General features: G+C 39.0%; 43 protein-coding genes and 1 tRNA gene (1 of these 44 cut by a window edge). 28 read left to right on the forward strand and 16 right to left on the reverse strand.

Features of this window, described 5'->3' with window-relative positions; all coding sequences use genetic code 11:
* A protein-coding gene (carB, locus tag AAC073_RS21390; RefSeq protein WP_339925859.1) for a carbamoyl-phosphate synthase large subunit crosses the window boundary here: on the reverse strand, positions 1-1,478 show its 5' portion. It extends 1,342 nt beyond the left edge of the window; the window shows 1,478 of its 2,820 coding nt (coding positions 1-1,478); the start codon lies at positions 1,476-1,478; its stop codon lies off the left edge, out of view.
* A 496-nt stretch (positions 1,479-1,974) separates the two neighbouring features.
* Between carB and AAC073_RS21395 the strand changes: the two genes are divergently transcribed.
* Positions 1,975-2,367 carry a hypothetical protein gene (locus AAC073_RS21395; protein WP_339925860.1) on the forward strand — a complete coding sequence of 131 codons (393 nt, stop codon included), beginning with the start codon at positions 1,975-1,977 and terminating at the stop codon, positions 2,365-2,367.
* Between the two features lie 238 nt (positions 2,368-2,605).
* On the opposite strand, the gene AAC073_RS21400 is transcribed toward AAC073_RS21395, so the two are convergent.
* Positions 2,606-2,830 carry a hypothetical protein gene (locus AAC073_RS21400; protein ID WP_339925861.1) on the reverse strand — a complete coding sequence of 75 codons (225 nt, stop codon included), beginning with the start codon at positions 2,828-2,830 and terminating at the stop codon, positions 2,606-2,608.
* 506 nt (positions 2,831-3,336) lie between these two features.
* Between AAC073_RS21400 and AAC073_RS21405 the strand changes: the two genes are divergently transcribed.
* Positions 3,337-3,936 carry a DUF4202 domain-containing protein gene (locus AAC073_RS21405; RefSeq protein ID WP_339925862.1) on the forward strand — a complete coding sequence of 200 codons (600 nt, stop codon included), beginning with the start codon at positions 3,337-3,339 and terminating at the stop codon, positions 3,934-3,936.
* A gap of 3 nt (positions 3,937-3,939) precedes the next feature.
* Here AAC073_RS21405 and AAC073_RS21410 read toward each other — a convergent pair whose 3' ends face one another.
* From AAC073_RS21410 to AAC073_RS21425, 4 genes are all read right to left on the reverse strand, one after another.
* A complete protein-coding gene (locus tag AAC073_RS21410; RefSeq protein ID WP_339925863.1) occupies positions 3,940-4,884 on the reverse strand; it encodes a TIM barrel protein in 945 nt (314 codons plus the stop codon).
* Positions 4,885-4,963: 79 nt separating this feature from the next.
* Entirely contained in the window at positions 4,964-5,623 is a 660-nt protein-coding gene (locus AAC073_RS21415; RefSeq protein ID WP_339925864.1) for a YiiX/YebB-like N1pC/P60 family cysteine hydrolase, read from the reverse strand.
* Positions 5,624-5,625: 2 nt separating this feature from the next.
* A complete protein-coding gene (locus AAC073_RS21420; RefSeq protein ID WP_339925865.1) occupies positions 5,626-5,907 on the reverse strand; it encodes a hypothetical protein in 282 nt (93 codons plus the stop codon).
* A 2-nt stretch (positions 5,908-5,909) separates the two neighbouring features.
* Entirely contained in the window at positions 5,910-7,565 is a 1,656-nt protein-coding gene (locus AAC073_RS21425; protein WP_339925901.1) for a helix-hairpin-helix domain-containing protein, read from the reverse strand.
* A 361-nt stretch (positions 7,566-7,926) separates the two neighbouring features.
* Here AAC073_RS21425 and AAC073_RS21430 point away from each other — a divergent pair, with 361 nt between their 5' ends.
* The 6 genes from AAC073_RS21430 (at position 7,927) to AAC073_RS21455 (ending at position 15,930) form a co-directional block, all read left to right on the forward strand.
* Positions 7,927-9,516 (forward strand): transcriptional regulator, encoded by a 1,590-nt coding sequence (locus tag AAC073_RS21430; RefSeq protein WP_339925866.1) that lies wholly within the window; start codon positions 7,927-7,929, stop codon positions 9,514-9,516.
* A gap of 50 nt (positions 9,517-9,566) precedes the next feature.
* Positions 9,567-10,115, forward strand: a complete 549-nt coding sequence (gene pyrR / locus AAC073_RS21435) for a bifunctional pyr operon transcriptional regulator/uracil phosphoribosyltransferase PyrR (protein ID WP_339925867.1) — start codon at positions 9,567-9,569, stop codon at positions 10,113-10,115.
* Between the two features lie 5 nt (positions 10,116-10,120).
* Complete coding sequence (locus AAC073_RS21440; RefSeq protein ID WP_339925868.1) at positions 10,121-11,044, forward strand: aspartate carbamoyltransferase catalytic subunit; 924 nt, start codon at positions 10,121-10,123, stop codon at positions 11,042-11,044.
* 119 nt (positions 11,045-11,163) lie between these two features.
* Positions 11,164-12,531 carry a pyridoxal-phosphate dependent enzyme gene (locus AAC073_RS21445; RefSeq protein WP_339925869.1) on the forward strand — a complete coding sequence of 456 codons (1,368 nt, stop codon included), beginning with the start codon at positions 11,164-11,166 and terminating at the stop codon, positions 12,529-12,531.
* A gap of 34 nt (positions 12,532-12,565) precedes the next feature.
* Positions 12,566-13,201, forward strand: coding sequence for a hypothetical protein (locus AAC073_RS21450; protein ID WP_339925870.1), 636 nt, complete (start codon positions 12,566-12,568; stop codon positions 13,199-13,201).
* A 170-nt stretch (positions 13,202-13,371) separates the two neighbouring features.
* A complete protein-coding gene (locus AAC073_RS21455; RefSeq protein WP_339925871.1) occupies positions 13,372-15,930 on the forward strand; it encodes an ATP-binding protein in 2,559 nt (852 codons plus the stop codon).
* Here the strand turns inward: AAC073_RS21455 and AAC073_RS21460 are convergent.
* Together AAC073_RS21460 and AAC073_RS21465 are read right to left on the reverse strand one after the other, a co-directional pair.
* Positions 15,927-17,291, reverse strand: coding sequence for a sigma-54 dependent transcriptional regulator (locus AAC073_RS21460; protein WP_339925872.1), 1,365 nt, complete (start codon positions 17,289-17,291; stop codon positions 15,927-15,929). The genes AAC073_RS21455 and AAC073_RS21460 overlap by 4 nt on opposite strands.
* 97 nt (positions 17,292-17,388) lie before the next feature.
* The gene (locus AAC073_RS21465; protein WP_339925873.1) at positions 17,389-17,763 is read right to left on the reverse strand and encodes a hypothetical protein; all 375 of its coding nucleotides are present in this window, start codon (positions 17,761-17,763) and stop codon (positions 17,389-17,391) included.
* A 280-nt stretch (positions 17,764-18,043) separates the two neighbouring features.
* Here AAC073_RS21465 and murI point away from each other — a divergent pair, with 280 nt between their 5' ends.
* The 3 genes from murI to AAC073_RS21480 all read left to right on the forward strand — a co-directional run bounded on the left by murI (position 18,044) and on the right by AAC073_RS21480 (position 21,954).
* Positions 18,044-18,859 (forward strand): glutamate racemase, encoded by an 816-nt coding sequence (gene murI, locus AAC073_RS21470; protein ID WP_339925874.1) that lies wholly within the window; start codon positions 18,044-18,046, stop codon positions 18,857-18,859.
* A 143-nt stretch (positions 18,860-19,002) separates the two neighbouring features.
* Positions 19,003-20,889, forward strand: coding sequence for an amidophosphoribosyltransferase (locus AAC073_RS21475; protein ID WP_339925875.1), 1,887 nt, complete (start codon positions 19,003-19,005; stop codon positions 20,887-20,889).
* Between the two features lie 12 nt (positions 20,890-20,901).
* Positions 20,902-21,954, forward strand: coding sequence for a M42 family metallopeptidase (locus tag AAC073_RS21480; RefSeq protein ID WP_339925876.1), 1,053 nt, complete (start codon positions 20,902-20,904; stop codon positions 21,952-21,954).
* Positions 21,955-22,000: 46 nt separating this feature from the next.
* On the opposite strand, the gene AAC073_RS21485 is transcribed toward AAC073_RS21480, so the two are convergent.
* Both AAC073_RS21485 and AAC073_RS21490 read right to left on the reverse strand, forming a co-directional pair.
* Positions 22,001-22,450 carry a hypothetical protein gene (locus AAC073_RS21485; RefSeq protein ID WP_339925877.1) on the reverse strand — a complete coding sequence of 150 codons (450 nt, stop codon included), beginning with the start codon at positions 22,448-22,450 and terminating at the stop codon, positions 22,001-22,003.
* Positions 22,437-23,042 carry an ACP phosphodiesterase gene (locus AAC073_RS21490; RefSeq protein WP_339925878.1) on the reverse strand — a complete coding sequence of 202 codons (606 nt, stop codon included), beginning with the start codon at positions 23,040-23,042 and terminating at the stop codon, positions 22,437-22,439. Before AAC073_RS21490 ends, AAC073_RS21485 begins: the two co-directional genes overlap by 14 nt.
* A 124-nt stretch (positions 23,043-23,166) precedes the next feature.
* Here AAC073_RS21490 and AAC073_RS21495 point away from each other — a divergent pair, with 124 nt between their 5' ends.
* Positions 23,167-25,044 carry an AAA domain-containing protein gene (locus AAC073_RS21495; RefSeq protein WP_339925879.1) on the forward strand — a complete coding sequence of 626 codons (1,878 nt, stop codon included), beginning with the start codon at positions 23,167-23,169 and terminating at the stop codon, positions 25,042-25,044.
* A gap of 10 nt (positions 25,045-25,054) precedes the next feature.
* Here AAC073_RS21495 and AAC073_RS21500 read toward each other — a convergent pair whose 3' ends face one another.
* Together AAC073_RS21500 and AAC073_RS21505 are read right to left on the reverse strand one after the other, a co-directional pair.
* Positions 25,055-25,594: a DUF4924 family protein gene (locus tag AAC073_RS21500; protein WP_339925880.1), complete on the reverse strand. Its 540-nt coding sequence runs from the start codon at positions 25,592-25,594 to the stop codon at positions 25,055-25,057.
* Between the two features lie 11 nt (positions 25,595-25,605).
* Positions 25,606-26,196: a hypothetical protein gene (locus tag AAC073_RS21505; RefSeq protein WP_339925881.1), complete on the reverse strand. Its 591-nt coding sequence runs from the start codon at positions 26,194-26,196 to the stop codon at positions 25,606-25,608.
* 147 nt (positions 26,197-26,343) lie between these two features.
* Between AAC073_RS21505 and lepA the strand changes: the two genes are divergently transcribed.
* The 10 genes from lepA to lpxB all read left to right on the forward strand — a co-directional run bounded on the left by lepA (position 26,344) and on the right by lpxB (position 42,633).
* On the forward strand, positions 26,344-28,137 hold the full coding sequence (gene lepA, locus AAC073_RS21510; RefSeq protein ID WP_339925882.1) for a translation elongation factor 4: 1,794 nt from the start codon (positions 26,344-26,346) through the stop codon (positions 28,135-28,137).
* Between the two features lie 116 nt (positions 28,138-28,253).
* Positions 28,254-29,153, forward strand: a complete 900-nt coding sequence (locus tag AAC073_RS21515) for a tetrahydrofolate dehydrogenase/cyclohydrolase catalytic domain-containing protein (RefSeq protein ID WP_339925883.1) — start codon at positions 28,254-28,256, stop codon at positions 29,151-29,153.
* Positions 29,154-29,207: 54 nt separating this feature from the next.
* Positions 29,208-29,837 (forward strand): 7-carboxy-7-deazaguanine synthase QueE, encoded by a 630-nt coding sequence (locus AAC073_RS21520; protein WP_339925884.1) that lies wholly within the window; start codon positions 29,208-29,210, stop codon positions 29,835-29,837.
* Between the two features lie 7 nt (positions 29,838-29,844).
* Positions 29,845-31,764, forward strand: coding sequence for an OmpA family protein (locus AAC073_RS21525; protein ID WP_339925885.1), 1,920 nt, complete (start codon positions 29,845-29,847; stop codon positions 31,762-31,764).
* Positions 31,765-31,923: 159 nt separating this feature from the next.
* On the forward strand, positions 31,924-34,899 hold the full coding sequence (locus AAC073_RS21530) for a TonB-dependent receptor (protein WP_339925886.1): 2,976 nt from the start codon (positions 31,924-31,926) through the stop codon (positions 34,897-34,899).
* 6 nt (positions 34,900-34,905) lie between these two features.
* On the forward strand, positions 34,906-36,345 hold the full coding sequence (locus AAC073_RS21535) for a RagB/SusD family nutrient uptake outer membrane protein (protein ID WP_339925887.1): 1,440 nt from the start codon (positions 34,906-34,908) through the stop codon (positions 36,343-36,345).
* An 11-nt stretch (positions 36,346-36,356) separates the two neighbouring features.
* Complete coding sequence (locus tag AAC073_RS21540; protein WP_339925888.1) at positions 36,357-37,169, forward strand: DUF4843 domain-containing protein; 813 nt, start codon at positions 36,357-36,359, stop codon at positions 37,167-37,169.
* A gap of 153 nt (positions 37,170-37,322) precedes the next feature.
* The gene (locus AAC073_RS21545; protein ID WP_339925889.1) at positions 37,323-40,769 is read left to right on the forward strand and encodes a S8 family serine peptidase; all 3,447 of its coding nucleotides are present in this window, start codon (positions 37,323-37,325) and stop codon (positions 40,767-40,769) included.
* Positions 40,770-41,077: 308 nt separating this feature from the next.
* A complete protein-coding gene (locus AAC073_RS21550; protein ID WP_339925890.1) occupies positions 41,078-41,497 on the forward strand; it encodes a 6-carboxytetrahydropterin synthase in 420 nt (139 codons plus the stop codon).
* Positions 41,498-41,526: 29 nt separating this feature from the next.
* Positions 41,527-42,633, forward strand: coding sequence for a lipid-A-disaccharide synthase (lpxB, locus tag AAC073_RS21555; protein WP_339925891.1), 1,107 nt, complete (start codon positions 41,527-41,529; stop codon positions 42,631-42,633).
* A gap of 1 nt (position 42,634) precedes the next feature.
* Here lpxB and clpX read toward each other — a convergent pair whose 3' ends face one another.
* The 4 genes from clpX to AAC073_RS21575 all read right to left on the reverse strand — a co-directional run bounded on the left by clpX (position 42,635) and on the right by AAC073_RS21575 (position 46,120).
* Positions 42,635-43,858 carry an ATP-dependent Clp protease ATP-binding subunit ClpX gene (gene clpX, locus AAC073_RS21560; protein WP_339925892.1) on the reverse strand — a complete coding sequence of 408 codons (1,224 nt, stop codon included), beginning with the start codon at positions 43,856-43,858 and terminating at the stop codon, positions 42,635-42,637.
* A 7-nt stretch (positions 43,859-43,865) separates the two neighbouring features.
* On the reverse strand, positions 43,866-44,537 hold the full coding sequence (locus AAC073_RS21565; RefSeq protein ID WP_339925893.1) for an ATP-dependent Clp protease proteolytic subunit: 672 nt from the start codon (positions 44,535-44,537) through the stop codon (positions 43,866-43,868).
* Between the two features lie 82 nt (positions 44,538-44,619).
* Positions 44,620-45,948 carry a trigger factor gene (locus AAC073_RS21570; protein ID WP_339925894.1) on the reverse strand — a complete coding sequence of 443 codons (1,329 nt, stop codon included), beginning with the start codon at positions 45,946-45,948 and terminating at the stop codon, positions 44,620-44,622.
* Positions 45,949-46,038: 90 nt separating this feature from the next.
* A tRNA-Leu gene (locus tag AAC073_RS21575) sits at positions 46,039-46,120 on the reverse strand.
* A 229-nt stretch (positions 46,121-46,349) separates the two neighbouring features.
* Here AAC073_RS21575 and AAC073_RS21580 point away from each other — a divergent pair.
* From AAC073_RS21580 to AAC073_RS21605, 6 genes are all read left to right on the forward strand, one after another.
* Positions 46,350-48,569 carry a bifunctional (p)ppGpp synthetase/guanosine-3',5'-bis(diphosphate) 3'-pyrophosphohydrolase gene (locus AAC073_RS21580; protein ID WP_339925895.1) on the forward strand — a complete coding sequence of 740 codons (2,220 nt, stop codon included), beginning with the start codon at positions 46,350-46,352 and terminating at the stop codon, positions 48,567-48,569.
* Positions 48,570-48,628: 59 nt separating this feature from the next.
* On the forward strand, positions 48,629-49,123 hold the full coding sequence (locus tag AAC073_RS21585) for a transcriptional repressor (protein WP_339925896.1): 495 nt from the start codon (positions 48,629-48,631) through the stop codon (positions 49,121-49,123).
* A gap of 3 nt (positions 49,124-49,126) precedes the next feature.
* Positions 49,127-49,477: an STAS domain-containing protein gene (locus AAC073_RS21590; RefSeq protein ID WP_339925897.1), complete on the forward strand. Its 351-nt coding sequence runs from the start codon at positions 49,127-49,129 to the stop codon at positions 49,475-49,477.
* Between the two features lie 109 nt (positions 49,478-49,586).
* Positions 49,587-50,858: an adenylosuccinate synthase gene (locus tag AAC073_RS21595; RefSeq protein ID WP_339925898.1), complete on the forward strand. Its 1,272-nt coding sequence runs from the start codon at positions 49,587-49,589 to the stop codon at positions 50,856-50,858.
* A gap of 309 nt (positions 50,859-51,167) precedes the next feature.
* Positions 51,168-53,489, forward strand: a complete 2,322-nt coding sequence (locus tag AAC073_RS21600) for a PKD domain-containing protein (RefSeq protein WP_339925899.1) — start codon at positions 51,168-51,170, stop codon at positions 53,487-53,489.
* Positions 53,489-54,510, forward strand: a 1,022-nt coding sequence (locus tag AAC073_RS21605) for a type IX secretion system membrane protein PorP/SprF (RefSeq protein WP_339925900.1), incomplete at its 3' end; no start/stop codon positions are given. The genes AAC073_RS21600 and AAC073_RS21605, both read left to right, overlap by 1 nt.

Raw genomic sequence — 54,510 nt, forward strand, 5'->3', positions numbered from 1 at the left:
TTGTGTTTGGCTGTTTTCATCAGATCAAAGCTAATGCTTTGTAGTGTTTCCTTGGCCAGTGTGTTGTCCAAGTGTACCAATTCCTCAATTTGCTTCAGGAACCATTTGTCTATTTTAGTAAGGTCTTGGATGGTTCTAAAAGAAATGCCCAACTTGAAAGCATCATAGATATGGAAAAGCCTGTTCCAGCTCGGGTTGGCTAAACTGTACAATATTTCAGCTTGGTCTTTAAGTTCCTTGCCATCTGCTCCAAGTCCGTTTCTCTTGATTTCTAAGGATTGACAGGCTTTTTGTAATGCTTCTTGAAAGTTTCTCCCAATGCCCATTACTTCGCCCACAGCTTTCATAGAAAGACCAAGTCTTCTATCAGAACCTTTGAATTTGTCAAAATTCCAGCGAGGAATTTTCACGATCACATAATCTATCGCAGGTTCAAAGAAAGCTGAGGTATTACCTGTAATAGAATTTTTCAATTCGTCTAGGTTGTATCCTATGGCCAATTTGGCAGCTACTTTAGCAATTGGATAACCTGTTGCTTTTGAAGCAAGCGCTGAAGACCTGGATACCCTAGGGTTAATCTCAATGCCTATTATAGTTTGGTTGTCAGGGCTGACAGAAAACTGTACGTTACATCCTCCAGCAAAATTACCAATGCCATTCATCATTCTGATGGCCAGGTTTCTCATGCGTTGATATACCGGGTCTGGCAATGTCATGGCCGGAGCTACAGTGATGGAATCACCTGTATGCACGCCCATAGGGTCAAAGTTTTCGATGGAACAAATGACCACCATGTTTCCGATACTGTCCCTCAAAACTTCTAATTCGTATTCTTTCCAGCCTAGAATACTTTGTTCAATAAGTACTTCATGGGTAGGTGACGCCTGAAGTCCAACACTAAGTGCTTTCTCAAAATTGTCAGGACCGTCAACAAATCCCCCTCCTGTACCACCAAGGGTATATGAAGGCCTGATGACCAGTGGGAAACCAATTTCTTGGGCAATTTCCTTGCCTTGCAAAAAGGAAGTAGCTGTACGTCCAATACAAACATCTACTCCTAATTTTTCCATTAGCGCCTTGAATTTCTCCCTGTTTTCTGCAGTTTCAATGGCGTCAATATCAACGCCTATCATTTTGATACTGTATTTGTCCCAGATTCCTGCATTGTCACAATCAATTGCCAAATTTAGAGCCGTTTGACCACCCATGGTAGGGAGTACACTGTCAATGTCCGGATGCTCTTGTAAAATTTTAATAATTGATTTTTTCTCAAGTGGCAAAAGGTATACATTGTCTGCAGTAACCGGATCGGTCATAATGGTTGCAGGGTTGGAATTGATAAGGGTAACTTTTATGCCCTCTTCCCTTAACGACCTGGAAGCCTGGGATCCTGCATAATCAAATTCACAAGCCTGCCCGATTACAATTGGGCCGCTTCCGATAATAAGTACATGTTTGATGCTACTGTCTTTTGGCATGCTTGATGATTTTTGAAATAGTTTACTTTTGGCTAAATTGGGCCAAAATTAATCATAATTTATTGAACATCCACGTGAATTCTTGATTTTACCTTATTCAAATCACAACTAATATTTTTTGCTTGCTCCCAATTGAAGCAATCACCTTTACGAGGCTTTTCAATACTTCCTCCAAATCAAGCGTTTATTTTTAATGGTTAATTATCAATTATTAATTAACAATTAGCTCATTAACCATTACCCCATTAACCATTAACCATTTATAATTATTCCATTAACCATTATCCAATTAAGTTGCTTTCCAACAGTTTCTTGTAGCGTTTTTACGGTTGCTTACGTCTTAAAAAGAAAAAGTGTTAGGAGATAAAAAATAATATCTGTTATGTTTAGTAGTGTTTTTAATCCTTTCTTTTTGCCAGAATGAGGTAGCAATTGAAATTCGATTAATATTAAGAACGTAGTAGGTTTTAAAAGTAGATGGATTGTTTTAGTAGGTATGGTTTTTCTTTTACCGGTTCTTGGTGGGTGTCAGGATGAGGAATTACCCGATCAAGTTAGAACCTTGGAGGATGCATATGCATTCATCGTTGGTGAATGGGAATGGAAGAAGTCTCTGGTTATTAATCGTAGGCAAGGAAACACCTTAGTTCAAACTCCCAAATCTGAAGGGATTACCAGACAATATATTTTCCAGAGGAACAGATCCATGCAATATATCGAAAATGGCACTATTTTGTGGAAATCTGAATATGAAATTGAAGTCAATGAAACGAAGTTCCGCTTACAGATTTTGGAAGCAGGCTCCTCAACAGGGATATCTTTTAACACTGACACGCTAGTTTTCATTAATAGATTTTTCGGAGACAACGAATTCTATATTCGGAAATGAAATATACAAACTTCAAAAATCAATAGGTTATGAAAAGAATTATATAATCAATTTTTACGATTTTATTTTTTTCCCATTTCGGGATGCCGCAAGACAGATGCACAAGTATAATGAATTTGGAAAGTTTTAAACAGGCAGACCCAAAGCGCTACACACGTAAAGATTTAGCTGTTATTAGTTTTATTTGGTTTTTGACTGGTGTGGATTACATTTAATATTACAATATGCTGCTATATTTTTACCAACCCTCGGATTCTTTCTCCAAGTCATCTACTGTTGAAAACTTTCCTGCCTTCACTTGAAGGATGGCTTCGTCAATGGAATTGACATACTCCTTTATATCCATCGAGGAATATTTAGACTTCGTGTCCTTTAATAAGACATACAAGACCTCAAGTTTAACTCGGTCATTGATGGAATCAATGGTCTGATGTAGTCTTAATTTTAATTCCGCTATGCTCATGTTTTTTTAAGAAAAAATATAATGAGATTTGTCTCAAAATCAATCGGGTCAAAGCAACCGAACCACTTAATCAAGGAATCCATTTGGAGCTGATGCTGTCAAAGCCCTATGCTGCTTGGCCGATTAGGCGAAGTTGAAAGGTATAATAGCTCAGTACAGGGTGTAACATGCCAATCCCCTCCTAATAATTATTAATTAACAATTAACAATTAATAATTAACAATTATCCCATTAACCATTTTGTCCCCCTTATGAAAGCGATAATACCTGAAATCGGGTGTATTTTACCGCTGTTACCTATTTGATGAGGATGATATTTCAACTATTTTTGAGATAAATCCGAACAATACATTAGGCTATTTAATACATGGCAAAACCAATTCAAAATAAATCTTTATCGCTATTTGGAGATTTCCTTGAGGGTTTACCTGCTTATTACAAGTCCTGTGGTATAAACCGGGTTTAAATTTTATAAAGTAAACAGCTTATTGGTAAAAGAAAGCGATATGAGAAATGTTGAAAACGGGGACTATGGTGCGGCAGTAGCAAAAATTGATGCCGCCAACGCGGAGGATCCGAACCTGGAAGAAGTAAAAGGAGAGAAAGTACCCAAAGAACTGTTGTATGGAAAGCGGATGGCGGACATGATGGAAGAAACTTACCCGGAAGCAAATGAAGTGTTGAAGCTAGCTGCAAGAAGTCAGCATATTCGGCGTTGGGAAATCCCAAGGGATTCCTATCCTATGGACAGAAAAGGCTATTTGCTATGGAGAACCAACCTTAAGGGTTTTCATGCCAACCTTGCCAAGGAAATCTTGGAAAGCAGCGGTTATGACGCTTCCGACTTACAAAAAATTGATGATTTAATTAATAAACGCAGATTGAAATCAGACCCTGAGACGCAGGCGCTGGAGGATGTGGTATGTCTGGTGTTTTTAAAATACTATTTTGATGACTTCATTGCGAAGCACGAAAACGAAGAAGAAAAACTCATTGACATCTTACAAAAAACCTGGAAAAAAATGTCTCCAAAAGGACATGAAAAAGCCTTGTCTTTAAACCACTCAGAACGAGGATTGGCGTTAATTAACAAGGCTTTGAATTAAGTGTTATTTATAAGTTGTCGTTTTATAAACTTTAACTTCTTTCGCAATTGCTGAGAGTATGACTTCTTTTCCAACAGTTGGGTTTTTATGACCATGTTCCGCTCCACCGAGATCATATTCACAGTGTAGGATTTTAGGAATGTCGCCCATAAAACCAGGGTGTTCCTGAAGGAGTTCGAATTTCACATTTCCTTCTCCATAAGGTACATTGATAGGTTTATCACCTTTGCCATCTAGATTGCCCCAAACAAAATCCTTCAAGTCAAAACTTGTGATTTGATCGCTGATCATATTAAAAACATTTTCATAGGATTGATAACCTTCTACAGTGGCATGGCGCAAATCAAATTGAACGCCAATATGTTTGGGGTTGATGCCTTCTAATAAATGGTAAATTTCCCACACGGAGCCACCTATTCTTGTGCCTGCATGGTTTTGATAATGACCTGTGACGCCATGTTTTTCATGAAGCTCGGCCAATTTCTTCATGGAAGCATTGAGTGACTTTAATTCTTTTATGATGTTTTTAGTTGTAAATGGAAGGTAGCCCATACGGTAATCAAAAACGCCCTCGCCAGAAATAGTACGAAGAAATTCGTCCATTTCATTCATGTGATTGAGGTTCATATCGGTGGTAAGCACGGGTCTTCTTAAACCCAATTTTTCACTCTCCTTTACAATGATTGGTAGCTTGGATTTTATCTGATCCCTATCAAAAAAACCATTTCTTCTTACAGGTAGGTCTATACCATCAAAACCTAGAGATTGTACAGTTTGGGGAACCTCTTCCAATGGAAGCCATTGTAATACCTTTGTAAACAGGTAAAATGGCGAAGGGGAGGCCTTTGTGGCATTTGGGGTAAGATGCTTTAAAAAGCCTAATTGTGGCGTTAATAAACCTGTTCCGGCTACTGCCATCATTTTCTTAACTGAAGATCTTCTATTCATTTTGGGGCTATTAGTCTGTATATATAATGAAGACAATATACTATTTTGCATTCATTGTATCAATAGTTTTAATCTTAACTTAGGGGTTTTCAAAATTGTGGATTATATTTAAAGCAGGTGAAAGACTCATTCCTCCAGGGTTTAGTCCAGGCTCTCCTTCCGGAATTTCTAAATTTAATTTTTCAAAATATTTTTCCCAGACAGAGAAAGTCTCATTGGTGGCGGGATCTTTAAATGTCATGGGAGGGGTGTCAAAAACTGGCAAACCTTTATTTGCTTTCATTAGGGAGAAATGAATTAACTCAGAGCAATAATAGGCTTCATTATCCAGGTCAAACCCATCGTCATACGGTTTGCCGATCAGCGTTTTGCCAAATAAAATTGCCTCTGGTATTAAGTGTTGATATTGCTCCTTGAGTCGGCCTACAATGACTTTTGGGTAGCCGTTCTCTGTTGTGTGCCGATTTAAAAAATCTTCCAGAGCTGTCATTTGTACTCCTTGGCTAATGGCTTCCAAAACCATCCAATTGCCGTTTTCGATGATCAGCATCCCGTTGTGCGAAAAGGACTGTCCCTGGTAACCGGATGTCACCTTTTTTATGGCGTCGCAGAAATCGCCACAATCACCATTTTGAAAAAGGATATCACCTGCCTTCCAGTTTTGCCAAGGCTGCTCACTATTACAGCCAAGGGTGAGTGCAGCCAAAACCAGCAAAAATGCTATTGTTAATTTTTGCATATTTATGCCAACATGAAAAAGAGTAGTGCCACGGCTAAAATTAAGGTCATCTTTTTGGCTTTTTCCTTTTGTCGATCACTAATTTTTTTTCTTCTGAGAACCAATACGGCAAGACTAAGTCCCAATAACTGAAAGCCAATGCCTAATCCTGCAAACAAACCCATATAGGCCATGTCTGGTTGAATCATTGCCTTCACCACCAATGGAATCACTGCAAAAACAATTCCCAGCATACCTGCCTGGAAGGATTGTTTTAGTAAATCATCAGCGCCCTTTTGCATCATGCTCATTGTTTTTTTCTTTTTCGGTTTTCAAAATAGCTGGCTAATTCTTCCCCATTTTTGGTGTTGAGGGTCATTTCTTTAGTCAAGCCACCTTTTCGTCCAGCAATGACCCCAAATTTCATGTGAGCAATACCGGCCTTTTCATGTGCATCAGGGTTGATAGAAAGCATAACCCCTTGGTCCATGGCATACCTCACCCATCTCCAATCTAAGTCTAGTCTCCATGGATTGGCATTGATTTCAATGACCACTTTATTAATCGCACAAGCATCAATTACTGCGCGGTGATCAATAGGGTAACCTTCCCTTCTTAACAGTAAGCGCCCCGTAGGGTGTCCAAGAATGGTTGTATAGGGGTTTTCTATGGCCTTAAGCAATCGAGCAGTTGCTTTATTAATGTCCATACTCAAACCTGAGTGGACGGATGCGACGATATAATCAAAAGTTGCTAGCACTTCATCTGAATAATCAAGGCTCCCATCAGTAAGAATATCACTTTCAATGCCCTTAAAAACACGGAATGGCGCCAGAGATTCATTGATACTGTCTATTTCTTTGTGCTGTTGGTGAATACGGTCTTCGTCCAGTCCGTTTGCATAAAATGCAGAACGACTGTGATCTGCTATTCCGAAATAACCATAACCTTCCGACTGACAAAATTCTGACATCTCTTTTAAGGTGTTTTTTCCATCACTGTATGTAGAGTGGTTGTGTAATGGTCCCTTGAGGTCTTCTAAAGTTAATAATTCGTCTAATGAATGCGTTTTCACCCATTCCAATTCACCAGTGCCTTCTCTGAGAGGTGCAGGGATAAAAGGTAATCCGGCAGCTTCATAGGCGGCTTCTTCAGTATTAAAAGTTGCTTTGTAAAACAACTCACCTAGAGGCTGACCCTTTTCAGTAGGGGATAGAAGATGGGCTTTAGAAGCTGACTTTAATAATTTTTGTTTAATGAATTCTTTTTTTGGGACAATCGTTATAAGGATCTTGACTTCAGGCCTTGCTAAATGCCCTTCCCATCTGTAGGGACTGAGAACATTAATGTCTTGAATCAGCCCATCAATATTGTTTATTTCAGTTATGGTTTGCCTAGAATTGTCTGAGCCAATCAGAAAAGTTAGTGATTCAATAATCTCAGCTTCCATCTCAAAATCCCCAACCAAGGCTACTGTAGCTTCGGGAAGGCTTTCGCTTAGGTGTGCAAGTATTTCTTTAGCGGGTAGCTCAATTTCAGCATAGAGCCATTTCCCCTGATTGGATGCTTTGTATTCCAAGGCTAAAACAATACTGTCTTGGGTCTTTTGTCCAAAGCCTTTTATTTTTGCTACCTGGCCTGATTGGCAGGCCTCCATTAATTCATGGACAGATGTAATGTTCAGTTCTTTCCAAAGGGTTTTTATTTTCTTTGGACCAAGCCCTTTTATTTGCATGACTTCTAGAATTCCTTTTGGCGTTTCTTCCAAATGCTTGTCTAAAAGCGCATGGCTACCAGACGCGATTATAGATAAAATAGCCTCAGCTATACTTTTACCAACTGAAGGTATCTTTTGTAATTCGTCCAGTTCTAGATTTGCAAGCGGTTTGCCTTCTCTTTCTATGCTAATGATGGCAGATTGGTATCCCCTGATTTTAAATGCATTTTCTTCATGCAATTCCATCAATTGCAAGGTTAATTTGAGGGTCTTGACAATTTGTTTGTTATCCAAGGTGTTTAGAGATCTGTTGAGTACAGCACAAATGTCCATAATAATTGTTTCAAAATAAAATCATATGTCTTAACTTATGGAGTAAATTAATTGATCGTATTGTAAAATTGGCCCTACCAAAATGCCAATAGGTCAATCACATTCCGTTTCTAATGGTAGGAACTCCGACTAAAACACTGTTAAAGAGACAAGCGATCTTGTGAAGACATAATTACCTGTCGACTTATTGTGAAATCGGTAGAATCCATAGGAGCAAAACATTTAATCGTTCGGTAAAGTTGGTATAGAAACAATAGCATAAAACCCTCAAGGAATGTCAAAACAAACCCTATTATTTCCAATTGTCTACTTGATTTTGATGGGTATTGCCGTTGGTCAAGTTCAATTCACACAAAGGCTAGAAGTAGAATCCCATTGGGCCGATGAGGACTTTTATCTATTGCCCAGAGAAGGAGGGCTTGTAGGCTTCCGAATGAAGGCAGAAACACCATATGGAAAGAAAAATAGTTTCCAATATTTCACAGCAGATTTTCAATTGAATGCGGAAAAACCGCTAGAGAAAAAACTTGAAGACTTATATGAGTTAGTAGGGTTTGACTTGGACAGGGAATTGCTTTACGTGTTGTTTAATAAAGGGTCCCAGTACAACGATGAAAAAGCGATATTTGAAATAAATCTTGAAGAGCGAACTTTAACAGAATTGGTAGTTTCTAGTATTTTGGAAATGGAGCTTCAGGATTTTCTTGTCTTTAATAAAAAAGCTGTTTTCATGGGTAAATATGACTACCGTCCAGTGATTCAAATATTCGATATTGAAACCAAGGAGGTCATTACTGTTCCTGGTCTTTTTGAAAAAGATGCAAGAATCTTACAAATGAGGAAGGATCCTGAGCTAAATGTATTTGATGTAGTGATGAGCAGAAGGGATACCCGCAAAAATAAAATTGTATCTATTTTGACTTACGACACCAATGGAAACAAACTTAGGGAAGTGAAAATTGAGGACCTGGGAAATTCTTCCATGGAGATTGTTGAAGGCCTTTTGACCTCTTCTACCAATTATAAACAGGCATTGATAGGTCCCTATGGGTTAAAGAAAAAAGAAGCATACCAAGGATTGTATTTCACTAAAATCAATGAGTTTGGAGAGTATACCAATAGGTTTTACAATATTTCCGATTTTGATAATTTTTACAATTATTTACCGGAGAAAGTTCAGGAAAAAAGGTGGAAAAGGGTGAAAAAAAGGCTTGACAAAGGCAAAAATACGCCCATTAGAAATGTAGTGGTCACCAGAGAAATTCAAGCTATAAACGGTTATTACCTAATTTATAATGATCACTTTACTTCATCCTCATCAAAGTATGTACCTAGAGATGGGAATTATGCAAGCAATTTTTACAGACTGAACCCAATGATGGGGGGGTATGGGGGGACCTATAATCCACTGTGGTTAGATCCTCGCTTGCGAAGCGCTCAAACTATGGAGCAGTACAAGTTTCTTGCAGCGCAATTTATTCTATTGGATGAGGATGGCAATATCGTATGGGACAACTCGCTGAGTTTGGACAATACCAATAAGATTGAACCCATGAAATTTGGCGAGCTGGTATTCAATGGGAACAACTTGTTTTACATGTACCTGGATGAAGAGGCGCTGATGCTTAGTCAGATAAATGATGGGGAAGTGGTAATGGAAAATGAGCCTTATGAAATTGAGCTGGTAAATGAAAATGAAAGAATAGCTGAAACGATGGAAAGAAGCCTCCAACTCATTTGGTGGTATGATAATTATTACTTGCTAAGTGGTAAGCAAAAGATCAGGTATCAAGGGGATGATGGAAGAGAAAAGAGCAGGGAAGTGAATTTTTTCACCAAAATAAAAGTGGATGATTTCATATAGAGCCATTAAGCCCCAACAAATAATTTATATATTTGCCTCAAATTTTAATCATGCAAAAAAGACTTGTTCTTGACCAAACCCAGATATCTCTAACCATCAGTAGGTTTTGTCATCAATTGATAGAAAATCATGATGATTTTGATAATACAGTCCTTTTAGGGCTACAGCCTAGAGGTGCCCAAGTGCTGGATAAAATCATCCAGCGCATGAAGGAAATCCAAAATATTTCATTGAAATATGGCTATCTGGACGCTACCTTTCATAGAGATGATTTCAGGAGGAGAGACCTTCCCTTGAGGGCAAATGAGACAAAAATTGATTTTTTAATTGAAAATAAAAAAGTCGTTTTAGTAGATGATGTGCTGTACAAAGGTAGATCTGTACGAGCAGCGATGGATGCAATGATAGCCTTTGGGAGGCCCCAAAAGGTAGAATTTATGGTGCTTATCGACCGGAAATTCACACGGGATTTCCCTATACAACCGGATTATTGCGGAAGGCAGGTAAATACGCTGGAAAGCCAATATGTAAGCGTAGAATGGCAGTCCCGAGGATTTGAAAAAGACGCCATTTGGATCACTGAAAAAGAAAGTAATTAATACCAATGGAGCAGCTTAGTACCAGACATTTATTGGGAATTAAAGACCTGAGCCCATCAGATATACAATTGATTTTTGAAACTGCAGATAATTTCAAAGATATCTTGAATAGGCCTATAAAAAAGGTCCCCTCCCTAAGAGACATAACCATAGCCAATGTTTTTTTTGAAAACTCTACCAGGACCAAATTGTCCTTTGAGTTGGCAGAGAAGAGGCTTTCGGCAGATGTAGTAAATTTTGCATCAGCCAGTAGCTCTGTTAAAAAAGGAGAAACCCTGATCGATACCGTGAATAATATATTGGCCATGAAGGTCGATATGGTAGTTATGAGGCATTCCAGTCCTGGAGCGCCTCATTTTTTGTCCAAGCATATCAAAGCCAATATTGTCAATGCAGGGGATGGCACCCATGAACATCCTACCCAGGCTTTGCTAGATGCTTTTTCGATCCGGGAAAAGCTAGGTGATGTGGCAGGGAAAAAGGTGGCGATTATAGGGGATATTTTGCATTCTAGAGTTGCCCTATCCAATATATTTTGCCTGCAGAAATTAGGTGCTGAGGTCATGGTTTGTGGGCCCATTACTCTTTTGCCTAAATACATTGCGGATTTAGGCGTAAAAGTAGAGCATGATGTGTTTAAAGCGCTGCAGTGGTGTGATGTAGCTAACGTCTTAAGAATCCAACTGGAACGTCAGCAAATTAAATATTTCCCTTCTCTCAGAGAGTATTCCTTGTACTATGGAATCAATAAAAAGCTTCTCAACCGATTAGACAAAGAAATTGTAATCATGCATCCAGGCCCTATCAATAGAGGAGTAGAACTTAATTCTGATGTGGCAGATTCTGAGCATGCCATCATACTACAGCAAGTAGAAAATGGTGTCGCTATTAGAATGGCCGTATTGTATTTATTAGCTGGTGTGAGGTAAAGCAACACCTTCACCAACATCTTAATACCTGGTTTTTCCCTCTTGTATTAATAGTTTGGTGCTGAATTTGTTCTAAGCACAATTGTCTTTATATACTAAATTGCAATAAATATAAATCCATGATATACAATTCAATTATTGAAACCATAGGAAACACCCCTTTAGTCAGGTTGAATAAACTAAATAAAGGTATAGAAGGAGAAGTATTAGTGAAGGTTGAATACTTCAATCCAGGCAACTCCATGAAGGACAGGATGGCTGTGAAGATGATTGAAGATGCAGAAAAAGATGGCCTTTTAAAACCTGGCGGGACAATCATTGAAGGAACCAGCGGCAATACTGGAATGGGACTAGCCTTGGCAGCGGTTACGAAAGGGTACAAATGTATTTTTACTATGGCCGATAAACAGTCAAAAGAAAAGATTGATATTTTGAGAGCTGTAGGTGCCGAAGTTATCGTATGCCCAACGAATGTATCTCCTGAAGACCCAAGGTCCTATTATGCAGTTGCAAAAAAATTAAACGAAGACATACCCAATTCTTTTTATCCTAACCAATACGATAACCTTTCCAACTGGAAAGCACATTATGAAACCACAGGTCCTGAGATTTGGAAAGATACCGATGGGGCAGTGACTCATTTCGCTGCAGGGGTAGGTACAGGTGGTTCCATGTCAGGCACTGCTAAATTTTTGAAAGAGCAATCTGAAAAGGTGGTTTCTGTAGGGATAGATACTTATGGATCCGTTTTTAAAAAATACAAGGAAACGGGCGAATTTGATGAAAATGAGGTGTATCCATACCTGACTGAAGGCATAGGAGAAGATATTTTACCTAAAAATGTGAATTTCTCCGTAATTGATCATTTTATTAAAGTCACCGACAAAGATGCGGCAGTAATGACGCGTCGTCTCGCCAGAGAAGAGGGATTGTTTGTAGGTTGGTCTTGCGGATCAGCAGTACATGGAGCACTTGAATACGCCAAAGAAAACCTTAAAAAAGGAGAGGTGATGGTGATTTTACTTCCTGATCACGGTACCCGTTATTTAGGAAAAGTGTACAATGATGACTGGATGAGAAACCATGGGTTTCTTGAGGATAAAGCCTACGGAACAGCTAGAGATATAGTAAGCGGAAGAGATGATGGGTACCAGTTGGTGGTCGTTAATAAAACCGACAAAATCAAGGATGCAATTGCCCTAATGAATGATAAAAGTGTTTCCCAGATCCCGGTGATGGAGGATGGACAAGTGATAGGAAGTATTACTGACAATAAGCTATTATTAAAAATAATTGAAGACCCTGAGTTAAAAGATGCAACGGTGGGGCAGGTCATGGAGGATTCTATGCATTTTGTAGCGCTAGACAGTACATTGGATGTGTTGTCATCTATGGTAGAAAGGGAGAAAGCTGTTTTGGTGAGGGATGATTTGCACCGTGTACATATCATTACAAAACACGATATTCTCACAGCGATTACTAAGTAATTATCCTCAAAGTAAATAGTATAGAGCAATTATTATGGACAAAAAACATTTGGATCAGATCGTTGAAGGAAATTTCGATTTTGACATCAAAGAGGTATTATTAGAAGGTTGGGAGACCTATAAAAAAGTCACTATCTATTCAATTTCCTTTACGTTGCTGATCCTTTCGCTGCAGTTCTTATTTATGTTCTATGCGGAAGATTATGTTTTTGTATTTTCTATCTTCCTGGCAGGGCCACTATTTGCGGGATTTTACCTAGTGGCTAATAAAACCAGCCTTGGTGAAAAAGTAATTTACCCTGACTTCTTCAAAGGTTTTAAGTATTACCTTCCAGTGATTTCAATTTGGATAATAGGTCAGTTACTAACTGTTTTGGGCCTTTTTGCTTTGATACTTCCCGGGATTTACTTGATGGTGGGTTATATGTTTGGTGTATTGATTAGCTTATTTTCCGGTCTGGATTTCTGGCAATCATTGGAGTACAGTAGGAAAATTGTGCATAAAAAATGGGGTAAGTTTTTTGTCTTTGCTTTAGTATTGGCGGTATTGAACCTGGCTGGCGCACTACTTATGGGAATAGGTCTTGTGGTTACTATTCCGGTTACTTATTATTCCATTTATCATATTTTTGAAGGATTAAACCAACACTTACCTATAGAAGAAGAGTAAAGTTTTCCACTTAGGTTAAGTATACTTTTTATTTTTTGTCACACTATTTATTAAAATTTTTTAAAAAGCCCTTCATTTTCAAAGGTTTAAAGGCTTAATTTGTAATTGGAGATAAATTATTCATTTCAAATAGTTTGATGCTATGAAATCTTTTAAAATTAAGCCTTAATATGAGATTCAATGCAAGAATAATGGTAATTCTCGGTTTCTTTCTCGGGATTTGCCTCATCGTTGGAGTAGGTGCCATTACTTACTTTAGTGTTACGAAATTATTAGAATCTGTAGAATCGTTATCCGAGCCCAATGAAAAATTAAGAAATCTAAATCAACTTTTAGCAGATATATACCAGCTGGATAAATCCAGAAGTGTATTTGTAGAAGAGGACACTGCACATAATCTGGATTATTACAATCAGATTCAGAATGAGATTAAAAAGTTAGAAGCGTTAGTTACTGATTCCTCTGAATTGAAGAATGTCAAAAGGATCAGTTACAGTGTAAATGAATTGATGGTGGTGTACAAAGGGTTGGAAGAAGTAAAGAAAAACCTTTATAACCGCAATTTCAGTAATGAAGCCCTGTACAATATTGAAAGAAAAATAAAGCGTAAAGAAGAATTAAGCAGGTTACAGAATTTAGGCAAAATAAGAATAGGCATTGATCCTTCCGCTCGTAAGGATCAGGGGAATTCCTCTGAAAAGCCACCTAAAATTAGAGGTAAAGACGTCGCCGCTTCAGGGACCTTGGCCGGTGACGGAAAAGAGGACATGGATAAAATAAGAGGCACCTTGAGACTTAACCTCAATCGAGTGAACCCTGTAGATTTAGACGTGCCATCCAGTTCCGATTCAATTATATATACTGTAAGACAAATGGTGCTGGATATCAATAATGAGGAACAGTACCTTCGTTCAAGACTTAGCGAGTTGGAGCAGGAGCTAAATGATAAGAATAGAACCCTGATAATGAATATTCAGGGAATCGTTACTTCTCTACAGAATGAATCACTCCTCAGATCAAAAGCAGAAAATGAATCTGCCTATATTTTGACCTACAAACTTACAATACTTCTTGGGATTTTGATAGCTGTTGGAGTGGTCGGATCCTCAGGCTTTATTTTTAGCATAGTGAAGGAGATTAAGAAATCAGAAATATACCAAGACAAACTTGCTGAGGCCAAAAGGTCTTCTGATAACCTTGCGAAAACCAAACAGGATTTTCTGGCTAGCATGAGCCATGAGATCAGAAACCCTCTTCACGTTATTCAGGGTTACAATGATGCGCTTCAAAAGACAAATTTAGCAGAAGACCAATCTGAATACGTAAGAATGATCCAATTTGCTTCTGGTACATTATTAGGAATCGTTAATGATATTCTTGATTTTTCTAAGCTTGAAGCTGGGAAAATAAAACTTGAAAATTCCATCATTGACCCTGGATCATTTTTCAAAGATATCCACTCATTTTTTAAGCAAAAAGCAACAGATAGTGGCCTTTCGTTGGAGTTTTCAGTCTTGCTTCCCAATAATAAATACTTACTTGGAGATGACCTCCGGATTAATCAGATAATGAACAATTTGTTGTCTAACGCTGTAAAGTTTACTGATCAAGGCAAGGTCTCTGTGAAAGTTTCGGTTGATGAAAAAAATAACCTGGTCTTAGAGGTTGAGGACACTGGTATGGGCATGGATGAAAATCTCCAATCCAACCTTTTTAAAGAGTTTAGCCAGGGAGATGGTACCATTTCAAGAAAGTATGGAGGAACTGGCTTAGGCCTGGCCATTGTGAAAAAATTGGTAGATCTTCAAAAGGGAAAGATAGATGTAGCAAGTACACTTGGAGAAGGTACTCGAATTACGGTATCAATTCCTACCACTTTGCTGGATAAGAAGGAAGAAAATCCGTTGGCCGAAGAGGTTCCTGATAAAGTAGAGGGATTGAAAGTGCTTCTTGTCGATGATGATGAAATGGGTTTAAAGTTTGCTACCCTTTTGTTGAATTCATTGGGTGCAGAGGTGGTTTCCTATACTGGAGGGGTTGAATTCATGAATGATTTTGTTGAAGAGGACTTTGACCTCATTTTTCTGGATATCCAGATGCCCGAGGTAGATGGCTATCAGGTGTTTAATGAAATAAGAAAAAAGGAAAAATACCAAGAGGTACCTATATTGGCGATGACAGCCAATGTCTTTACCAAGGACAGAGAAAGCATGATAAAAGAAGGTTTTGATGGCTTGCTATTGAAACCATTCAATGAAAAGGACCTAGTTAAAAAGATCATGGATTTTGTTAAACCTGATCAGACGGAAGTTATAATAGCAGCCCCTGCTAATAAATTGAATCCCTATTCTGAGCCTGCGGAAGAGAATGATGCATCAGACAGTGCGGAATACAGCTTGGCTGACATTAGGGGTTTTTGCATGGGGGACGAAGCACTGTTAAAAGAAGTGATTGAAGGGTTTTATTCTCAAACAGGACTAGATTTGATAATGATAAATAAAGCCTGTGACGAGAAGGATTATAAAAAAGTCCAAGCCATCGCGCATCAACTCTCAAGCAGGCTGGGACAGCTGAAATTTAAATATAAAAACCTTGCAATAAATATTGAGAGAGATTTGAAAAGGGGTGAGACCAATAATGTTCAAGAAAAAGTATGGGAGTTGACAGAAAAAATCAACACCCTTTTGGAAGATTTAGCAACACAGTTTGGTTACGAAATGGTGGATTAATCCAAGCCGTATTTTTCAAGTTTATTGTATAGCGTTTTCCTATCCATATTCAAAACCTTTGCTGTTTTGGATTTATTAAAGCGCATCTCTTCAAGGGTTTTAATGATAAGTAATTTTTCCTGGTCTTCGAATGAGCTTTTTAAGTCCTTGGCGGAATTGATGTCAACCGGTTGAAAAGTCTCGAAATCCAATAACTCTGACGGGATCACTTTAGTTTGAATAATGCCTTCACCTGTAAGTAATACCGCTCTCCTTATTATATTTCTAAGTTCACGGAGATTTCCTGGCCAGTGATATTCCCTAAAGATTTGTTCTACTTCAGGGCTAAATCCAGTCACATTCTTTTCAAGGTTTGCATTGCTTTTTTGCATGAAGAGGTTTGAGAAAAACATCAGGTCTTCAGGCCTTTCTCTTAAGGGTTGAGCTCTCAAACTGAATTCATTCAATCTATGGAAAAGATCTTCTCTGAATAGACCTTGCTTGGCCAATTCTTGCAAGTCTTCGTTCGTCGCGGCGATTATTCTGACGTCTATGGAAACATCCTTGTTGGCACCTATTTTTCTGATTTTCCGCTCTTGTATTGCCCTAAGAAGTTTGATCTGAATTTCATAACTGAGATTTCCTATTTCATCTAAGAAAATCGTTCCTCCATTTGCATTTTCAAAATGCCCTGTTTTATGATCTATGGCTCCTGTAAAAGCACCTTTCACATGTCCAAATAACTCACTTCCAGCAAGTTCTTTTGACAATGCGCCACAATCAACGGCCACAAAGGGGCCATTTGACCTTTGTGATTTCTGGTGTACTCTTTTTGAAATGTATTCTTTTCCAGTGCCACTTTCGCCTAATACGATGATGCTTAAGTCGGTAGGGGCGACAAGTACGATATGTTCTTCAATTTGAAGCGCTTCTGAACTTTTCCCGATTTGATAGTCCAATTCTGAAGTCTTATCACCTGATGGTGTTGATTTGGTTACCGGCTGTGTTGGCTTTTTCTTCTTCTCATTTTTTAAAGCCTGCTGCACCGTCAGTAAAAGCTCATCTGGATTAATGGGCTTGGTGATGTATTCAAAAGCCCCCATTTTCATGGACTTTACGGCCGTTCTTATGTCAGAATAGTTTGTTATTAAAATTACTGGTAACTCCGGGTGGCTATTTAGGACATGGTCCAATACTTCCATACCAGTACCATCGGGCAATCTATAATCCGTGATGATTAAATCAATTTGATACTTTTCATAAAAACTAAGCCCTTCTGCTATTTTTGCACTACTGATTACCTCAAATCCATTTTTCTCTAAAAACTTACTGATGATTTTAGAGTAGGTTAGGTCATCCTCAATTAAAAGAATCTTCGCCATATAAAATTAATACCCATTAAAGTTTAAATATAAAGTAAAAGCACCGATTTCACAATCAGTGCTTTTAAGTAAACGTTGGCTTAGCTGTTAATATCCTTCACAATTGGGACACTATGATGCCATTTTTGTCATACATGACCATTATATTAAAATAATCTGTATCCTTAAAACAAACATCATAATAGTCGCCGCTATTTTGGCTTATCTTTTTCACTGTTCGAATCTCCAGATGTTTAATTAGGCTATCTGTCTTAATAACTTGCTGAATACTCGTCGGAAGTTCAGAAATAGAAATACTCACTGTATCCGAATTTGCATTTTCATATTTGTATACGGCGGATTCAAATAGATAGTTGTCCCTATTTTCTCTATACAGGCGATGACTATCTTCCTGAGATATAATCAGTGGGATAGTCATAATTAAAATAGATATTGCGCCAATCCCCAGCCACAGAATAATTTCACGTCTCATGATTGAATGGTTAAAGGTGATGAATTGCATTAATTGTGCCAACCTTCAATAAAGGGGATTAATCAAATTTCACCTTCTAAAAATGGGTAAATTATGCCCATATTGATGAACTTCATAACTATTGGAACATAGGAAAACTTTACTAACTTTGTTAAACTCGGCGTATGTAATGGGGCTCCATTGCATATTTTAGAGTTTTATTCAATTTGTTTAACCCTTCGCTTGCTTTTCCCCGGATGCGTGAATCCGGGGAATTTATTTTCCTAAATTTTAAGTAAATATGGCCATCGATGCACAATCACCCATTGGGATTTTTGACAGTGGAATAGGGGGGTTAACAGTAGCCAAAGAAGTGAAAAAAATGCTTCCCAATGAGCAAATTATTTACTTTGGTGATACCGCTCATTTGCCTTATGGAGATAAAAGTACTGCTGCTATTCAAGCCTATTCTGTGAAAATTGCAGACGTTTTATTGAAAGAAAATTGCAAGCTTATTCTTATTGCCTGTAACTCTGCCTCTGCTGCAGCATTTGATCTGGTCAAAGCGTATGTAGCTTCAAAGGCACTTGTTGTCAATGTAATTGACCCAGTGGTTAATTTTTTAGGTGAAAATCATAATGGGGAATCCGTAGGACTTATAGGAACCAAACAAACGGTTACTTCAGGAGTTTACTTACAAAAAGTTAACAATTTAGGGGTCGGCATAAAAATGAAATCTTTGGCCACACCTTTGCTCGCTCCAATGATAGAGGAGGGCTTTCACCTACAAAATATAAGCAAGGACATTATTGCCTCCTATTTAAGCCAGTCTGAATTAAAAAATATCCAGACCTTGGTGTTAGGCTGTACCCATTATCCATTGATAAAAAATCAAATAATGGAGTTTTTTAATGGAAAAATAGAACTTATAGATGCTTCAGAAACAGTGGCAAAGTCAGTCGCAGATATATTAGGCCTGCACCAGCTTTTGGCTGATGGTAATTCAGGACAGAAAGATAAGTTTTTGGTGTCTGATTACACGGTTTCATTTGAAGAAACAACCAAGCTTTTCTTTGGTAAACAGATAAAACTTCAGAAATATCCACTGTGGGAATAGGTGTGTTTCAGAATTTATGTCTTTTTATAGCGTAACAATGAGTAATTTAGTTATTATATAGGCACTTCAATTTGGTGGATTTCAGGAACTAATTCTTAAAAAAAGACGTAACTTTGATTCATATTATACTCCTTTAGAACGTTATGAGTGATCAGATCAAACACGAATGTGGGATTGCCATGATTCGGCTTAGAAAACCCTTACAATATTACATTGATAAGTACAATACGCCGTTTTATGCTGCCAACAGGTTATATGTATTGATGCAAAAGCAGCTCAACCGTGGGCAAGATGGTGCAGGTTTAGCGAATATTAAAATCAATACTCCGCCTGGCACAAGGTATGTGAGTAGGTACAGGTCTGTCGAATCTGAAGCAGTTACCAAGATTTTTCAAAAAATCAATAAAAAATACAAAAAGGCTAAAAAGTTAGGTACCGATGAGGACCTGATGAATGCTGAATGGATAAAGGAGAATACAGCTTTCTCTGGTGAGGTTTGGCTGGGACACCTTAGGTATGGCACCCATGGGACAAATAGCATAGAGACCTGTCATCCATTTTTGAAACAAAACAATTGGAGAAGTAGGAACTTGGTCATGGCGGGAAACTTTAACATGACCAATGTTGAGGAGTTATTTGATATTCTGGTAAATTTAGGTCAGCACCCTAAGGAGAAAACAGATACGGTAACAGTGATGGAGAAAATCGGCCATTTTCTGGATGAAGAAAATCAACGAATTTTTGATAAGTATAAAGATAAATTTTCTAACGAAGAAGTCACAGAAGTTATTGAGCAGGAGCTTGATGTTGCTAGGATTTTGAGAAGAAGTTGTAGGGATTTCGATGGTGGTTATGCCATGGCAGGACTGATAGGCAATGGGGCCGGCTTCGTAGTTAGAGACCCAATAGGCATTCGGCCAGCCTATTATTATGCGGATGATGAGATAGTAGTGGTGGCTTCCGAAAAACCTCCTATCAAAACAGCTTTTAATATTGATTACAAACAAATCAAAGAAATCAAACCTGGCAATGCGCTGATTTTTAATAAAGATGGTTCTTACGGTGAGTTTGAAATAATCCCTCCGAAGGAGAGAAAATCCTGCAGCTTTGAAAGAATTTATTTTTCTAGGGGTACGGACCCGGATATATACAAGGAGCGTAAAAATCTAGGGCGAGCATTGGTCCCTCAGATATTAAAGTCAATTGATTTTGACCTCAAAAACACGGTTTTTTCTTACATTCCAAACACAGCGGAAATTGCCTATTATGGGATGATCGAAGGGCTGGAAGATTACCTTAGTGAAAAAAGGAAAGAAATCCTTATAGAAGGGAAGCCCCACCTTGATGATTTGGAGGAGCTACTTAATTTTAGGCCTCGTACAGAAAAATTAGTAACAAAGGATGTCAAATTAAGAACCTTTATCACCAATGATTCCGATAGAGATGTGATGGTGTCTAACGTGTATGACACAACCTATGAGGTGATCCGTTCTGGGATTGATACCATTGTGCTTATTGATGACAGTATTGTAAGAGGGACTACGATCGAAAAGAGTGTATTGACCACTTTAGATAAGCTTAAACCTAAGCGAATAATTATCGTTTCCTCTGCTCCACAGATAAGATTTCCTGATTGTTATGGTATAGATATGTCCATGATGAAAGATTTTATTGCTTTCAGAGCAGCAGTGGAACTTATAAATGACAGAGGAGGGATGGATGACCTACTTCAGAAGGTTTATAAGAAATGCATTGAAGAACCCAATGGGCAAGAGAATTTTGTGAAAGAGATATATGAGCCCTTTACTGATCAGGAGATTTCTGATAAAATAGCCGAAATTGTTACTTCTGAAAAAATTGAGGCAGATGTGCATGTGATTTATCAGACGGTACATAATTTACATTTATCCTGTCCAGCACATTCCGGAGATTGGTATTTTACAGGTGACTTTCCGACGGATGGCGGTATTCGTGTGGTTAAAAAGGCATTTGTCAATTACATGGAAGGAAAAGAAGTAAGGGCTTATTAACTGAGGAAACAAATGATTGATGTTGCGCTATTAAAAGAGATTTGTGAATTGCCTGGAGCTCCAGGTTTTGAAAAGAAGATAAGGGATTTCATTGTAGAAAAAGCAGGGAAATTGGTAGATGAAATCTCTATAGACAATATTGGGAATGTTACTGCCATAAAAAGAGGGGTTAGGAATCCTGATAGCAAACGGGTAATGGTAGCCGCTCATATGGATGAGATAGGTTTCATTGTTACCCATATCGATGATAACGGATTTATAAGATTTCATACCTTGGGAGGATTTGATCCCAAGACATTAACAGCTCAGCGTGTCATCATTCATGGAAAAGAAAAGGACATGATGGGAGTGATGGGTACTAAACCCATACATGTGATGACAACGGAGGAAAAGTCAAAGCTTCCCAAAATAACAGATTACTTCATTGATCTGGGCATGGATAAAGCTGAAGTGGAGAAGTGGATTCAAGTAGGAGACCCTATTACACGAGAAAGGGATTTGGTGGAAATGGGAAATTGCGTCAATTGTAAATCCATTGACAACAGGATTTCTGTATTTATTCTTTTGGAAGCCTTGAGGACCTTAGAAGCGCCAGCTTATGATGTTTATGCAACATTTACCGTTCAGGAAGAAGTAGGAATTCGGGGAGCACAGGTTTCGGCACATACCATTGATCCTGATTTTGGTATAGCTTTGGATACGACTATCGCTTTCGATCTTCCTGGAGCAGCAGCCCACGAAAAAATAACAGAACTTGGAAAAGGTACGGCCATAAAAATCATGGATTCTTCTGCCATTTGTGACTACCGAATGGTGGCATTTATGAAAGAAACAGCTACTAAAAACAACATTCCATTTCAGACAGAAATACTAACTGCTGGAGGAACTGATACTGCTGGAGTACAGCGTATGGGTAGGAGAGGAGCCATAGCTGGGGCCATTTCTATCCCAACCAGACACCTGCATCAGGTAATAGAGATGGCTAATAAAAGTGATGTATTGGCTAGTATTCAGTTGCTCAAAGCCAGTTTGGAAGAAATTGATCGTTTTGATTGGTCTCACTAATGACATTCAGATCCTGAATTTTCAATAGGCATTGTTAATTCAGGATTTAATTTTTTACTTTCTTTTTCCCCGCCTTTTTTAACAAGTAACGTTTAAGGTCATCATAACCTAAATGCTCGTGGTTACTAATTGCAAAAGAATATTTATCTGCAAAAACTAAAATAAGCTGCTTAAAAACTTTTTTATTGGCGATTACTTCCTCTTCTTGCCAAACCAGAAGATCTTCCAACTTGTATTTTCTACGTTGGCCTTTAAGCGGCAACCAGATTTCTATTTTTTCATTGCCTGCAGCCAAAAATTTGTAACCAGCCATCATCTTTACCAAAATAAGCAACAATACTACTGTTATGATACTGCAGCCAATTAGGTAAAAAAGAAACGGGAATTCACGGGAATTGTTAAAATCATATAACAGATAACTTAATCCTGCAAATAATAACAGGACGACTATTCCCAATGATAGGAAGGTGCTTTTTTTAGGTTTACAACTTACCATCTCTCTTGTGTAATTGTTTCAGTTTGTTTTTTGAAAAATTAATCAAATCAATAAAAAAACGTTCAAAATAGGACTCAAATAATTCGTGGTTTTCTTGGAGGAATTTTGGGGCCAGTTCCATTTTTGAATCAAAGGATGTGCGGTAAGACATTCCTGTAAATGATCGTTGAATTCCGCACATGGTTCCATAAGCCTTTAGCCAGTCTTCGTCACGCATGTATTTAAAGGGTCTAAGGAATTTGACAGGCAAGATCTCTCTTTGAGATTCTATCAAGTCATAGACTGATTGGGTGTAATCTTCTATCGACTCAGAACTGTAGTTTTCCCAGTTCTTAGAAAGAAAATAATCAAAATACATGTCTGTAATTACAGAAGAATACCTTGCGAATTTTGGCTTTAAAATTTTTTGCGCCTCTTTTACCAAAGGGTGTTTATCTGTATAACTGTCAATTTCCCTATGTAGCATTATTCCTGTGACTATATCTCTTTCAAATTGCTCCTCTAAATTCCCCCTGACAAAATCACCGATGAAATTCCCCACTAATACTTTGGGCTGGTCAAAAGATAAATATGCGTGTGCTAAAAAATTCATTATATTAAAGAAGGGCTGATTGATTATTTTTAGGAATGATTTCCTTAATCTTGGGTCCTCAAACAAGAAAATACAAATGGTAAATATAAGGGAAGATTTATTATATACTATAAAACTTTTACAAATGGAATGGGCAGAAGATCTCGCTCAATTCCGAAATTTGACTTTTAGAAAATCGATTAAAGACAAAGTGCAGGCTGGAGTATGTTGGTATCCAGTACAATTGAATAAGATAAAGTGGACATTCTCAGATCAACTGGTAATTGAGATTTCCATTAAAGAAACTTCGCCTAACCATGGATTTCACTCGGGTAAATCCATTAGTTTGTTTTCAAATGCCCAAGAGAATGACATCCAATCTACTTATTTAAACGGTGTAGTCAATAATGTGAAAGGCAATGTAATGACGCTGAGCTTAAACACCGAGAGCCTGCCAGACTGGGTAAATGAAGGGAGAATTGGTGTCAATCTGATGTTTGATGACACAACTTACAAAGTCATGACAAGTACTATGAATACACTTTTGGCATCAGAAAATGACAGAAATGCTTATTTAAAGGAAGTGCTTTTAGGATATAGAAAACCTGGGTTTGAGAATCTGGTAAGTACAGAAAGCGCTCACTTGAATGAAGGGCAAAACAAGGCCTTGGAGTTAATTAACAATGCCAAGGATTTAGCCATTGTTCATGGACCTCCGGGTACTGGAAAGACCACCACACTTATTCAGGCAATTGTCTTCGCCATCCAAAAATTCGATCAAGTAATGGTATGTGCACCAAGCAATGCGGCTGTTGACTTATTGGTTGAAAGAATGGTGGAAGCAGAGGTAGATGTGCTTAGGATGGGGCACCCTGCAAGAGTGGATGAAAACATTATTCAGCGAACATTGGATGCTAGGGTATTGGCTCATCCTTCTTATAAAGAGTATAAAAAACTGAAAAAAGCTGCAGACGAATACCGAAGAAAGGCCAATAAATTTAAACGGAATTTTGGGCACGCAGAAAGGGAAAGTCGCAAAATGCATTATTATGAAGCAGGCCGCTGCCAGTCAGAAGCGAGGCAATTGTACGACTACATGACGCAATCAATTTTGGCTTCGTGTCAAGTGATCGCTTGTACGCTCGTGGGGGCTGCGTCATCTTTACTCAAAGGAAAACTTTTTGAGGTTGTCTTCTTGGATGAAGCGGCTCAGGGATTGGAGCCTGCAACCTGGATTCCCATTATGAAAGCCAATAAGGTGGTACTGGCTGGAGATCATTTTCAACTTCCACCGACCATAAAGTCCAGAGAAGCTGCTAAGGGGCTTCAAAAAACCCTTTTTGAAAAGGCCATTACCAATCAACCTGTGGCCGCTCAACTGTTGTCCTTACAGTATAGAATGTCAGCTGCAATTATGGGTTTTTCTAATGCCGCCTTTTATGACAACCAACTAAAAGCCGCAGCCAACACGGAAAGCCACTATTTAAATGAAGATGAACCGACTTTGGCATTTATAGATACTGCCGGAAGTGGGTTTATGGAGTTTAAAGACAGGGAAACACTAAGCGTAAGCAATAAGGAAGAGGGTAAAATGGCGCTGACCTTGTTAAAAAACCTTTTGAAAAGGGTAGGAATAAAAGACAGTGACAATAAGCCCTGGAAAGTTGGGCTTATTGCGCCATACAGTGCTCAGGTTCGGTTATTAAAAGAAATGATAGCCACAGAAGCAGAATGGTCGTTTTTCAAACAAATGGAGCAAGACCTGACGATAAGCACCGTAGATGGTTTTCAAGGTCAGGAAAGAGACATCATGCTTATCAGTCTCACCAGGTCTAATCCACAAGGAGAAATTGGGTTTTTAGCAGATACCAGAAGAATGAATGTAGCGCTTACAAGAGCAAAAAGGAAGTTAATTGTACTGGGGGATAGTGCGACCATTGGTAACAATGATTTTTTCCAATCATTTCTGGATTTTGTGCAGCAAGAAGGAGCTTACCATAGTGTTTACGAATTTATGGAATAAAACATTTTCGTCAGGCTTTCTTTTCAAGGTAATTGTTCTTATAGGCATGATCGATACAAGAAAGTGCATCTCCAAAACTTGTAGCAGCATCCATTATTTCGATAGGTACTTTCTTCCCATTTAGTTTGCTGAGCAATATTCCGTAAAGGGTATTGATGAAAACCTGAATTTCATGTTCAGGGAAATTCTCCTTTGTATCGGAAAGCATTTGGAGTAAATGGGGTTGGGTTTTTCGATTTATGGCGATGTACTCTGGCTCTTCCTTAAGAAGTTGCCAATGAATTTTAGCCAATTCACCTACCAATTCCTGCGTTTTCTGCAAATGTCCCTTTTCCTGAACGCCTTCTACAAGCATTTGATTAGCCATATCTGATAACCATGCTTTAGTTTCCTCCTTGTCTTTAGCGCCAATTTTCTCATGTCCCAACACATATGCGTTAATTTCCTCCATTTCAAATTGGTAAGCTCTTAGCAAGTCCTCCATTCTGTACATGTACAATACGTATTCAATTATATTCTCCTTTTTCTTTTTTTCGGCAATTGATTTCATGTGCTTTTGTTTTACTCTTTTTGTAATGATTCGAGCTCTGATTGGAAAAAACGGTCCCATCGGGCTTGCATTTCAGGGTTGTGTGGTTTAGTAGATTGGGCGTCATATTGCGAATCAAGTCGTTTCCAATCTTTAAAATTGTCTCGGATGATTTTATTTAATTGTGCTTTATATGCTTTTTCATCAAATTGAAAATTATTTACTTCTTTAAGTATCCGGTGCCCTACTATTTGAGCGATCAAAAAATGCCCATTTTCATGATGAAGGACTCTTTTTTTTGTTTGCTCATCTCGGGTGTTGAAAAAGTTGTTTTTAACCTGACTAAGCTCTTTTTGGAGATTAATTTTCACATTTACAGCTAGCGCAACGTATTCTTTTTTTTGAGTGATTTTTAGAATTTCTATTTCACAGGTGCTTTGGGTAATGGCATTAATAGTCGATCTATTGCCAATTAAATCCACCCTTTTAAAATCACCCCAATTGAGGGGTCTATTTGGATGAATTAACACCTTTCCCTCATTTTTAGTAGAGGTGTTGGTCTTCGGACTGCTGCCAGAAATTAATATTTGAAAACCAAAAAACAGAAGAAGATAAAGTCTCATTTGAAGCATTATTTTCAGTTATTTTTGAATTTAAGCATTATTAATGCACCAAGTTAACGTGATTTCCCCGGCCACTATTGGTAAACTTCTAATTTATATCAACAAAACATATTAAAACACTAAGTATTTACTACTTTTGCTCTTAGTATGAACATGCAAAAAATAAGAAATTTCTGTATAATTGCCCATATTGACCATGGCAAAAGTACACTAGCAGACCGACTTTTACAATTCACAAACACTGTGACGGAGCGGGAAATGCAGAACCAGCTATTGGATAGTATGGATTTAGAGCGGGAGAGAGGGATTACGATTAAATCGCATGCCATCCAAATGAAGTTCCCATACAAGGGAGAGGAGTATACATTGAACCTTATCGATACTCCAGGTCATGTGGATTTCTCCTATGAAGTGTCTCGATCCATCGCTGCCTGTGAAGGAGCGCTTTTGATAGTTGATGCTTCTCAGGGAATTGAAGCACAAACAATTTCCAATCTATACCTTGCGATTGGTCATGACTTGGAAATTATTCCGGTTTTGAATAAAATAGATCTTCCTGGAGCACAACCAGAAGTTGTGGCCGATGAAGTGATGGAAATGATCGGTTGTTCTAGAGAGGACATTATATTGGCTTCAGGCAAGGAAGGTATTGGGATAGAAGACATTCTTAATGCAGTAGTAGAAAAAGTGCCCGCCCCTAAGGGAGACGAGGAGGCCCCTTTACAAGCCATGATCTTCGATTCTGTGTATAATCCATTTAGAGGGGTGGAGGTTTTATTCCGTATTTTTAATGGTACCATTAACAAAGGAGACAAGATCAAATTTGTCAATACAGGAAGAGAATATGAGGCTGACGAAATTGGTATTTTGGGTGTTCAACAAAAACCTCAAAAACAATTACAAGCCGGAAATGTAGGCTACCTGATTTCTGGTATTAAAGTAGCCAAGGAAGTAAAAGTAGGGGATACCATCACACATGTGAAAAGACCCTGTAGTGCTACCGTTCAAGGTTTCGAGAATGTTAAACCAATGGTTTTCGCTGGTATATACCCTGTAGAAACCACGGACTTCGAAGAACTTAGGGCTTCTATGGAGAAGTTACAACTCAATGACGCTTCTTTGGTTTGGGAACCGGAAACATCTGCAGCCCTTGGGTTTGGGTTTAGGTGTGGTTTCTTGGGAATGCTTCACATGGAAATTATTCAGGAGCGTTTGGAAAGAGAATTTGACATGACGGTGATTACCACTGTTCCCTCAGTGCAGTTTAGGGCATTGATGAATGATGACAACTACAAGTTGGTCAATGCTCCTTCAGATATGCCTGATCCAAATCTTTTCAAACATATAGAAGAGCCATATGTTAAAGCTGCGATTATCACCGCTGCAGATTATGTAGGCCCAGTAATCCAATTATGTATGGATAAAAGAGGGCAAATTAAAAACCAGGTTTATCTGACCTCAGATAGAGTGGAATTGACCTTTGATATGCCTTTGGTGGAGATAGTTTTTGACTTCTTTGATAAACTCAAAACCATCTCTAGAGGATATGCTTCGTTGGATTATGAGCTGATTGACTTCAAACAATCCCATATGGTGCGACTTGATGTTATGCTTAATGGAGAGCCTGTTGATGCGCTATCTGCCATAGTTCACAGAGACAAAGCATACGAATGGGGCAAGAGGCTATGTGAAAAGCTAAAAGAATTGGTACCTAGGCAAATGTTTGAAATTGCTATACAAGCAGCCATCGGAACTAAAGTTATTGCCAGAGAAACAGTCAAAGCATTGAGAAAAAATGTACTGGCAAAATGTTATGGTGGTGATATTTCCAGAAAAAGAAAACTTCTGGACAAACAGAAAAAAGGTAAAAAACGGATGCGTCAGGTAGGGAATGTGGAAGTGCCTCAGGAGGCATTTATGGCAGTGCTCAAACTGGATTAAGTTTCGTTTCACTTCATAAGGGAGTGGCTGAACATTGCGTATCTATTGAAGGAATAAACAAGTCGGATAGCTTATTGTTATCTGCTATATTGGCGATTTTGTAAGAGGAAATACCTATGCAACAAAGAGAAGAGTTAATTAAAATTGACGGTAAAAAAACAGCTGCGGTTATCAAAGAAGAAATAGCGTTAGAAGTTGTTTTACTTAAAAACAGTAATAAAAAAACACCACACCTTGCAGCCATACTGGTAGGGAATGATGGTGCAAGTCAAACGTATGTTGGTGCTAAGGTTAAAGCCTGCGAGCAGGTTGGTTTTGGTTCTACTTTGGTTAGGCTTGATGAAACGGTGTCTGAGGAAGATTTGCTAAAGGAAGTAGAGAAAATAAATGATAATCCAGACATTGACGGATTGATAGTTCAATTGCCGCTACCTGATCATATCTCTGTAGAGAAAGTTACTGCTAAGATAAAACCCGAAAAGGATGTGGATGGCTTTACCCCAGCCAATGTTGGCCGGATGACTTTGGGCTGGCCAGCCTATATAGCGGCAACGCCTTACGGAATTGTAGAGTTATTGAAAAGATATGAGATAGAGACTTCTGGCAAGCACTGTGTGGTGATTGGTAGAAGCCATATTGTAGGTTCTCCTATGAGTATTTTGATGGCCAGGAACGCTTATCCTGGAAACTGTACGGTGACCATCACACATAGTAGAACCAAAAATTTAAAGGAAATTGCACTGAGTGCAGACATACTAATTGTAGCCATCGGAAGAGAAGGGTTTGTGACTGGAGACATGGTAAAAGAGGGGGCGGTTGTGATTGATGTAGGAATTCACCGAATTGCTGATGCCTCCAAGAAGAATGGCTTCCGTCTGGTTGGCGATGTAAACTTCGAAGAAGCATCGCTTAAAGCCTCGGCCATTACACCCGTACCTGGTGGTGTGGGGCCAATGACCATTGCCTCCTTATTGTACAACACTCTTCTGGCAGCCAAAGGAGAAGTTTACAAGTAATAGATTTTAATTATTTTAAATGAAGCGGTTCAATTACCCGCTTAACCAAAAATTATGGAAGAGAATAAAAAAGCGCTTCTCAGTGGTGAATCACTGCCATTGATGGAAGCTTTCTATACAATTCAGGGCGAAGGGATGTTTTCTGGACAGCCTGCTTATTTTATCCGTTTAGGGGGATGTGATGTTGGTTGTGTGTGGTGCGATGTGAAAGACTCCTGGGAAGCTGAGAGATGGCCAATTGTTCCGATACAGCAAATGGTAGCTGAAGCGGAATCTTTTCCTGCTCGCTTGGTAGTGATCACCGGGGGAGAGCCGCTAATGCACAACTTGGGGCCACTGACTAGCTTGTTAAAAGAAAAAGGTTTTCAAATAAACATGGAAACTTCAGGCGCTCACCCATTTAGTGGAAAGATCGACTGGACCTGCTTGTCACCCAAAAAGTTTAAGCAGCCAGTGCCAGAAGTCTATGCACGTGCGGATGAATTAAAAGTAGTTGTATTTAATAAAAGTGATTTTGATTTTGCACTTAAACATGCGCTATTGGTAAATGAAAAATGTCATTTACTCTTACAGCCGGAATGGTCAAAAGCAGAAATCATGACACCTTTAATCATTGATTTTGTGAAGGAAAACCCAGCTTGGAGAGTTTCACTTCAGACACATAAATACATGGAAATACCCTAAATTAACCATGCTAAAGATACTCCTTATTGTCATATCGTTTATGGGAATGTGCTTTCAGGCAATAGGGCAGGAGTATTCTATAATTGATAAAAGGGCGATTAAGTATTTCGAAGAGGGCAACGCATTTTTACACAGAAAACAACTTTCTGAAGCCCAAGGAAAGTACCAAGCAGCCTACGAAAGAAGTAGTGATTTTTACGAGGCTTATTTAAAGCACGGACAAATTTTGCTGAGTAGTGGCCTGATAGAGGAAGCGCTGGCAGTGACAATGAAAGGACAATCCAGGCTTTCCATTAAAAAAAATGATTTTTTCAAAGGGAAGTTAGCTTGGCTGGAAGGAGAAATCTATCTGTCACAGGGAGCTTTTCAAAAAGCCCTAAATACCTTTAATGACAACCAATCGTATTTTGATGGTGATTTCTTGAAATCAGATGAATACCTGAAAAAACTTAAGCAGCTAAAGATCATAGAAGAAGGTATAAAGGACCCAATAGATATTAGTAAAAAGAAGCTTACTTTTCCTTTAAACCAGTTTAAACTTCAATATTTCCCAGTACTTACAGCAGATGGCAAACGTTTGTTTTTTACAAAAAGAGATGGGATGGCTGCCAAGCAACATGAGGACATCTATTTTTCTGATCTTGAAGGTGAAATGTGGTCTGAACCAGAAACAATATCGACCCTGATCAATACTTCTTACAATGAAGGAACTTGCACCATCTCTGCCGATGGGAATTTATTGATTTTCACTTCTTGTAATACACCAGCCTCTTATGGGAGTTGTGATTTGTACATCACAGCCAGGTTAAATGGGGAATGGCAAAGCCCTGTTAATATTGGAAAGAATGTTAATACGAGATACTGGGAATCTCAGCCTTCGCTTTCAGCAGATGGTAGTTTATTGTTTTTTTCTTCCAACAGGCCTGAAGGAGAAGGGGGGATTGACCTTTGGGTGTCTGAACGACTTGAAGATGGAAGTTGGTCCAAAGCAAAAAATCTTGGCCCCAATATCAATACTAAAAATAACGAGGTTTCACCATTTATATTTTTCAACAATACCATCCTGTTTTTTGCATCCGATGGACATCCTGGTTTTGGCGCAAAAGACATTTTCAAAAGTGCTATTGAGCGCAATGGTTTTGGAAAACCTACGAACATGGGGTTTCCAATAAATGATGAAAAAGACCAACTGGCATTGTTCATCACAGCGCAAAAGGATTTTGCCTACTATACGGAAAATAGCTATGAACATGGGAAAGTTGATAGCTCTTTTTTGTATCGTTTTGATTTTCCTAAAGAAATTGACCTGGGACACGAACTGATTGTGACAAGTGGTAAGGTGATCAATCAAGAAACAGGAGAGGCTGTGGAGGCTTTGCTCTCACTAATAGATCTTGACCAAGACAGCACCATGTATAATTTTAAGTCTGATGGTAAAGATGGCACCTTTACGATGATTTATCCAGAGACAAAAAATTCAGGTCTCTATGTAGAGAAGCAAGGTTATATGCCTAAGATTTTTAATGTAGAAAGAGACAGTTTGAGGAATAAAGAAGGCTTTCAGATTGTCCTGGAACCTATAGGTAAAGGCAAACATTTCATTTTCGAAAATATTTTCTTTGACTTTGATCAAACAGTCTTAAAAAACACCTCGCTAAGTTCTCTTAAAAAGCTACATAAATTTTTATTGGATCATCCCAAAGTGAAGTTGCTAATCACAGGGCATACAGACAATGTTGGCAAAAGCAGTTACAATTCGGAGTTAAGTCTTAAAAGGGCTGAAAGTGTTAAAGAATTTTTAAAGGATTTGGGAATAGATTCGCAAAGATTAGAAATAGAGGGAAGAGGGGCATCTGAGCCCATTAAACCTAACGATTCAGAAGAAAATAGGGCTTTTAACAGGAGAATAGAGGTATTTATATTGTAATAAAACCTAAATAAGTAGCTAATTTTTTGAACTCAACCACGTTTACGTTGTTATTATTGCACCAACTTAGTAATATCACTGTTTATACTTCAACTATCTAATTGGAATATTCAGCGAATTTGTATAAAATTGGTTGATTGTTCATTTCAACATTATTTTATGAGGAAAGCCATACTACTTGTTATTACACTACTTTCCGTGAATTTTTTAGTACAGTCCCAAACCAGGACTGTTAGCGGTAAGGTGACGGCTTCCGAAGATGGCTTGCCAATTCCCGGAGTTACAGTGCTGGTCAAAGGATCTACTAACGGAACGGTTTCAGACATTGATGGAAATTATCAATTAGAGATAAATGAAAACGATAATGTATTGGTATTTCGTTTTGTGGGGCTTCAGTTTCAGGAGGTAGCCATAGGTAACAGGAACAATATAGATGTCGCTTTAGCTCCAGACATTACTTCGCTGGATGAAGTTGTAGTCACTTCCTATGGGGACCAAACGAGAAGAGAAGTGACCGGAGCAATCGCCTCCGTTAAGGGTGAAATTTTTCAGGATTTGCCAATGCAATCTTTTGATAGGGCCATGCAGGGCAGGGTAGCAGGTGTGCAGGTCACGTCCAGCTCTGGCCAACCTGGAGGCACATTAAATGTGCAAATAAGAGGAGTAGGCTCTATAAATGCGGGTACCTCACCACTTTATATCGTGGACGGTGTTCAAATCCCCACTGGAAGTTTATCCGGTCAAGGAACTCAAAATGCGCTCGCTTCAATTAATCCAAATGATATTGAATCCATTGAAGTTTTTAAAGATGCAGCAGCGGCAGCCATTTATGGTGCTCAGGCAGCCAATGGTGTGGTCTTGATTACCACCAAGAAAGGGAAACAGGGTAAAACAATTATTCGGGTATCTGCTCAGGAGGGTCTGGTTCAGCCTTTAGGTTTCTATGATATCATGGATGCAGGTCAACTAGCATCCATAAAACGCCAGGCTTATATTAACGCCGGACTTGATCCAAGAGCAGCAGAAAGCATCTTTGGTAACCCAGGCGATACAGAATTACAAAACTCAGACTGGTTAAATGCTTTGTACAGAGATGGCAGGATGAGCGTTTATGACCTATCACTATCAGGTGGCGATGAACGCACCAAATTTTTCTTATCAGGATCACATACCTTCCATCAGGGGCAAATTATTCAATCTGATTATTCCAGATCGACTGGAAGGATGAATCTTTCGCATCAGGTAACAGAGAAATTAACCATTAGTGCCAATATTTCCCTTGCCAGACAAATTACCAATGGATCAATAGATAGAGGTAATTTTGTCAATAGTCCTTTTGTCGCAGGATATGTCGCCAGACCTAATGTGCCCATTTACGATGAAGACGGAGGTTATGCTGAATATCCCACGGATCATCTTTTTGGGTACAATATAGTACAGGGCGTCAACCAGGAATTAAGAAGAGGAACAAGTTATCAGTCTGTATCCAATCTTCAGATGAACTATAAAATTTTACCATGGCTGGGTTTTACAGGATTTGCGGGTTTGGATTTTTCAGACAATAGAGACGAAAACAATCGACCATCCACCATCCCTGCATTTGCTAGTTATGGAGGCTCCTCCTACTTTTTAGATCGGAGGATAGTTAATACTAATGCCAATACCAATTTCAATGTCAACAAGAACTTTTTAGATGTTCACACCATTAGTGGCATTTTGGGTTACGAATATAAAATGGAAACCCAGGAATCCAACTCTGCAACAGGTAGAGGCTTTGCCAACCCAGTCTTGAGATACCTCCAAAATGCGGCCCAACCTTTTGATGTTAGTGGGTTTTATACAGAATACATTAGGGCCGGATTTTTCGGCCAGGCCAAATACGATTATGATGATAAGTACAACGTTGACCTGACTGTAAGAAGAGATGGTTCTTCGAGGTTTGGGAACAATTCCAGGTGGGGAACATTTGGAGCTATATCTGCAGGGTGGAGGATTTCTTCCGAATCGTTTATGGAAAATGTAAATTGGGTTGATAATTTGAGGCTCAGGGCTTCTTATGGAATAACTGGAAATTCTGCTATTGGAAATTTTGAATCCCGCACCTTAGTAAGTTCTGCAGGCCAATACCTTGGAGGGCCAGCTTTAAGTTTCGTACAACTCGGAAATGACCTACTTACCTGGGAAGAGTCTGCTTCTACTAATTTAGGAGTGGATGCTACCTTATTCAATGGAAGGATTATCATTACCTTGGATGCTTGGAGAAAAGATTCCAGGGAATTGCTTTTCGAAACTAGACTACCGCTGGATTCAGGTTTTGGTTCCATTCAGCGAAATGCCGGTAAATTGAGAAATCAGGGATTTGATTTTGATTTGCAAACAACAAATTTGATCATAGGTAAATTTCGCTGGTCTACTGCTTTCAATACCTCCATCTTTTCCAATGAACTATTAGAACTCTATGAAGGTCTTGAAAGAGTGGGGAATGATTTGATTGTCGGAAAACCTATTCGATTTTTCTACGGTTATGATTATGGAGGAGTCAATCCTGCTAATGGGTCTCCCATGTATTTTGATGAAAATGGCGAATACACCTATCAAATTACAGATGATGACCAGAAATACCTCGGAAGTGCCCTTCCCTGGACTTATGGTGGATTGTCCAATACATTCAGCTATGGACCTGTAAGTTTAGAGGTGTTCTTCCAGTATCAGTATGGCAACAAAGCTTTCAATCAGGATTTATACAATTTGGCGCAATCAGGGTCAATCGGTCAGGACAATCAAACAGTAGATCAATTGTATTTTTGGAGAGAACCTGGTCAGGTTACCAATGTGCCAATTCCTTATGAAGGAGGTAGAATTCCCGGACATTCGGGCTATCAACAAATGTCGACACGGCTTATATCCGACGGAAGTTATATTAGGTTAAAACAAGTGTCGCTAAACTATGACTTGCCTAAATCCTTGCTTTACAAGGTGAAAATAGAAGAAGTAAATGTATTTGTGCAGGGGATAAATCTTTGGACCCTTACCAAATACAATGGATTGGATCCCGAAGTGAATTCTTTGGGAGAAACCTACGGAACTTACCCGAGTTCAAAACAAATCACTGCAGGTATCAACCTTACATTTTAAATTAAGATGATAAATAAGATCAAAAATAGGATGTTTTATTCAGCTGTGATGGTTTTATTGGTAGCATGTACCGATCTTACAACTAATCCTAGGCAGAGCCTCACCCCTGAAATCGCTTTAAAAGATGTGTCTGGCTACCAATCTTTGGCAAACTCTATGTACAATAGAGCAACGGGCTTTGGCTATTATGGGCAAACAATGATGATTGCTCCAGATATTTTGGCAGACAATTTAAAATTGATAGCCAATACTGGAAGGTACCAGGGGGAAGAAGCCAATGGAGACCGAGACCATATTAATATTTGGGGCTTGAATGTTTTCGGAGCAATAAATGATGCAAACCTGATCATTGAAGGAATAGATAGCGAGGAGGTTTCAGGTACCGAAAGTGAAAAGTCATTCATTAAAGGAGAAGCCTATTTTATGCGCGCTTTATTATATTTTGATCTTTGTAGGGTTTATGGTTATGAGCCAGGCAGGGAAATAAATGGTTTTAATCTTGGTCCAGTTCTAAGATTAACACCTACTCTAAAAGCTTCAGACGCAGACTATCGTCCAAGGGCAACAGTAGAGGAAGTATATCAACAAATAGAAAGTGACTTACTAGAAGCAGAATCAATGGTGGGCTATGCACCGATAGCATCTGAATGGGTTTATTATGGCAATACTGGAGCTGTCTATACTTTACTTGCCCGACTTTATTTGTATTGGGGAAGAATGGAGGATGCAGAAGAATTCGCTTCCAAGGCTATGGAAATTTTAAATTTACGATCTAATGGTGAGGGGTTGGTAGAGGCAGCTCAGTACGTACAATCCTTTTCACGCGCTCCTCATCCTGAATCTATTTTCGAATTGGAGATAAGGCAAGTAGACTGGAACAGTGCTGATGGAGTCAATAACTCTCTTAACTCATTGGTTTCAGACAGTGAACCAGCTGCTCAATTTATACTCTCAGCTTCTGATGAATTGATCGCTTCCTACGAAGAGGGAGATGTTAGAAAGGATTGTTGGAGAGCGACTACCAGAGATGGGATCGAAGGGGAGGTATATGCAAGTAGGAAATGGACAGGTTATAAGGGAGATTTTTTAGAGAATCTACCCATCATAAGGGCCTCGGAACTATACCTGATCAGGGCAGAAGCCAGGTATCAAAGCAATCCTGCAGGAGCTCGTGCTGATATCAATGCATTGCGGTTCCGACGAGGTCTAGGAGCCATTGACAATTTGCTTTCTGGAGAAGCTTTACTCAACAAGATTTTACTGGAAAGACGCTTAGAATTTGCTCTTGAGGGCCATCGGTGGTTTGATTTGAAGAGAAATGAAAAAAATATTAGCAAACATGGGGATTTTTTAGAAGTCCCCTATACTGATTACAGGATATTGGCAAACCTGCCTTTGGATGAAATTACGCTGAATAATTTACTAGAACAAAATCCAGGATACTGATGATAATGGGGATGCAGCATAAAATATTTGGTTTTGCATTTATGATTGGCTTACTATTCAGTAACGCTTCCTGTATGGAGGAGTCTGGTTTTAGCATCGTATGGGAAGGTTTAGAAGTAGAGTTTGACGAGGCCTCCTTGCCAAATAACACCATTAAAAAAATTGTAACCAAAACAAGTAACAATCAGGTAAATCAGGATAAAGTAAGAATAAACTTAGTGGGCCGCCAGGTGAATGCTCCCCTGGAAATTGAATTGGGTGTAGATCCCAGTTCTACAGCCATTGCTGGAGTTCATTACAGGCTGGAGAACACCAAAGTTACCATTCCGGCCAACAGCAGCTTTGTAGATGTTCCCATAGAAATTCTAACAGGAAATCTGGCTAGTGAGGAGCTGCCTGACCTTATTCTCAAAATAATTGATGCAGGAGAAACTAAAATCAGCACCAATTACCACCAGGTGACCATCGAAATCAGGTTGTCTTGCCCTTCCGATTTAGCAGGTACCTACACTTCGGTAACGGTGGGTTCCTATGGTACAATTAATTATCAGGTAACCATTACAGAATTGGAGCCTTTCACTTACAGAATTTCAGACATTACGGGTGGGGTTTATTCTCAGTTATATTCAGAGGATGACAATCCTGCTGTATTTACTGAATTGTGTGGGGTAATCACCATGGTAGACCAAGCGGACAATGTTTTTGATAGGGCTTTCTTTAAGGGATCCGGTAAGCTAAATGCAGATGGAACCATTAGGATAAGTTGGGAAAATGAAGTGGCCGAATTAAGTGGCGTTACCACACTTACTCCTTCAGGGAATTGAGTCTTCTCTTTGGGTCAAATAGCGTAGGGTTAATAGCAAGATGAGATGAAAATGTAATAATATTGCCCAAAAAAGTGTAAAGGTAATGTGCCATAAAAAAGCAAGGCAGGTGGAATTGAAAATGACTTCCTGCCCATAAAAAAAGTAAATCGGATGAGAAAAGGTATCGTTTTAGTCATTTTTCTTTTATTATCGGGGCTTTCTTCCGCACAGAATCCTGGGATTCAGGGTGACGGCATGCAAAAAGTCAGGTCTGAGGTATATCAGAAATTGAAACTGAGCGTCAGTAGGTACAGTCTTACCCAAGCGGAGAAAATTTCCATTTCAGAGTCTTTAGGTATTCCTTTAAAAATCAGGCTTGCCGGTGCTAATTCTGCCACATTTCAATATTTGGATGATGAGAACCATCCGGTCTATTTCACGACATATAATTTGAAAGCGGCTAGGGCCACTTCCACAGATGCTTTGCAAGTAGGGGGAAGCTTAGATTTAAATTTGACGGGGCGCAATATGATTGTTGGTATTTACGACCAGACACGACCTAGGAACAATCACAATGAATTTGGAAATAGAGTCACTCAGATAGATGGGTCCACAGAGGAATTCAGTGATCATGCTACCCACGTTACCGGTACCATTCTCGCCTCTGGGAACAACCCCAACGCCAAAGGTATGGCTACTGATGCCACAGGATGGGCCTTTAATTGGGATGCGGACATTTCCAAAATGACACAAAATAGCTATGATCCAGCGCTTAACCCAGGCGGACATTTGATTTCCAATCATTCTTATGGAAACTTGATTGGCTGGTATAGAGATAGCAATCAAAATTGGAGCTGGGCTGGAAATGCAGGCGTAAATAACCAGGAAGACTATCGTTTTGGGTATTATTCCACTAAATCCCGGCAATTGGATGAGTTGGCCTTTGCGAAGCCCTATTATACGATTGTTTGGGCAGCAGGAAATGACAGGTCGGATATAGGTGATGGATCAAAGCAATCTGATGGGCCTGAAGACTCAATAGGACCCGAAGGAGCTGCTAAAAATAACATTACAGTAGGAGCGGTTAGCCTACTTGCGGACTATGAAGTCCCTACAGATGTTTTTATGAGTAGTTTTTCAAGTTGGGGACCCGTGGATGATGGTCGAATAAAACCAGATTTAGTCGGTATGGGGGTCAACGTATTTAGTTCATCTATTGTAAATGACGGGGCTGGAGATGGCTATGCCACTTTGAGTGGAACTTCTATGGCATCGCCTAATGTCACCGGAAGCTTACTGCTTTTACAGGAATTGTACCACAGTAGGAATTCAGGAAGGTACATGCGTGCGGCCACCTTAAAAGCACTTGCCATTCAAACAACCAAAGAAGCTGGCATCAGTGCTGGGCCAGACTATATGTATGGTTGGGGATTATTGGATTCCAAAGCAGCTGCTCAAATGATCATTGATGAAGACGGTAGTTCCAAAGTGATGAGGGAGTTGCAATTGATGAACAATGATACCTATCAATTTGAATTTGTATCCAATGGGGTTGATCCCATTAAAGCAACCATTGCCTGGACAGACCCAGCTGCTGCTCCACCACCAGCTCAGTTAAACCCAAGTAACTTGATGTTGGTCAATGATCTTGACATGAGAATCATAGATGAAAGTGGTACAGTATTTTACCCATGGACACTTAATCCCTCTCAAGGTTCTGGTGCAGTCGCTGTTAGAACGGCAGATAATTTTAGGGACAACATAGAGCAAATCCAAATTGACTCTCCAAGCCCTCAAAAATACACATTACAAATCACGCACAAAGGAAGCCTTACCAATGGGCAACAGCCTTTCAGTTTGGTTTTTTCAGCTGGAGTTTCTGATGGACAATCAAGTACCCTGTACTGGATTGGAGGAGATGGAGAATGGGAGAATCCAGTAAACTGGTCCCTAGAGTCCAATGGGCAAAGTGCAGGAAGGATTCCTGACGGAGGCACCAGGGTGGTCATTGACCAACCCGATACTGGGCAAGCAATCCGATTGAATGGGGATGCAAATGCATTTAGTCTTAATGTTTTTGGGGACGAGAACTTTGATTTAGATTTAAATCAGCAAAATTTAATCGTTCAAAATGGTTTCCGTGCTGGCAATCAAAACATGAAGATCAAAAATGGAAGCATCCTTTTGGAAGGTGAAGAACAAAGAGAGAGCATTCTTGATTTTGGTCAGGTTAGTTTTTCAGGAGTAGACGTCCAGTTCAATAGTGGGCGTTGGCAGGTATTGGCTATGCCAGAATTGGATGGATTAAGTATTAATGCAGCGGAAGTTGAAGTCCAAAAAGACAGTCTCATTTTAAAAGATTTTATCATGGCCCCAGGAGCGTTGTTGAATGGGACGCTGAAGACCATTGTATTTAGTGGTCAGTTTCTAATTGATGAAAATGCAACCATTAGCAATTCTTTAGATTTGGTTTTTTCAGGGACCAACGGCGTTTATCAGGATTTGCAAGAGCAGGAAGGATTCTCGCTTTTCAATCGGGGGCTAAATTTAGAAGTTCAATCTTCTGGTGCATTTGAAACACTTGACCTTTCCGGTAATACCAATCTTTTACCTCAACAGACATCGGTTAAAAACTTGGTCTTATCTGAAGATGGTCAATTGAATTTGACCGATGGTAGTACCTTGACCGTTTTAGAAACGATTGTTAATAAGAATAGTCTTGGTGGCGCTGGTTTGATTCGTTCATCAGGGAAAGCCTATGTTTTTCACGACCTTTATAACAAATATTGCTTTGAAGGATTGAGTGTGGAAAATGTGGACCTACTTGGTGAAGCAGTAATTAATTTGGACCCACAATCAACTGTAGTAAATGCGGCCAATTGGAGTAATATATCTTGTGAAGACGTGATTTTTGTAAATTTTGAGGTCCGATTTAATTGTGCTGGAGGAATTTCAGAGTTTATAAACTTAAGTGAGGGAAACATTACTTCTTTTAGTTGGGATTTTGCCGGATTTGCCACTTCAGCATTAGAAAATCCTACCTATGTATTCAACCTTTCAAGGACTTATCAGGTTAGTTTAGAAGCTGAAGGACCTTCAGGTACAAAGACTTTTCAAAGGGATATTTCGGTAGTTAGAAACACCTTAAATCGTCCGCTGATCGTGGTGAATGGCTCTCAATTAAGTTCACAATTGCCAGCATCTAATTACCAATGGTATAGAAATGGGAGGCCTATCGAAGGTGCGGTATCCAGGTCTTACGTTGTAGATGATGAAGGAACCTACCAGGTGGCGGTGATAGATGAACAATGCAACAGGATTTCTGATGTAGTGGTAGTTTCGGGATCAGATGACCTGACACCGAACAGCAGGGCTGGTTATGCCATAGGTCCTAACCCCGTATCAGATGAGCTCTCACTCTTTGTCAACAATGATTACTTAGGAGAAATAGAAGTCAGTTTGTACAACGGTACAGGTAGCAAAAAACTGAAAGATTCCTTCTTGAAAAACAAACAAGGAATAGAATACCTTTTGGATTTTGATTTTCCTAAAGGACTTTATTTGCTTCAAGTACAAGCAGGTAAGGAAATACATTCCTTTAAAATTTTGAAGGAATAAGGCCTTTTCTATAATATTGTTTTAAACAAATGGTAGCCTGCATGCAAGACATTGAAAGCATTGAAGTCCCCTTTTTACTATAATATTTTTAAATTACTTGTTGATATAGGATTTGATTGTCGTAGAATATGCTTTTGGATACAATAGAATCATTTTTTAACAATAATTACTGAGGAGACCAAGCACAAAAATTTCTTATTTAATAGCCAGCAGGTTAAGAAAGACAGAAGAAATTGGTATCCAAATTACAAACCAGTGAATTTTGCATCTTTTTTATGTAACTTTGTGGCCTCAATTGAATAGAAAGAATGGTACACGTTTGTCGGAAGGAGCATTTTAATGCAGCCCATAAGTTATGGAATCCGAAATGGTCAGAAGAAAAAAACAAAGAAGTGTTTGGACCTTGTTCCAATGCAAATTGGCATGGACATAACTTTGAGCTTATAGTCACAATAAAAGGTCGACCGGATGAAGACACAGGCTTCGTCGTGGATTTAAAGCAATTAAGCACACTTATCCGTAAGGAAGTTATTGACAAAGTAGACCACAAGAACCTTAATATTGATGTACCATTCATGAGTGGAAAAATGGCCAGTTGTGAAAATCTGGTCATCGAGTTTTGGAAAATTCTCCAGCCTTTGGTCAATGAAATTGTAAAGGATGGGGGGCTCTTTAAGCTGACTTTATATGAGACACCGAGAAATTTTGTAGAGTATTACGGGGAATAATTGCCCAATCTTCTTTAAACTACCTGCCCTTGAAATATTATATTATTGCCGGAGAGAGATCAGGAGATTTACATGCATCTAATCTTCTGCTTGCTTTGAAAAAGAAAGATCCCGATGCCGAGTTTCGAGGCATGGGCGGTGAGTACATGAAGGAGGCAGGGTGCTCACTTTTTGCTCATTACAAAGAAATGGCATTGATGGGTTTTGTGGAGGTGCTGATGCATTTCAGGAGAGTTTTCCGATACCTCTCTGCCGTTAAAAAAGACTTATTGGCTTTTCAGCCCGATGCATTAATTCTAGTGGATTTTGCGGGGTTCAATATGAAGATAGCAACTTTTGCTACCCAAAAAGGCATTAAGGTCCATTATTATATAGCGCCTAAAGTTTGGGCCTGGAACCAGAACAGGGCCTATAAATTAAAGAAAAACGTGGACAAGCTATATGCTATTTTGCCATTCGAAACAGATTTTTTCAAAAGATTCGATTGGCAGGTAGACTATGTAGGAAACCCACTCTTAGATGAGATCCAAAAATTTAAACCTGACCCGGATTTTTTAAACCACCATCAATTAAAAGGTAAGCCTCTTATTGCCTTACTTCCAGGGAGTAGAAAGCAAGAGGTTGATAAGATGTTGACTACCATGATTGCTTTAAAAAGCAGCTTTCAAGGAGTTAATTGGGTCATAGCAGGTGTGCGTAATTTGCCTTCGGAGGTCTATGAATCAGCAGAAAATGCGGGTATTCAGGTGGTTTATGATAAAACCTATGATATCTTACTTCATGCCAGGGCAGCAGTCGTCACCTCTGGGACTGCCACATTGGAGACAGCACTTTTTAATATACCACAAGTGGTAGTGTATAAAACGAGCAAGATTTCCTATGCCATCGGAATGCAATTGATAAAGGTGGCATATGCTTCTTTGGTAAACATAATCGTAGATAGGGAAGTAGTCAAAGAGTTGATTCAGGGAGAATATGTTTCTCAATCAGTAGAAACTGAACTTCGAGGTATTCTTGAAGATGGGCCTAAGCGGGAGAAAGTATTGGAAGGTTATGAAGAATTGAGGGGACTTATAGGCAATAAAAAAGCCTCGCAGGAAACTGCAAGGCTTATTATTGAAAGTCTGTCAGGTTAGGTTAAGCCACCTGAAGTTTTTTGAATTTCGATTTTTCAAATTGTGTACGGGCATATTCTTCATTAATCACCAATGTATGTTCTCCTTCCTCAGAAGGAAATTCATACATAGCATCAGTGATGATTGCCTCGCAAATAGACCTAAGTCCTCTGGCACCCAAGTTAAATTCTACCGCTTTTTCTACGATAAAATCAATCCCTGACGCTTCAAATGTTAGGGCAACATTTTCCATTGCCAAAAGCTTAACATATTGTCTTGTCAAAGCATTCTTCGGTTCCGTTAGGATTAGCTTCAATGAGTCTTTATCCAAAGGATCCAGATGTGTAAGTACAGGCAGTCTACCTATAAGTTCTGGAATAAGTCCAAATGCTTTTAGGTCTTGAGCTGTTACATATTGCAACAGGTTGTTTCTATCAATCAAGTCAGCATTGGCCTTTTTACTAAAACCCAAAGGTTGGGTATTCAACCTTCCTGCGATGTGCCTTGCGATGCCATCGAATGCTCCACCACAAATGAATAGGATGTTTTCTGTATTTACAGAAATCATTTTTTGATCAGGATGCTTTCTTCCGCCTTGAGGTGGTACATTTACTGAAGTACCTTCAAGTAGTTTAAGCATGGCCTGTTGCACGCCTTCTCCACTTACGTCTCTTGTAATGGAAGGATTATCTGATTTTCTGGCGATTTTATCAAGCTCATCAATATACACGATGCCTCTCTCTGCCGCTTCCACGTTGTAATCAGCAGCTTGAAGCAAACGCGTTAGAATACTTTCCACATCTTCACCAACATACCCTGCTTCAGTCAATACTGTGGCATCTGCTATACAAAAGGGGACTTCAAGCGTTTTCGCTAAAGTTTTTGCGAGGTAAGTTTTACCAGTACCTGTGTCGCCAACCATGATGATATTGGATTTTTCAATCCTTACATCATCATCATCCTGCTTTTGTCCTAGTCGTTTATAATGATTGTATACAGCTACGGTCAAGACTTTCTTAGCCTCTTGTTGACCAATAACATATTGATCCAGGTAAGCTGTAAGTTCTTTTGGCTTCTTTAATTTGAACTTAGGTTTTTTGCCTTCCTTTTTCGTTTTGTCTTCTTCCCCTAATATTTGGAAAGCTTGCTCTATACAAAAATTACAGATATGCGCAGAAATACCGGAAACCATAAGGTCTACGTCTTTCTTATTCCTCCCACAAAATGAACATGTTACTTGCGCCATTCAGATTTTATTTTACTTTTTTCGTCAATACTTCATCAATTAGGCCATATTCTTTGGCTGCTGATGCTCTCATCCAGTAATCCCTGTCAGAGTCCGTTTCAATTTGTTCGATACTTTTGCCACTGTGTTCAGCAAGAATCTCATAAAGTTCTTTACGCAATTCCAGAATTTGTCTCACTGAAATTTCCATGTCCTTTGACTGACCCTGCATTCCTCCAGAAGGCTGATGAATCATAATCCTCGCATGAGGCAAGGCTGCTCTTTTACCCGGAGCACCACCAGCAAGCAATACCGCTCCCATGGAAGCTGCTAAACCAGTACATATGGTACCTACTTCAGGGTTAATATATTGCATGGTGTCATAGATGCCTAAACCTGCATATACAGAACCACCTGGACTGTTGACGTACAACAAAATGTCTTTTTTAGCATCAACAGACTCTAAGAACAACAACTGAGCAGTGATGATATTTGCAATATGATCATCTACTCCTGTTCCTAGGAATATAATTCTATCCATTATTAACCTTGAAAACACATCAATTTCCCGGAAATTAGTAGGGCGTTCTTCAATGACTGCTCGCGTCATGTTTTCAACAGAATGAATATATTGGTCAAAGGTATTGCCACTAATGCCTTGTCCTTTGACAGCGAATTTTCTGAATTCCTCTTTATACATTTTTGCTTTTCTCTTTGTTAATTTTACAAAAATAAAAAAAGCCCTTAGATAAGGACTTTTTATTAACAAAAAATTTTAAAAATTAGTTTTCGAGAAGCTCTTTAAACTTTTCAACTCCTATTTTTTCTTCTTTTAGATCGACCTTGGTTTTTACAAAATCAAGTACTTTTTCATTTTGAACGGAGGTCATCATCTGCATGTAATTCTTGCCCTCATTCCCCTGTAGGTAATTTTGCAAGAACATATCCATATTGTCCTCTAATTGTGCGCCCATTCCTGATGAGGCCAATTGCTCACGAATCATTACCTTGGTTTTTTCCATGACATCCTCATGTTCCGCCTTGATATCATTTTCTTTTGAAATCTTATTTGAAATCAAAGACCATGTCAGTTGCTTTGCATAAGCAGGGAATTCCTTTTCTACATCTTCGTTGCTCACTTTACCTTCATTGGCTCTAATAAGCCATTCTTTCAAAAATGCTTCTGGAAGGTCAAGTTTATGGTTAGCAATTAAACCGTCTTTGATCTGCTCTTCATTGAAAACTTTGATCTCTTTTTGATAGTTTTCACTTAAGATTGTTTTTACTTTCTCAAGGAAAGCATCTTCAGAAGCAACTTGATCAGGACCAAATACTTTGTCGAACAATTCTTGGTCTAGTTGCGCTTCTTCAGTTCTGTTAATGTTTTGAACAGTAAAAGTGAAGTCTCCCTTAAGGTTTTCAGCAGCTTCTTTACTAATGTTTAAAGCTTCTGCAATATCACCTTTTATAGCCTTGGAAGGATCGAAAGAGATGCTGTCTTCTTTTTTGACCCCGATAAACTTTTTAACTGATCTTCCATCCAAACTAGTTAATGGGATAGATAGTGTTTCTTCGTATGAACCATCATCTGCTTTAAGGTCTCCATAAAGAAAATCATTTTCTTCACTGACCTCAGGATTGGTCATTTTACCGTATTGCTTCTTGATATTGTCAATGGCTTCGTTAACCTCCTTATCAGAAAGCGCTATTTCATAAACCTTTGCATCAATTTTTTGGTCTAGGTTGAGTTCGATATTTTCGACGAAACCTATTTTATAACCGAATTCAAAATCTTTTTGGTTTTTCCAGTCTATACTTTTGCTGTCTTCTTCAGAGGGTAAAGGATCACCCAATATTTCAAATTCCTGTTCTTTTAAAAAATCATTAAGGGATTTGGACAAAATGGCATTGATTTCTTCAACTAATACTGAGGTGCCATAAAGATTTTTAACCATAGTAAAAGGAGCCTTTCCAGGTCTGAATCCTTTAATGTTGGCTTTTTTCGCATGATCTTTAATTTTAGCATCAACCTTTTGTTGATAATCTGCTTCCCCAAGTTTTATTTTCACTGAGGCTTCATTGGCAGCATGTTTGTCTAATGTAATTTCCAAGGGATATGAATTTAATGTTTACCTATAACAAAAACCCTCCATCCTGAAGTACCAAATGGTAGTGATCAAGATCGAGGGATTTAATGGGTGTGCGGATGGAGGGACTCGAACCCCCATGCCTCGCGGCGCTAGATCCTAAGTCTAGTGCGTCTACCAATTTCGCCACATCCGCAAATAAATAAATAAATTGTCTATTAATATTACCTTATGTAATAAACGGGAAAACAATTTTAATAATCCCTGTCTATCTTTAGAACCAAGTCTACTTGAAGGCTTGTTTTTAATGTGGATGCAAAGGTAATAATCAATTTTAAAGTTTCAATAGTTTTGTCAAAAATATTTTAAAATATTACTTAAGATTTTGATTCCTAAGTCTAAAAATATTTTATAACTTGTATCGTATGATCAAAGTTGATATAGAAGAAGAGCGCAAAGAAATCCTTAAACGTTATCGCAAACTTTTGCGACTGGCTAAGCCTTTGCTTAAATCAGGGGATGCCAAGTTGATCAAAAAAGCTTTCAATGTAGCGAGTGAGGCCCATAAAGAAATGAGGCGCAAATCTGGGGAGCCCTATATCTATCACCCCTTAGAGGTGGCACTTATCTGTGTAGAAGAAATAGGTTTAGGCACCACGAGTATCGTTGCGGCACTGTTGCATGATGTTGTCGAGGATACTGACATGGAGTTGGAGGATATTGAAAGAGAATTTGGTGCGAAGGTAGCCCAGATCATCGATGGCCTCACGAAAATAGCAGGGGTATTTGACTATGGCTCTTCTCAACAAGCAGAGAACTTTAGGAAGATGCTGCTCACGCTTTCTGATGATGTGCGGGTAATTCTTATCAAATTGGCTGATAGGCTAAACAACATGCGTACCCTTGATTCAATGCCAAGGCACAAGCAATTGAAGATTGGCTCTGAAACCAAATACCTATATGCCCCACTGGCACACCGCTTAGGCCTGTATTCTATAAAATCCGAGCTTGAGGACTTGCATCTCAAGTTTATGGACAATGAGGCCTATGAATACATTTCGAAAAGAATAAGTGATACCAGGGTTTCCAGAAATAAATTCATCAAAACTTTCATTACTCCCATAGAAAAAGAACTACAGGAACAGGGGTTTAAATTTGTTATTAAAGGAAGACCTAAGTCTGTTTACTCTATCTATAATAAAATGAAAACTCAAAACATCCCTTTTGAAGAGGTGTTTGATTTGTTTGCCATTAGAATTATCATTGATACAAGCTATGAAAATGAAAAAGCTGCTTGTTGGCAGGTGTATTCTATAGTTACTGATTTTTACAGACCCAACCCTAACAGGTTAAGGGATTGGATAAGTACTCCTAGAGCAAATGGATACGAGTCTTTGCATACCACGGCCATGAGTCAGACTGGGCAGTGGGTTGAGGTTCAGATCAGAACCCAACGAATGGATGACATAGCTGAAAGAGGGTATGCGGCCCATTGGAAGTACAAGGAAAAAGAAAATGCCCCAGAAAAAGCAGCCGGTAGCCTGGATGAGTGGATAACCCAAGTAAGGACCTTGTTGGAAAACAATGATGGTTCTGCCATAGAGTTTATGGATGATTTCAGAGGTAACTTATTTCATGACGAGGTTTTTGTTTTTACGCCAAAGGGAGATCTCAAAGTGTTGCCTTTCGGAGCCACGGCCCTGGATTTTGCTTTTGAAATACACACAGAAGTGGGAGGGAAATGTATTGGCGCCAAGGTGAATCAAAAGCTTGTATCTATAGGACACAAACTAAAAAATGGTGACCAGGTAGAAATTCTCACCTCCAATAAACAAAGACCCAATGAAGATTGGTTAAAGTCTGTAGTAACTTCAAGAGCAAAAGCCAAAATAAAGGATGCCCTCAAAGATGAAAAGAGGGGCTTTATGATGGATGGGAAGGAAATTGTTCAAAGGAAACTAAAACAAATGAAACTTGACTTTTCCTCAGAGGTAGTGGAACAGTTGAGAGCATTTTTCGAAACTAAAACTACCTCAGAGTTTTATTATAAAGTTGGGAAAGGAATCATAGACGCTACTTCCATAAAAAGTTTTAAAGACTTTAAGCAGCAGAAAAAGACTAAAAAAGGTCCACAAGTAAGTTGTACGGATGAGAAATCATTTACCAAGGAAATTAAAAACTTAAAAGGGCCTGAACATGATCAATTATTGATTGGTGAGGACATGGATGTGGTGGATTATGTTTTAGCAAAATGTTGTAACCCTATACCTGGCGATGTGGTTTTTGGATTTGTAACTGTCAACGAAGGTATAAAAATTCACAGAACAGCTTGTCCCAATGCACTAGAGCTTATGTCAAATCATGGGAATAGAGTAATTAAAGCACGTTGGACAAGTCAACAACAAATAGCATTTTTGGCTGGTTTAAAGATCATTGGAACGGACAGGGTAGGATTAATCAGTGATCTTACAAAAGTTATTTCCAATGAATTGAAGGTCAACATGCGTTCAATTACGGTAGATTCAGATCGGGGAATTTTTGAAGGAAGCATCAAACTATATGTCGATAGCACCAATCATCTTGAAAAGCTTATCGACAATTTATCCAAAGTACCGGGCGTTCTTAAAGTGTCTAGGTTTGATTAGCGGAGTTAAACCATCCATTTTTAAATAAGAACAGTATATTTGTAAAAAAAAATGAAAGTATGGCTTCAATTGAAAGTCTTTACGAAAAGGTAAAGAAAATATTCACCGCCTATTTGGAAAACAAAAAGCTAAGGAAAACACCGGAAAGGTATGCGATTTTAGAAGAGATATATAGCAGGGGAGGGCATTTTGATGTAGAAGGGCTGTATATCAGTATGAAAAACAAAAATTACCGCGTGAGTCGTGCTACCGTTTATAATACCCTTGACTTATTGGTAGAGTGCGATCTTGTCACCAAACATCAATTTGGTAAAAACTTAGCGCAATACGAAAAATCATATGGGTACAAGCAACATGACCACTTAATCTGCACGGAATGTCACCAGGTTAAGGAGTTTTGCGATCCTCGAATTCAAAATATCCAAAACACGGTAGGTGAAATTTTGAACTTCAATATTATTCATCATTCGCTTTTGCTGTATGGTAACTGTACGGATGAGAAATGTGAACACAAAATCAATCCACCAGCAGAAAAAGTTAAAAATAAATTATAATCGATGAAAGCAGAATTTCATTCCAATATAGAAAACAATTCTTTGCTGCTAAAAATCAAAGGAGATTTGATCGGCGATGATTCAGGACCACGATTGGTCGGGCTGGTTTCAGATGGGTTACAGGATGGTATAAAAAATTGTTTAATAGATCTCAGTGAGGTCAGGTATATCAGTTCAAGTGGAATTGGCGTATTGATTACAGTACTTACCAAAATGAGAAACGCAGGAGGGGAAGTTTATCTTGCATCTCCCTCCGAACATGTCAAAAAATTGCTCATTATCACAAAACTAAACAATATTTTCACCGTGTTTGACACTTTAGACGAGGCGATTCAACACGTTAAATTAACATAAAGCCATATTTGTACAATAAAATCTAGCTAGGAAGTTGTAAATTTTTACAAACATGACAATCTTCACGGCAAATTTTGATAGAAGGCTATAATACTTATATAAAAATACAATGAAAATGGACGTTCTTTTAGGTCTCCAATGGGGTGACGAAGGCAAGGGAAAAGTAGTGGACTATCTAGCGCCAAACTATGAAATGGTAGCCAGATTTCAAGGGGGCCCTAATGCCGGTCACACCTTAGAGTTTGACGGTATCAAACATGTTTTGCATCAAATTCCAAGTGGAATCTTTAGGGAAAATATCCAAAATATTATTGGTAACGGTGTAGTTCTTGATCCAGTAGTTTTGCAGAAGGAAATCAAAAACTTAGAAAAGTTTAATATAGATTTCAATAAAAACATGGCCATTTCTAAAAAGGCCACTATCATACTGCCTACCCATAAATTATTGGATGCAGCTTATGAGAAGTCAAAAGGAGATAAAAAGATTGGTTCTACCTTAAAAGGAATAGGACCGACTTACCAAGATAAAATTGGTAGAGTTGCTTTGAGGGTAGGGGACATGTTATCTCCTGACTTTGAGGAGAAATACCATGAGTTGGTTAATAGGCACAAGTCAATATTGGACTATTATGATTTCAGTTTACAAGATTTACCTGGATTAGAGGCAGATTTCTTCAATGCGGTGTCATTTTTCAAATCACTTAGGCTGGTAGAAACAGAGTTTGAGGTAAATGCCGCCTTGAAATCAAATAAAAAAGTCTTGGCCGAAGGAGCACAAGGCTCTCTTTTGGATGTTGATTTTGGTAGCTATCCATTTGTTACCAGTAGTAGCACAATGGCAGCCGGAGCTTGTACAGGTTTAGGCGTACCACCATCAGCTATAGGTGAAGTTTTTGGTATTTTCAAAGCTTATTGCACCCGTGTAGGAAGTGGCCCTTTTCCTACCGAATTATTTGACAATGATGGGGAGCAAATGCGGAAAGATGGCAACGAATTTGGATCCACTACAGGCAGACCTAGAAGATGTGGATGGTTGGACCTTCCAGCACTTAAATATTCAATCATGATCAATGGGGTGACCCAATTATTTATGATGAAAGCAGATGTGCTAAATGGATTTGAGAACATTAAAATTTGCACCGAATACAAACTAGAAGATGATGATACTACAAAGGGACAATTTTTGAATGGTACAACTGAAGGCATTCAACCTGTCTATGTTACCATGGAAGGTTGGAATTGTAGCCTCTCTGGTATTAGTGACTATGAAGATTTTCCTGAGGCACTTAAAGCGTATGTTACTTTCTTAGAAAAGGAACTACAGGTTCCTATTAAGATGGTGTCTGTAGGTCCAGATAGAAAAGAAACGATACTCAAATAATTTTTATCAATACTTATTTTAAGGCTTCTTCCTAACTATCAGGAAGAAGCCTTTTTTATTTATTTTTTAATTGATTAACTTAAGTCGCTAATGTTCACAATAAACTGCGGCAATTGTAAATACCTTAACCAAAATGGTTCCCAATAAGTGTTAGAGCCAAAAGGCGATAACATGAAGTGGCAGTATTAAAGTAATACCATACAAAAGTAAGGGCTCAAGTGAAGTGTGTTTTTTTTTATGCGCTAAAGAAATGATCAACGCCAGGTAAATTGGATAGTTAATATCAAGGAACCGGCTTCAGGTACAATTATGAAAGGTATTCTTGTTTGTTTTTTAACGCTATTATCACTTTCCACTAAACTGTATGGGCAACAAGGCTTTCCTTATTGTGAATCTTTCCAGGGGGGGATAGAAAGGAGTGAGACCGTCTTAGGTGGGCAGGCTAAAATCTCCGATGGTGTGCTTAGGCTTACAGAGGCTACAGGCGATCAAAATGGTTACGTTTATATCAATATCCCTTTTTCTTCAAGTTTTGGAGTAAAAGCTTCCTTTGAATATTTTAGTTATGGAGGAACAGGTGCTGATGGGTTAACGGTATTCTTATTTGATGGAGCGACCACTGTATTTTCGCCTGGTGCGTTTGGAGGATCATTGGGCTATGCGATGAACGAAAAAGTGGAGGGATTATCCAATGCTTATATGGGGGTAGGTTTTGACAGCTTCGGAAATTTTGGTAATAATACAGAAGGCAAAACTGGTGGATTTCCACTTGGCCAAAATATTTTACATTCCAACGCCATAGTTGTCCGTGGGCCAGGAGATGGGTACAATGGTTACCGCTTTATTACTGGTGTAAAAACCAACGAAGGGGGAGCTTATGGACTTCCTGAAGATCAACGGTTCCCTATTAGTTCTGGTGGGCCAGGTACTAAGAGGGTGACTGACCCTGAGAAAAAGGGTTACCGAAAGGTAATTTTTAAGCTAAGCCCAAAAAATGGGGGGACAGGTTTCAACTTAGTTGTGGAAATGATTTTTACTACTGCTGACGGTAACCCTCGACAGATTACACTAATAGATAATGTGGACTATCCTTACCCTTCACCTAAAACTTTGAAAATTGGTTTCTCAGGATCTACAGGAGGTGAGACCAATATTCACGAAATCAGAAATCTTCTGGTAGAGGTAGCAGAAGAAGACAACCTGAAAAATCCAACAACCAGTGCAATAGAGGCTGTAAATGTTTGTGAAGGACTAGAAAATCAACTGGAAATCCCACCGGGAAAATTCAATTTGCCCAACAAGGATTCACGGGTAAGTTGCCTGAAGTTTTATGAATCGATGAAGGAAATTGAGGATATTGAAACCGACCCCTGTCTTGTGGGAGGTTGTAGTGGAGAAGAGAATACACTGACAGTTCCCCAGGGAACTTTTCGATATTCTGGCGAAGGTGCTTTGTTTTCATTCACCCCCATTCCCGGTTCCACAGGAGAAGATGTCCAGGTATATTTTACCATTACCGACAATTACGGTAAAACTTCTACCGGAAGCTCCTTAAAGCTCAAGGTATTGGATAGTCCCGAGCCAATAAATATTATGGTCAATGACCTTCCCCTTTTGAGTAAGGATGCCTGCCCCAGTGAAGAGGTCAACTTAAGCATTATTACTACGGGCGATATTCAACAGTACAAATGGTTTAAAGATAGTGAACAGTTGGAGGGAGAAGAGGGGGCATCATTAATGGTCAGCAGTCCTGGTCTATACCACGCCATGGTCATTACCAATAATGGTTGTCCCTTGGTCTCAGATGCTATCAACATCTCCTTCCCCGAATTCCCTGATTTGGAAGTGGTAAATACCATTTATGGATGTCATCCAAGTTTATTTCCTGACATAAGGGGCTATATTTCGGATTATGATGCTAATTTATATGATTACCAAGTTGAGGATGAGTTAGGCAATTTTTTCATCAACGAGGAAGTACTAAACCTTAAGAGTGAAGGGTTGTTTTTTTTAAGCGTAAAACCCAGGTCTCTTGAGTGTTGGTCTGAGCCACTTACTTTTAGAGTGAGCCTACCAGATGAGGCATTGGAAGCATTGGCTGATTATGTGTTGAATAATACAGGTAATAAAGAAGAGTCCGAGGATGGTATTTTAGCCATAGACCAAATTCGGTTTATGGATAGGTCTACAGGGAATCCCCAGAAATGGTTTTGGGATTTTGGTGATGGGAACACCAGTGAACAGCGTTCGCCTGTTCATGTATTTGGAGATAAAGGAGAATTTCTTGTGACCTTAACCGTAGAAACAGGGCCGGATTGTGCCGCCTCCTATGAGTTACCCATCAATATCCGGAGAACGTACAGGATTATGTTCCCTACAGGTTTTACCCCCTCGCGACAGGAGGATGATTTTTTCATCCCTAAAATGAAAGGTATCGTAGCCATGGACTTGAAGATATTTAATATCTGGGGGGAGTTTTTATTTCAGACCGAGGCTATAAATGATCCCGGCTGGGATGGACGCCTTAATGGGGAGCCTCTTCCTCCGGGTACCTATATATATAGAGGGGATTTTGAAACGAATAAAGGAGAGCTTGTTACAAGGTCTGGGAAATTTCTTTTGATAAGGTAATGAGAGGGAAAATAATTTTGATCGTTTTGCTATTGAGCATTAAGGTTGGGCTTGTTCAGGCACAGGATATGCAGTTTTCGCAATTCTATGCAGCTCCTATTTATTTAAACCCTGCGTTCACGGGAAGTACAGAATGGACCCGGGTAGGGGTGAATTACAGAAACCAATGGCCAGGGTTAGATAGAAGTTTCAATACCTTCTCTGCTTATTTCGACCATTTTATAGACCATAAAAACAGTGGGGTAGGAGTGATTGCCAATGGTGTCCGTGATTCTTTTTCACAGGTTCAAAACATGGAGATTGGCTTGACTTATTCGTATAGAATCAAACTGGGAGAGGAAAGCTACCTGCATTCGGGGGTTCAAGCTAGCTTTGTTCATAGGAATGTAAATGTTGAAAGCATTATTTTAGGGACGCAAATAGACATAGACAGAGGTATAGTGGTGGGAGATGGTGTCAATTGGGTGACCGATGTGAGTCAGAGGAGTCACGAAGATATCAATGCAGGCTTGTACTATTATGATCAGAGGTATTGGTTGGGGGTGGCTGCGCATCATTTAACGCGTCCTCACATATCATTCCTTCAAATGGAAGACCATAGGCTTCCTATACGTTTCGCTGTTCATGGTGGAGCCACCTTTAATTTATTCAGTAATAATATAGGAGACGTAATCAACAATACTTTACAAGAGAGAACCCTTTCCCTTGCCTTTAATTACAAACGGCAGGGGCTGTTTGACCAATTGGATGTGGGAGCTGAATTCTTTTATGCTCCACTCATGCTGGGAGCCTGGTACAGAGGATTGCCTACCAAGCATAATTTACCTAATAATGAAGCGATAATAGCACTCGTAGGATTTTCATTGCCCAATGATCTGCAGATTGGATATAGTTTCGACTTTACTGTCTCTAAACTGGCTTGGAGGAATAGCGGCGGGGCCCATGAAATATCGATTCGTTACACGATTAGGAATTACAAGTTGGGTAAAAAGCGTGACAGGGATATACCTGGGTTTAAATA

It is taken from the genome of uncultured Cyclobacterium sp. (assembly GCF_963977555.1).
Taxonomy (GTDB): domain Bacteria; phylum Bacteroidota; class Bacteroidia; order Cytophagales; family Cyclobacteriaceae; genus Cyclobacterium.

Coding starts and splice junctions, on each gene's coding strand:
- AAC073_RS21395 (WP_339925860.1), top strand. CDS start 1,975: ATGGTTTTTCTTTTACCGGTTCTTGGTGGGTGTCAGGATGAGGAATTA.
- AAC073_RS21400 (WP_339925861.1), bottom strand. CDS start 2,830: ATGAGCATAGCGGAATTAAAATTAAGACTACATCAGACCATTGATTCC.
- AAC073_RS21405 (WP_339925862.1), top strand. CDS start 3,337: ATGAGAAATGTTGAAAACGGGGACTATGGTGCGGCAGTAGCAAAAATT.
- AAC073_RS21410 (WP_339925863.1), bottom strand. CDS start 4,884: ATGAATAGAAGATCTTCAGTTAAGAAAATGATGGCAGTAGCCGGAACA.
- AAC073_RS21415 (WP_339925864.1), bottom strand. CDS start 5,623: ATGCAAAAATTAACAATAGCATTTTTGCTGGTTTTGGCTGCACTCACC.
- AAC073_RS21420 (WP_339925865.1), bottom strand. CDS start 5,907: ATGATGCAAAAGGGCGCTGATGATTTACTAAAACAATCCTTCCAGGCA.
- AAC073_RS21425 (WP_339925901.1), bottom strand. CDS start 7,565: ATGGAATTGCATGAAGAAAATGCATTTAAAATCAGGGGATACCAATCT.
- AAC073_RS21430 (WP_339925866.1), top strand. CDS start 7,927: ATGTCAAAACAAACCCTATTATTTCCAATTGTCTACTTGATTTTGATG.
- pyrR (WP_339925867.1), top strand. CDS start 9,567: ATGCAAAAAAGACTTGTTCTTGACCAAACCCAGATATCTCTAACCATC.
- AAC073_RS21440 (WP_339925868.1), top strand. CDS start 10,121: ATGGAGCAGCTTAGTACCAGACATTTATTGGGAATTAAAGACCTGAGC.
- AAC073_RS21445 (WP_339925869.1), top strand. CDS start 11,164: ATGATATACAATTCAATTATTGAAACCATAGGAAACACCCCTTTAGTC.
- AAC073_RS21450 (WP_339925870.1), top strand. CDS start 12,566: ATGGACAAAAAACATTTGGATCAGATCGTTGAAGGAAATTTCGATTTT.
- AAC073_RS21455 (WP_339925871.1), top strand. CDS start 13,372: ATGAGATTCAATGCAAGAATAATGGTAATTCTCGGTTTCTTTCTCGGG.
- AAC073_RS21460 (WP_339925872.1), bottom strand. CDS start 17,291: ATGGCGAAGATTCTTTTAATTGAGGATGACCTAACCTACTCTAAAATC.
- AAC073_RS21465 (WP_339925873.1), bottom strand. CDS start 17,763: ATGAGACGTGAAATTATTCTGTGGCTGGGGATTGGCGCAATATCTATT.
- murI (WP_339925874.1), top strand. CDS start 18,044: ATGGCCATCGATGCACAATCACCCATTGGGATTTTTGACAGTGGAATA.
- AAC073_RS21475 (WP_339925875.1), top strand. CDS start 19,003: ATGAGTGATCAGATCAAACACGAATGTGGGATTGCCATGATTCGGCTT.
- AAC073_RS21480 (WP_339925876.1), top strand. CDS start 20,902: ATGATTGATGTTGCGCTATTAAAAGAGATTTGTGAATTGCCTGGAGCT.
- AAC073_RS21485 (WP_339925877.1), bottom strand. CDS start 22,450: ATGGTAAGTTGTAAACCTAAAAAAAGCACCTTCCTATCATTGGGAATA.
- AAC073_RS21490 (WP_339925878.1), bottom strand. CDS start 23,042: ATGAATTTTTTAGCACACGCATATTTATCTTTTGACCAGCCCAAAGTA.
- AAC073_RS21495 (WP_339925879.1), top strand. CDS start 23,167: ATGGAATGGGCAGAAGATCTCGCTCAATTCCGAAATTTGACTTTTAGA.
- AAC073_RS21500 (WP_339925880.1), bottom strand. CDS start 25,594: ATGAAATCAATTGCCGAAAAAAAGAAAAAGGAGAATATAATTGAATAC.
- AAC073_RS21505 (WP_339925881.1), bottom strand. CDS start 26,196: ATGAGACTTTATCTTCTTCTGTTTTTTGGTTTTCAAATATTAATTTCT.
- lepA (WP_339925882.1), top strand. CDS start 26,344: ATGAACATGCAAAAAATAAGAAATTTCTGTATAATTGCCCATATTGAC.
- AAC073_RS21515 (WP_339925883.1), top strand. CDS start 28,254: ATGCAACAAAGAGAAGAGTTAATTAAAATTGACGGTAAAAAAACAGCT.
- AAC073_RS21520 (WP_339925884.1), top strand. CDS start 29,208: ATGGAAGAGAATAAAAAAGCGCTTCTCAGTGGTGAATCACTGCCATTG.
- AAC073_RS21525 (WP_339925885.1), top strand. CDS start 29,845: ATGCTAAAGATACTCCTTATTGTCATATCGTTTATGGGAATGTGCTTT.
- AAC073_RS21530 (WP_339925886.1), top strand. CDS start 31,924: ATGAGGAAAGCCATACTACTTGTTATTACACTACTTTCCGTGAATTTT.
- AAC073_RS21535 (WP_339925887.1), top strand. CDS start 34,906: ATGATAAATAAGATCAAAAATAGGATGTTTTATTCAGCTGTGATGGTT.
- AAC073_RS21540 (WP_339925888.1), top strand. CDS start 36,357: ATGCAGCATAAAATATTTGGTTTTGCATTTATGATTGGCTTACTATTC.
- AAC073_RS21545 (WP_339925889.1), top strand. CDS start 37,323: ATGAGAAAAGGTATCGTTTTAGTCATTTTTCTTTTATTATCGGGGCTT.
- AAC073_RS21550 (WP_339925890.1), top strand. CDS start 41,078: ATGGTACACGTTTGTCGGAAGGAGCATTTTAATGCAGCCCATAAGTTA.
- clpX (WP_339925892.1), bottom strand. CDS start 43,858: ATGGCGCAAGTAACATGTTCATTTTGTGGGAGGAATAAGAAAGACGTA.
- AAC073_RS21565 (WP_339925893.1), bottom strand. CDS start 44,537: ATGTATAAAGAGGAATTCAGAAAATTCGCTGTCAAAGGACAAGGCATT.
- AAC073_RS21580 (WP_339925895.1), top strand. CDS start 46,350: ATGATCAAAGTTGATATAGAAGAAGAGCGCAAAGAAATCCTTAAACGT.
- AAC073_RS21585 (WP_339925896.1), top strand. CDS start 48,629: ATGGCTTCAATTGAAAGTCTTTACGAAAAGGTAAAGAAAATATTCACC.
- AAC073_RS21590 (WP_339925897.1), top strand. CDS start 49,127: ATGAAAGCAGAATTTCATTCCAATATAGAAAACAATTCTTTGCTGCTA.
- AAC073_RS21595 (WP_339925898.1), top strand. CDS start 49,587: ATGAAAATGGACGTTCTTTTAGGTCTCCAATGGGGTGACGAAGGCAAG.
- AAC073_RS21600 (WP_339925899.1), top strand. CDS start 51,168: ATGAAAGGTATTCTTGTTTGTTTTTTAACGCTATTATCACTTTCCACT.